We start from the raw sequence: 56,708 nt of genomic DNA, 5'->3' as shown, positions 1-56,708 counted from the left end.
CGTCGGTACAGGAGTGGAGCCAGTTCGTTGGCGCCAGCGAGCGCACCATCATCCGTCTCTTTCCCGAAGAGACTGGACTGACCTATAGCCGCTGGAAACAGCAGGCGAGACTGATGGCTGCCGTTCGCCTCCTGGCGGAAGGATGCCACGTTACCGATATCGCACTGCAGCTCGGATACGAGAGTCCCAGCGCCTTCAGCGCCATGTTTCGCCGGGCGCTCGGTATGACGCCCACCGAGTATTTCCGGGATGCCGCAGGTGACTAACGCAGCCCCGCAGGCTGGATTGGCGTCTGCGCGACAGTAACTGGCGTCGGGACGCCGGTCACCGTCTCGGCCGTACGGCACAGTCAAGGGGCCGACGGTTGAGGCAGCGTGCTTTCTCCGTCGGTACTTGTTCAAATCGAGGAGTCAGCATGTCAGTCATCGATCGTATCGAGGCGGCCGGGATCGTCCTGCCAGCCGCCGAATTCCCCAGGGCTCTGTACGTGCCGTACACAGTACACAACGGCCTCCTGACGGTGTCGGGGCAGTTGCCGCTGAAAGGCGGAAAGCCAGAATTCGTCGGTAAGGTACCTGGTGAAGTCACCGTGGAAGATGCCCGCGCGGCGGCGCGGCTTTGCCTGGTCAATCTGCTCGGCTGGGCCGCGGCCGCAACGGACGGCGATCTCGAGCGGATCCGGGGCATCGTTCGTGTGGGTGGCTACGTGGCGGCGCAGCCGGGGTTTCATGACGCGCCCGCGGTGATCAACGCTGCTTCGGAGCTTCTCAATGAAATCTTTGGCGAAAAAGGGCGCCATGCCCGCGTGGCCATGGGGGTCGCGAGCCTGCCCTTCGACGCGCCAGTCGAAATCGAAGCCACGTTTGTCCTGGAAGCCTGAGCAATGGAAACACAGACAAAAGCCGGGTACGCCGACGTCCTGGTCGGATTGCAATACGGCGATGAAGGAAAGGCGCGGGTGGTGGATCATCTCGCCGGCGCTTATGACGTGATCGCGCGCTTCAACGGCGGTGCCAATGCGGGTCACACGATCGTCACTGCCAGCGGGGAATTGCGCTTGCGGCAGATCCCGTCAGGAGTATTGCATAGGCGGGTCGCACTCTATATCGGATCTGGCTGCGTCATCGGCTTGCAACAACTGGCGAGCGAGCTCGGGATGCTCGCCGCATACGGGATCGATCTCGCCGGTCGACTGACGATCAGCGACCGATGCCCACTTGTCCAGCCGGTCCACGTGCTGCGGGATCGCAATGAAGGCGGACAAATCGGCACGACGGGAAACGGCATTGGGCCCTGCTACGCGGACCTCGCTGTCCGGATGCACGACGGTGAGCGATGCTCCTTCCAGCTTCGGGACCTGTTGCGGGATGCCGAGGAGGTATTTGAAAAGCTGAATCGGGCTGCCGCATTGCGCGAGGAAGGCGAGCTCGCCAATGCCATGAACCGGATGCGCGAAGCGTGGGACGTCGTGCGGCCGTTCGTAACGGACGATCCACTCTGGCTGCCGCGTCGGGTGGAACAGGGGGCGAGGGTACTCTTCGAAGGCGCGCAGTCCGTGATGCTCGACGTCGTACATGGTGACCAGCCGTGGGTCACGTCCAGCCATACCTTGCCCTCGTATGCCTACGTGGGTGGCGATTTGCCGTGCAAGTACCACCGGAAGACGATCGGCGTGGCCAAGGCGATCGTCTCGCGCGTCGGCGGCGGACCGTTACCGACCGAACTCGGAGGAGAACGATCCGAGCGCTATTGTGCCGATGCCGCACGCTCAGGACGCGGCAAGGCCGACGAAGCCGCTGGGGCCAACGCCCTCGCGCTGCTCGCCGGGGACGACGATTTCGGCATCGGCATGGCACTCCGCATGCTGTCGAACGAGTACGGCACCGGAACAGGCAGGCCGCGCCGCGTCGGACTTCTAGATCTCGCGCAACTCCGGCTCGCCGTGCAACAGTTCGGCATCGACGAGGTCTTCGTGAATAAATGCGACAGCCTGGCGGCATTCGCCCGGTGCGCCGACCAAGGCATTCCGGTCATGGTCGGCAAGGGCTATGCCGGTGGCCGGCACACCATCCGCTTCCCCGCCTTCGGTGAAGCGGCGATTCCGAAGGATCCCGCTGCTCCGCTCCCTCCGCAGTTGGTGGCTCTGCTCACGCGCGTGGAAGAGGTTATCGGCCGGCCGCTGCGGGGGATCGGACTGGGCCCCGGGCGGGAGCAGATGCGCATGGTTGAAGAACACCAGGAAGATATGAAATGACCGATACAACACCATCCTATCTCGACAGCGCCATGCGTCGGACTGACCTCGCATGGACCGACTGGGAAGCAATCGAAGCGTTTCTGAAGGACGAACTGATCTGCAGGATTGCCGTCCACGATATGCCATACCCCTACGTCACGGCGCAGAGCTTCACATTTGCGGGTGACGCGTTCCTGATACACAGTTCGCGCTTCGGCAAGCTCGCCGCTGCAATCCGCGCCAATCCGCTGGTCACGATCGAAATCGACCGACCCATTGCGCTGCTTAAGGCACCCAAGGGCCAGAATACGAGCCTGGAGTACTACAGCGTCATCGCCCGGTGCGTGGTCGTGCTGCGCGATAGTACAGACGAGGTGCGCGCGCACCAGTATCAGGCACTCGACAAGTTCCGTCCCGAGAAGGATTACTCGCCGATCGAGGATGGCGCTGCCAATCAGATCGTGGCGTATCGATGCGAGATTCGCGAGATGACTGCAAAGAAACGCATCCTCGCCGACGGACAGTACTCGCCGCCTGGACAGCCGAAGGCGCCGTATCTTCGCTATCCCTTCCAGGCAGGCGCCACGCTATCCGGATTGGCGCCGGAGGCGTTCGATCCGCACAGGTTCGGCCGGGAAGGACGATAGCTATCACTCTAAATTTCTCTTTGCAACTCGCATGACAGGAGGGGTGCTCAGGCACCTCTTTTTTATCCTCAAGCCATCTTGCTTCGGCAATATTCCATGGCATCTGCGAGATAGAGCTTGGCGTTCCGGCACGCGCTTCGGAAGCGCATCCACGCGACAGTAGCAAGCGATAACGCGGCTTCGCGCTATCGCTTTCGGCCGGCACTCCCGGTGCCGGCACAAGAACTACTGGAGACAATATGAAGCTCACCCCCCTCGAGTTGATGCGCGTGCGCACCGGAGACCGTTTGGAACGGTTGCCGGTGTGCGGGTATCACCGATCGCTCTTCGCCATCATTGCGTTGGCGTTCTTCTTCGATAATCTCGACCTGGCTATGATGACGTATCTGCTGGGGTCTATTCGCACCGAGTTCGGGTTGACGTCCGCGCAGGCCGGCATGCTCGGGAGCGCCAGTTTCGTAGGGATGGGAATCGGTGCGCTAAGCTCCGGCGTGCTGGCGGACACGTTCGGCCGCAAACCGGTGTTCCAGGTCAGCATGATCATCTGGGGCGTCGGCAGCTATCTCTGTTCGACCGCCGACAGCCCGCAAGTGCTAGCCGCGTATCGATTGCTGCTCGGGCTCGGTATGGGCATGGAGCTGCCGTTGGCGCAGACCCTGATGTCGGAGTTCATCCCGGCGCGCCAGCGCGGCAAGTATCTGGCATTGATGGACGGCAACTGGCCGATCGCCTTTATCTGTGCCGGCCTGATGTCCTATTATGTGCTCAGTGCCTATACATGGCGAACGATGTTCCTGTTTGGGGCAATTCCCGCCCTCTTTCTGTTCGTCGTACGGCGGTATGTCCCCGAATCGCCGCGCTGGCTCGAATCGAAAGGCCGTCACGAGGAGGCCTCCGGCATCGTGGATCGTATCGAGAAAGTGGTCATGCGGAAATTGAAGCTGTCGTCGCTGCCGGAGATCATGCCTGCGCTGTCGGCTGCCGAGCCGGAGACCTCCGGTCTGCGCGTACTCTGGTCGCGCGAGTACCGGAGCCGGACATTGACGGTCTGGGGACTGTGGTTCTTCGCACTGCTGGGCTTCTACGGCCTGAACACGTGGATCGGCGCATTGCTGCAGCAGTCAGGGCTCGGCGTGAGCCAATCCGTGCTCTACACGGTCTACATTTCCATCGGCGGCATTCCAGGCTTCCTCTGGGCGGCGTTCGCCGTTGAGCGTTGGGGACGCAAGCCTGCATGCGTGACCACGCTCGTGGGCGGAGCCTGCATGGTATTCCTCTACGGAAAGGTCGCGGGCTCCAATCCGGACGCCATGATGCTCTTGATTTCGGGCGGCATGATGCAGTTCTTCATGTTCGGCATGTGGGCGGTGCTCTATACCTATACGCCCGAGCTCTATCCGACGCGGGCGCGGGCGTCTGGCTGCGGCATGGCGTCGACCATCGGGCGGATCGGCTCGTTGCTCGGGCCGACGCTGGTCGGGCTGGTATTGCCGATCGCCGGTCAGGCTGGCGTGTTCTGTCTCGGTGCGATGTGCTTTCTTGCTGCGGCAATGATCGTCTACAGGTTCGGCATCGAAACGCGAGGGAAGGCGCTGGAGACCATTGCCGAATGACGAGGCTGGCGGCGCGCTGTCTGTTGGACACCACCTCGGGTGGCGGCTGCTAGTGCCCGAGGTCGTGCTATCGACTGTAGTGTTGTTGCAACGAGCATCCAATTCGCCAGGTTCCCACCTCGCTGACCTGCTAGAGCTACTACGAGGCATGGGGCATATCCGAGGCGCGTTCGCTCGACTTCAAAATGTGGTTAGCACGGATTTGCACCTAGCGATGAAACTGGCAGAGTCGGCTGACATCACGCTATGGTTGCTGGATCGGGTGGTCTAGTATCTCGCTGCCACCGACAGCCACGCGATGCAACGATGGGGGCGGCACGGCAGCGTGGTGGCTTGAAGCCGGTCATCCGAGGTTGTCGGGACAGGGCATGTGACTTGGCGAGTGTCGGCTTTGGCCGATGAACCGACAAGTGCCGCCGACGCGCGAGTGGCCGTTGTTTAGTGTTGAAGCGACGCTCGAGCGTCCGAATGGACCACCGGGCCGACGGCCGGAACTGGTCAACGGCCGATGTGGTGACGGCACCGAAGCCGACCGATTCCGGCTGTTTGCACCTGGGGTCATCAGTGACCGGAGCTCGGCCGAAGCGACCGCGCGCATCTTGTACGCGCCGGGCGAGGCCGGCAACGCGGGCGGCGTAGCCACCGGGTGGAGATTTCGGCTGTACGCGATGAAGGACCTCCACGCCAACTGCATACACCTTGGCCAGAAGGACGACGGCTGCATCAACTATGTGGACGGGGCCAATATCGCCGGCTTTGTCACGGTGGCGGACGCCATGCTGGCGCAGGGCGTGATCCGACGCAGGCACTGCCGGCTCGCGGCAATGGGCCTGCGCCTTCGGGGCATCAATTCGGGCTGGGAAAGGCGCCGTTGACGCAGATCATATAGGTCAGTCCGTTGGGCGTGACCGAGCCCAGGTTCGGCAGCGCAAAGTTGGTCATGCCGTCGCCGCCGTATGTGGTGCCAAGCAGGCTGAACAACGCCGTGTACTGGTTGATGAGCAGCAGCTGGCCGTTTGCGGGCATGCCCTGCCCCCAGCGCGCGGCAGTTAGCCAGACCGAGCCCAGCACGCAATCGACGCCGGCATTGGCGGGGCCGGCTCCGCCGGGCGTGCCAAGGCCGGGCACGGTGCCGGTAGCGCCCGTTGCGCCCGTGGCACCGGTCGGACCCGTGGCCCCGGTGGCGCCCGTCACGCCGGTCGCACCGGCGGCACCCGTTGCGCCAGTGACACCGGTCGAACCCGCGGCCCCGGTGGCCCCCGTCACGCCGGCTGCGCCGGTGGCACCCGTTGCGCCGGTCGGACCCGTGGCGCCGGTGGCCCCCGTTGCGCCCGTGGCACCTTGCGGACCCGTGGTACCAGTGGGCCCCGTCACGCCGGTGGCGCCCGTGGCGCCGGTCGGACCGGTTCCCCCGGTTGCCCCGGCCGCGCCCGTGGCACCTTGCGGACCCGTGGCGCCGGTGGCGCCAGCTGCGCCATTCGCACCTGCCGCACCCGTGGCCCCGGTCGCTCCCACGTCGCCGCGCGCGATCTGGTTTGTCACCGCCGCCAGCGTGGTGTTGGTTGCGGCCAGGCGGGCGCTCAGTGCTTCGAGGCGGTCGTCATAGGCGTCGCCGTTCCTGGGCGAGAATTTCTGGTTTAGCAGGTCGAGGCTGCCGGCATCCACGCCGAGGTTGGTCAGGCGCTGCTTGACCAGCGTCAGCGCGGTCTGCAGGCGATCGCTGGTCGCGCCGGCGGAGACGGCCGAGAAGGTCGCGAAGAAGGCTTCGGTATCCGGATTCTGCGCGGCTGATGCCACCACCAGTTCGGTGATCGGCGTAATGTTGGTGGTACCAGGGCCCTGCAAAAAGGAGTGCAGCACCTGTCCGTTGGAGGTGACGACCCGCGCTGCGCACGGCAGCGTCAGCCCGGTGGTCGAGACCGACCAACTGCCGTCGGCGCCAGTGGTGGTGCGGATCTGGCCGCTGACGCACTTGATCAGCACTTCCGCGTTGGTGATGGGTGCGCCGGTCGCGGCGGTGCCGGACATCGTGGCGGCCGGCAGTGCGCCGGCGGAGACCGCCGCGCCCGCGTTGCCGCCGTCGCCACCGCCGCAGCCGGACAGGAGAATGGCCGTAGCGGCGGAAAGGCCGATGGCCCATTGGTGTTGTTTCATGATTCCCGACCCCTTCGATTAAGTAGTTCTGGATGTGCGCGCATTGGCGTGCTGTTGACATGGCACGCTGACCTTGCCGAAAAGACAGGATGTCTTTATCGGTGAATGCCATGGCCCTGTGGATAAAAATATGGCCGTTTCCGGACGCGAAAAATGGTAGCGTCAGAAATGGTTCCCATGTCCCCACTTTAGTAGGGGGTGTCGCATTTGAATTGACGGTATGCTCTCGCCTTTCTGACCCGCGACTACGGAGAACCGGCGGTGGCACGCATTTGCCTGAACATGATCGTCAAGGATGAAGCCCCTGTGATCACGCGCTGCCTGCAGAGCGTCAAGCCGTGGATCGACCACTGGGTCATCGTCGATACCGGTTCCTCCGACGGCACGCAAGAGGTCATCCGTCAGTTCATGGCCGACATTCCCGGCACGCTGCACGAACGTCCGTGGCGAGATTTCGCCCACAACCGCAATGAGGCCATGGCGCTGGCAAAGGACGAGATGACCGGCGCTGATGACTACCTGCTGTTCATCGATGCCGATGAAACCCTGCGCATGGACTTGGGGTTTCGGTGGCCGGCGCCCGGTGCCGACGGGTACCAGTTCCGCTGCGAACTCAATGGCTGGCAATACCTGCGCAATGCGCTGGTCTCGGCGCGCATGCCATGGCGCTGGGAGGGGGTGCTTCACGAATACCTGACGCAGGATCAGCCGCATCGCTGGGATGCACTGCCCGGTGCTGCCATCGTGGTGTCGCATGACGGCGCAAGGGCGCGCGCCTGGGATACCTATCTGCGCGATATCGCGGTACTCGAAAAAGCGGTACACGACGAGCCGGCCAATACGCGATATCGTTTCTATCTGGCACAGAGCTATCGCGATGCCGGCAAGTTCGACGAGAGCATTCGCGTTTATGGCGAACGCGCCGAAATGGGGGGCTGGGAAGAGGAAGTCTGGTTCGCTCGCTTCCAGATCGCGGCACTGCGGGAGCGTCGCGGCGATGCGCCTGCTGCCGTACGCGAGGCGTATCTGATCGCCTATCAGGCGCGCCCGACCCGGGCTGAACCATTGTGCGAGCTTGCCCGTTATCACCGGCTGCGCAACGAATATGCCCTTGCGCACTTGTTTGCCCAGCAGGCAGCAGCGCTGACGAGGCCAGCGGACGCACTGTTCGTGGATGAATCGGTCTACGTATGGCGCGCACTAGACGAACTTGCCGTGAGCGCCTACCACGTCGGTGCGATCGAACAGGGCAGGCTGGCCCTGGCGCGGCTGGTGGCCGAGGCACGGTTTCCTGCAGACCATCAGGCGCGCATCGAAGGCAATCGGCAGTACTTCGGCCTTTGACGCCCACCTGGCGCATCGTTCTACCCCCAGCGGGTGACACGCCGGGCCTGCAGAAAGTGGCCATCTTGCAAACTCGTTGAATGGCCGTCGTGGCCGATCTCAGCCGTCTGCCTGCGGCCATATCCACCCTGCGCCCATCCTTCGGACCACTAGGCATGGGCCGATTCTTTCGCCAGTCGGGATCGAAAAAATGGAGCCTCGCGGGCTCCATTCGTTCAGCAGGTCGGTACACCTTACAGGGCGGCGTCCTTCAGTTTCTTCAGCGGGCGGACCTTCACCTTGACGGTTGCGGGCTTTGCTGCGAACCACTGATCTTCGCCAGTGAACGGGTTCTTGCCGAAGCGCTTCTTGGTCGCCGCCACTTGCAGGGCCGTGACCTTGAGCAGGCCAGGGAGCGTGAATTCGCCCGCACCCTTCTTGTGCACCGCGCTCAGGACCGTGTTTTCCAGGTGGGCCAGCACGGTCTTGACGGTCTTGGCGTCGAGCTCGGTCTGGGCGACCAGGTGGGCCAGCAAGCTCGCCTTGGTGAAGGTTTCCTTCAGCGGCTTCGCCACCGGTGCAGCCGCAGCGGCCTTCTTTGCCGGTGCTACTGCCTTCTTGGCCGGCGCTGCCTTCTTGGCGGCAGGCTTGGCCGGGGTCTTTACGACAGCTTTCGCTTTGGTTGCCATGGATTCTTTCGTCTGGTTACTCGTTGATATTTCGCCGTAGAGGCGTCCGCGAGAATAGCAAACTCTATGCGGTATGTGGGACCTGGGGACACCAACACTTACAACTGAGCATCAATGGTGGCCCTGATCCGGTCGCAGGTTCTCGTGCTGGCCAGCCCAAGCAGCTTGCTGACTTCATCGCGGTTGCGCCCGGCAAGTAGCAGCCGCCGGCAGTAGGTGTTGCGCAGCACCCGCGGGCTCATGTCTTGCGCTTCGAAGTCGATCGCGAGGAGCGCCGCTCGCACGATCTTGCCAAGACTCATATCCGTGATCGGCTCGCCGCTGGCCTGGAGGGAGAACACGAGGTCGCCAACGACCGGAAGGGTCTGCCGGCGAACGCGGCGAGGTGGATCGTGCGGGTATCACGCGCGCCGTGGGCTGGCACGTGCAAGTAGGGCGGGGCAGCATCGGGCTGCAGGTCCTCCCGGCGGGCCGTGCGGCCTTCCAATGCCGTGACGCCGGTGCCTAGGAAGAGCGCCACGATGGCGCGGTTGCGCAAGGCCGCCGGATCATCCCCGGCGTGCGGCTGCACCCAAGCCTGCAGGCGGGCGTCCGCGTCCTCGGGCAGGTAGATGGGATCCGGCTCGGCCTTCGGCCACTGACCGTCGCGGACCAATTGACCGGCTGGATTGCTCTTGCGCACGCCGATGGCAACCAAGTGGCGGCACAACCGGTCCAGCAGTTTCAGATAGCGCATGCGCGTGGCGGCACTGTAGCCGCGCGCGTCGGGCGCCTGCCAGAAGGTATCGATATGGTCAGGACCGAAGGTGGCCACGGTGGCGTCGACGTCGAGCAGATGACGCCGGAAGTGCTCGAACATGGCCTGATGCTGGATGATCGAGCGGGCCGCGAAAGGGCGCCGGTCCGCGCCGGATGCCTCGCGGCGCTGCCAATCGGCGTAGGCGAGGGTGGGATTGGTGAGCCAGAGGCTGTCGACGGGTGTCATGACCGCATTTATATACTGAATTCCGCTTTCCCCGCACCCCAACCGCCTCTTCGAGGCGGACATAGCCTTCAGGTTAGCGGGGTGGAACCAGGCGGACAGATGCTCGCCGCCGTGTGGCTCTGGAGAAAAGGTCGCCACCATGCTCATGCGCGATGCGGATTGCGCTTGAGGCGGGCATAGCGCGGATAGCGGGCGTCGAGCATCTCTTCTATCATCTGCTGGCGGTCTCCGTCCTCAGGGTCGGGGGGGCACTCCAGCAGGTTTGTGTCTGCACAGAAACGCATGATTTCCAACAGCAACGCTTCGCGCCGCGGCGGTGGGAAATGCAGGCGTCTGGCTTTGGTCCAGTAGCGGTGGCCGCGATGGGTGAGGGCAAGCAGGGCGTCGGGCGTCCCATCGAGGTTGGCAGCGAGGGCCTTGGCTTCCAACTGCAGGGTGATGGTGATAGTCATTGATTTGGCTGGAGATTCGTCAGGGCGATCCAACGGGAAACGATGTGCGCGCGGTTTCCCGTTCCCTCCTCGACGTCGGCTTCGGCGGTCATGCCACTGGGTCCTTGGAAAATGCTCCGGATGGTTGCCCAACGGGGCGCAATGCCGGGCAGGTGGCGGTAGGCGTGAATGACGCGCTCGCCCACCGTGAACGGCCCAGCGCGGCGGAAGTAGGGCACCCCGTTGGGAAAGCGCCCGATCTCTTCGGTTAGTTGGCAGGACAAGCCGTCCAGGTACTGGCCGAGCTGGGAGCGCTGCATCCCGATGCCGCCGCTGGTTTCCACGATCGCCGGCGTAGCGCCAGCACCAACCTTGCGGGCCCACCGCTCAACGGCCGCGCGCATCACCCGACGGTAGTGCATGCCGCCGGCGAGGAAGACCGGGCCGACCTGGTCGGGCCACGCCGCACCGGCCATCGCCGTCGACAGGCCCGAGAGCATGGATCTCCGCGCGATCCGCGGTCATACGGGCATCGTAGGGGGCAATCTCCGCGTCCGGCTGGATAAAGCCATGCTGTGCCGAGAGGATGATGACTTGGGGCTGCGCATCGGCTCGCACGTGCGCGCGAAACGTTTCATACATGACGCCGCGATACAGATCCATGGCGGGGGCAGGGCGGTTGAGCTTCGTGGCCGAGCAGGCCATCAGTACCAACGGGCGAGCCGGCGATCGTGCGACGGTTGCGCGAGCGATTTCATCAAAGAGGCTGAGTTGCGTGGGGTGGGCTTGCATCGGAAGCACGGGGGTGATGGGACATACTTCCAATCTACAGGCGCAGGCTGGAAGTCAAGGCCGGACAGCCGGGGGGGCCGTCAAATGTCCCGTCCGGCGCGCTTGGCGTTGCGCGCCCCGACAAGCGAGGCCTCGCTGCGCGTTGCCAACTCGGGGATTGGCACCTGCATCATGTTTCGTGCGGCCTCGCGTATCGCGCTGGTGAGGCACTCACGTCTGCCACCCAGGTCAACATTCCCATGGTTCCGGATCAAGCGGGTCGCGTTGAAACGCCAAGCGGGAACCCGTGCGGTGGCTCCGGCCTCGGGGGCGGCGCTGATGCCGACGGTGGCGTGGCACACGCGGTCCATTCCCAGCTGTACCGTATCGTAGTGAATCACCAGGACCGTCCCGGCGGCACTAAAGAAGTGCTCGAACTCCGTCGAGATCAAATCCTGCACGACGGCGCCGGGATCACCCACCGGCTCGTCGCCGTAGGCGAGGACGCCGAGCGCTGACGCGGGCGAGGCGGAAAAGGTGAGGGCGGCGCCGATCGGGGCGATGGTGCTACGCATGTATTTCTCCTGACAGATGACGGTCCTTCGGCTTCCAAGCCGGAACCTTCAGCAGAACGGGCGTGCGTACGGGCGCGTGTTGCCGGCTCTGATGGCAGATGTAGTGACCGAAGGTCCTTCTACAGCCGGCCGATCAACGTCACAACTAGTTCGTTGAGGGCTAGATGGTCGATGATCTGGAAATCGGACATTTGTGCAAGGCCCAATCCCTGCACCACAGCATAAAAGCACGAGGTCGGAGTTGTTGACGGTGAAGCGGGATTCTGGAAGTAGCTTGTGCACTCCGCCATCGATTTGGAATTCTGAGTCGGGTGATCTGCCATTCGTGCCAGCGTGGCACCTGCGTTCATGCTTGGATATTTCCTCGCATGTTTCGGGAAGCCCATACCAGGCTACGAAGGAAGGGGCTGCAGAAGCCGCCCTGCGCATCGGCTCAAGCCGCCAGGACCGATCTGATGCGCGCATTCAACGACTTTGCGCGTGCGTTCAAAGTGAGGTCGGTGCGCGAAGTCGAACTTCAGCACATCGAGGGATGAATGGGGCTCGTGACTCCCTGGCCGCCCGCTGAAATCCTCCCCGCATGGCCAAGGACCTGTAAACGCCTGCTGCCCTGGGCCTTGTCCGACCCCTCGCCCCGTCGCTCGCTGTCTTCGCGAAATTCCGCAGGTACTGCCGCGCGCCCACAAAGGGGAGCCAAATTTTGGCATTCGACAAGTTTCGCAATCATGCGAGGGGATTGGCGCTGCGCGAACAACATGCTGTTTCTTCACGCGTGCCTAGTGCCTACTAAAAATGACGGCTAGGATTCAACGCAACACGTCAAGTATCTGGCCAGAACGCGCGCGACGCACTGCGCAGCAGCGCGCCAAGGACAAAAAATGAACTCTACGCCCTGCACGCGCCCGGGGTGGAGTGTGTTGCCAAGGGCAAGGTCCGTCATCCCTACGAATTCGGCGTGAAGGTGAGCCTGGCAATCACTGCCAAGCGGGGTCTCACCGTCCGTGCGCGCAGCTTCCCTGGCAATACCTCCGACAACCACACGCTACACGCAATTTGCTGTCTCCTTGACTAAGGCTGCTCAGACTCGGAGTTCCTCTTGCTGCTGAGATCGAACGCCTGCCTCGCCTGTTCAATGGCCGGGAGGTGCGCGATGGCCCATCGGCCAAGCGCTTCCACAGGGGTTCTTAGCGAATGYCCGAGGGAGGTCAGTGAGTAGTCAACGCGCGGCGGAATCGTGGCATAAACGGTCCGCGTAACCAGTCCGTCTCGTTCCAATCCCCGCAAAGTTAGCGTCAGCATTCGCTGCGAGATGCCGCCGATCTTCCGCTTCAGTTCGTTAAACCGCATGGGCCCCTCGGCAAGGAGCATGACGATGAGGACGCTCCACTTATCGCCAATGCGCGCGAGGACTATCCCCGCTCCCCGGCAGTCTCCAGGCAGATCTATCCCGTTACGTCTGTCCAACATTCCGGGCAAGTGGCCCTTGTGCTCGACAACCGTGCCAGTCGCATCGTCAGACTCCCGTTGAATGGTCGCAGGTAACATCGGTGTGCCTCCTTGTGGCGGACGCGAATGGTGGGTATGTTGGTCGCGAGCCATCACGCAATCGCGCCCATTGAATTCGGACTGTTCAACTCCGCGATGGGCAGCGCATACCATTGGAGATCCCCGAGTGACCACGAAGCTTCTTCACATTGATTCCAGCATCCTGGGAAACAATTCCGTCAGCCGTACCCTTTCGGCCGGCATCGTCAACAAGTTCAAGGCCGCGCATCCGAAAGTCGATGTCATATATCGCGACCTCGCCAGTTCACCCATTCCTCACTTGTCCGGCGCCTACTTCGCCGCATCCCGTGATCCCAAGGCGCCGAATGACGCAGCGCTTCTGCGGGATATTGAGTTGGGACGCGCCATCCTGGAAGAATTCCTGGCGGCCGACGTGGTGGTCATTGGTGTCGCATTTTACAATTTCAGTATCGCCAGCCAACTGAAGGCTTGGATCGACCGTATCGCCGTCGTGGGAAAGACCTTTCGCTATACGGACAGAGGTCCAGAAGGGCTCGTGACCGGCAAGCGCATCATCCTGGCCGTTGCACGCGGCGGGTACTATGGCCCCGGTTCGCGCAACGCGGCACTTGAGCACGCGGAAGCCTATCTCCGGAGCGTATTCTCGTTCGTGGGCGTGTCCCAGCTTGAAGTGGTCGCTGCTAACGGTGTGTCTGCAGGTGCCGAACAACGGCAAGTCGCTATCGAGCAGGCACAGCAACAGATTGACGATCTGCTTCCGACCTAAGTGGAACCGAGTTGTCAGGCCTAAGGAAACGGCAAGACACGATCACAGCTTTTCAGAGACCTTTCAAGTGCGAAACGTGTCGCACTTGAAAGGTCTCTTAGTCATCGTCGTCAAAACAGCTTGATCAAGCGGATCTGGCTAAAGCTGCCGACCTTTGCGTTGCGCGAAGTGGTTGTTGCCATGTATTGCAACGTCAGCGCCGCGTCAATGCCAGGCACCATCGCGGTATAGAACGCACCGGCATTGAGCGATCGGTATCGGCTCGGGCCCCAGGGATTGTTCGAGTCGTCCTGGTACTGTTGAACGAAGACGGTGTGCAGTCCGAATACACCAATCCCGGTCTTGTATGCTGCCGCGCCTTCCAGTCCGATCCAGTTTCCGCTGCGGAGGTCATTGTCCCGATTCTTCGTATTCAGGCCCAGGGTCACCTTTGCCGCGAAGGCGATGTCGGGCGTTGGCAGGTAGGCCATTTGCACCGACGGCCGCAGCGTATAGAAATTACCAGTGCCTATGTCGGGTGCAGGCGATGCGTTGTAGCGCCCTGTCGGAATGACGAGGGATGCGCCCAGCAATACGCGCAGCTGTTCGGTCGTATAGAGCCAGCCGCCTTGCAACTCCAGGTCGCCGATGCCCGATACGTCGCCACTGGAACTGGCTGCTTCGCCGGCAAGGGTTGACTGATATGTCGCCCCGAACTGGCTCGCGATGGCCCGCTGTGCGGCCGCGGGGACTGCAGGGTTCGCCTGCACGGCTGGCGTTGCGGCAGTAGCCCTGACCGATTGGGATTTGACGCCATACGGCAGAACGCCGCCGAACGCGAAGCGACCGCCGCCATAGTCCGCGTCGGTAATGTAGCCAACGCCGAGGTTGAACAGCTTGAAAGTGCCTGAGGCGGGGATCTGGGCGGTATTCGCGCCATAAGTGGGATACGCGCTCACGGGTGTCGGGGACGGAAGTGGAATGGCGCCACCGGGGATCGGCTTCGTCAGTGTGTTGCCGTCGTTGCCGGTCACCTTCCTGATGTCGATATAAGTTGCTGCGACGCCAACTGCGAGCCCGGCGGCATCTGGGGGTGTAAACATTTCCCCTCCGATGCTGCCTGCTATGTTGTACCGCACCTGAAAGTCTTCTCCGGCATGCGCGGTCATGCTTGCAAGGCAAATTATCGCCGAGATAGAAAGACAATAAACAGAAGTCTGCAACACAAGGGTCTCCTCCTTGTTATTCAGGTGGTGCAAAAAAAGCCCCGCCCGCCGAGGCCACGAACTGGCACCGGAAGGTTCTTATACTGTCTGCGGGGCGACTGGTGCCTTCAGGCGGCCTTGGGGAGGCGTATGTCGAGGCGTACCTGCGGCGGATCGATCAAATAAAGGGCGCGCTGGAGGATGTGCTCGGCTTGAGAGGCCGGGCCTTCGGCGAGCACGCATCGGTCAGGGCGGACCACCACCATCCAGTCGAGCGGGGCCACGCGGGGCAACACGACCTCGTCCAGTGCTTCAAGACGCCGGCCTTTGGGCGCGAGATGCTGCGCTTGGGCACGCTGGCACCATTGCCACACCTTGCCACCGGCGAGGGACCAGCGGACCATGAGCTCAGACGAGAGACGCGTCGCGGGGTCAAAGCCAAATCCGATGACTGCACACTCAAGCCCCAGGCAATCGTCGCTAAGTGTCGGGATTCCGCTTTCTGCCGGTCGGACCCACCCCTGTGGAAAGCTCGAACCGGCACGCAGCTTCTCGGTGCCGCGCACGCGCACAAACAGGCCTTTGTCGAAAGTGTTTGCCGGCTTCACTTTCAGGTCTTCGAACAGGGCACGGCCGCGCGGCAACAACCTTATCGCGCTCATGCACCCGTGTATAGCGAGTGCCGCAGCTCGGTTGCGTGGCATGACAAGTGCTCCAAGAAAGCGCGCCAGGTTGATGATCTTTCTTGCGTGAGGCCGGCGTTCCTGATCATAGCTGTCGAGAATCTGCTCGCTCGCCTGGCCGCGTAGCACCCACGCCAGCTTCCACCCAAGATTTGCCACGTCTCGCAGGCCGGCCACCAATCCTTGCCCGGCAAAAGGGGGGGTAATGTGAGCGGCATCACCGGCCAGGAAACATCGGCCTTTTGAGAACGATTTGGCTTCACGTGCGTGAAATCGATACACGGCGGTGCGTTCTATCTGGATCTTGTCTACATCGCACCACGGCGCGAGCAGATTGCGCACCGATTCAGGCCGCTCCATTTCCGCAGCGCTTTCGCCCGGCTTCAACATGAATTCCCAGCGCTGGCGGCCTCCTGGGGCGACCATATGCGGCGTTGGCCGCGCGGGGTCGCAGACGAACTCGCAATGGTCAATGGGATTCGGCACGCCAAGCGCGTCGACAATCAGCCAGTCCTGCTGGAATGTGCGGCCCTCGAAATCAAGCCCCAGCTCACGCCGGACCAGTGAACCTGCGCCATCGATGCCCACCATGTACTTCGCCCTGACCTGCAGGTCGGGGCCGCCAGCTGATTTCACGACGGCACGCACACAATGACCATCATCGACGAAGGACTGGAGTTCAGTCCCAAGGCGAACGTCCACGGTGCGGTACGCTGACAGCTTCTTGCGCAGCACGGCCTCCAGCTCTGGCTGGTAGAACGTGACGAGCGTCGGATGGCCGTCGACAATTCTCGCGCTATTGATGCGCGCAAAGCGGCCGAACAGTGGCGAGCGGTATTGCACCTTCGGAATCGCCACCGTGGCGAATTCGCCCTCCGCTACGCCCACGAGTTGCAGAATGCGCAGGGCCTCGTTGTCCAGCGCGATCGCGCGCGGTTTGGCAAAGATTTCCGTGGCGCGGTCGATGGCCAGGACGCGGATCCCGTAGCGGCCAAGCAGGTTGGCCAGCGCTGCCCCCACCGGCCCCAGTCCTACAAGCAGGACATCCGTATCAAGCATGTTCCCCTGCGGGGTCTTCGTGGTGTCCGTCATCATTGCTCCTGCCATGCGGGAATCACGGGATAGCGGGCTACCAGTGCTACCGCCGCCTCACGTGACGCGACCGGACCGGAGATATCGGCTATGGCGCCGCGCTCGGGGCAGAGGCGGGCCTTGACGCGGGTGTCGGACATGCCATCCTCGGCAAGCGCCGCCTGGATGACGTGCTCGATAGTGAGCAGCCGCAGGTCTGGCTTGGAGACCTTGCCGACGGCGGTAAGGGGCAGTGTAGGCATGATTTCGATGCGTACCGGCACCGCCGCACGTTCAGGAATCCTCTCCCGCGCGTATTCCATCAACGCCTCGCTGCAAGCCTGTCCGCCTGGCTTGAGTATCGCGAAGGCCACCGGCAATTCGCCCGCATGGATGTCCGGCTGCCCGACCGCGGCGACCATGGCGACCGCGGGGTGTGCGGCGATCGCATCCTCGATCATCGACGGATCAATGTTATGGCCGCCACGGATAATCAGGTCTTTCGCGCGGCCGCACAGCGTGAGAGCTCCGTCCGCGTCAAGGCGGCCCAGGTCACCCGTGTTGAACCATCCGCCCTCGATCCAGATGCCGCGGTTGTCGCCTTCCCTTAGGTAACCGGGAAACACATTGGGGCCGCGTATGCCGATCACGCCGGTCGTACCGGCTTCGGCAAGTTCGGCGGGCCTGCCGTCTGCGCATAGCTTGAACAGCTTCAATTCCTGATACGGAATGCGGATGCCAACCGTACCGGCCTTGGGCGCGGCTTGTGGCGGGTTGACGGTCGATACGCAACTACCTTCCGTCAGGCCATATCCCTCGTGAATGCGAACGCCGGTGAGCTTTTCAAACTCGTGTGCGACCTGACTGGGCAGCGGCGCGGCACCGCAGAGAACGTGGCGCAAGGTCGGGACCCCGTCCGCAGGCAAAGGTCTGGAAAGCAGGGCCGCCAGGATGGTTGGTACGGCGGAAAACGTGGTGGTCCCGAACCGGTTGGCAATTTCCCAGAAGGCGTCCAGCAGGCCGGGCGTCCGGTACCCGCCCGCTGTCAGCATGACGATTTCCGAACCACTGTGAAGTGCGCCGAGTCCGGTCACCATGGCTCCATTGACGTGGAAAAGGGGCAATCCAGCCAGCATCACGTTGCGCCGGTCATCGATCCGTTGAAGGACCCATGCCATCACAGCTTCGTTCAGGTGACTGTGCACGGCCACCTTGGGATACCCGGTGGTCCCGCCCGTATGAAAATAGGCACACGGCTCGGTGGGCGTGAATCGCCGCCCGCTGATCAGCCGCGTACTGTCCGATTCGGCCAGCGCGTCATGGAAGTCGAGCACTTGCACGCCGGTACGGGCCGGCATCTTGCCGCGCGGGGTGTGGCCGCCGGAGCAGATACGCCCCCCCAGCGCGGCCATCGGGTCAACCTGCAGGATCGTATGGACCCGAGGCAGCCGGTCCGCGACTTCCACGGCCTTTTCCCAGATATTCCCGTCCGTCGTGGGCCCCAGGGCGATGACCACCCTGGCCCCCGTCTCTTCGCAGATACGGGCAATGAAGCTGGATTCCAGCATCGGGTTGATGGGGCTGGCAATGCCGGTAGCTTCCGCGCCCCATAGCGCCAGGTGGCCCTCGATCAGGTTCGGTAACAGGATGGCGACTGGCACCCCCGGAGTGACACCCAGGCGGTGGAGCGTATTGGCGGTGCGATGGATGCCCTCGAGCAATTCGGCATAACGGACATCGCGCGTCGGCGCGGAAGCGCTGCCGTCCAGCAGCAGCCGCAGGGCCACGCGTTCCGGCCAGCGCTCGCAAGCGGTCCGTAGTACATCGTAAGTGTTTGTGGCGCGGATCGCGTCCCGCCAGGGCGTCCGTTCGATCTGTTCCACGTCCTCCAGTCGCCTGACGACCTCTGGCATGGCGTTGATTGCAAGGCTACTCATAAGACTTCACTCTCATTCCAAATGCTGCGATGGGATGCCACGTATTTCGTCGCAACCTGCGTGGTCGTCATGCCGTGGCGATAACGGTGGTCTGCTCACCCAGGTCGATGGTGCCGTCATCCGTGCGAATCGAGGCCCGGATGCTATCGCCGGGCCGAAGGTAGGCGGGATTGGTCATGCCGCGGCGCACAAACATGCGCCATTTTCCGGCGTCGCTGAGAAAATGTTTCGCCATGAACATGGCGAGCTTGCCCGGCGCGCGGGCCGCGCAACCGGCAGGCGTACCGGTGGCGATCAGGTCGCCGGTGTGAACGTCGTGCATGGATGCCAGTTCCGTCAAGGTTGAAGCCGGCGCGTGGATCATATCGGCGCAGTAGGCATCCTGCCGGGGCTGTCCGTTGACATCCAGGCGCATCCGCAATTCCGGCCAACGTTGCCACTCTTCCGGTGTCAGCAATATGAGCCCAGGGCCAACAGGTCCGAAGCCGCGATAGCTCTTGCCCTTGTAGAACTGACCCTGCGGCAATTGCACGTCACGCGCCGACAGGTCATTGACGATGGTCACGCCGGCAAGCCAATCACCGAGAGCGTCAGGGCTGACCTTCACGCCAGGTTGCAAATCCCGCCGCAGCACCAGCCCGAGCTCGATCTCGTAGTCGAGCAGCTTGACGTGGGCTGGGGAGGCAACCGGAGCATCCGCGGCCGTGATGCATGAGGATGCCTTCGTGAAGATGGTGTTGAAGGGAAAATTCTCGACACGCAGGCCGGATTCCATGACGTGGCTGCGGTAGTTGACCCCCTGGCAGAGGAATTGCTGGTTCTGCGTGACGGGAGCCAGAAGCTCGACGGCCTCGCGCGGAATCGTTGCCTGTGCCGCCGGCACTTGCCAGATGCTTTGCCAGTGTTTGGCAAGCAACTCGCCTGTGGTCGCGGCGTTGACCTGCAACGGCGCGATGCGTGCGCCAAAGAGAATGCCCCATTGCGGGCCATCCGTATGGATGTAGCGAATTACGGTACGAGACATGACACTTCCTAGGGAATTGCTTAGTTCTAAAGCCAGGGCCTGGCGGGTGCACCCAGCGCTGTTTCGATCAGCTTGAGCCGCGCCGGCGCAATTGCCTTTCGCTGTACCAGCCTCAGCACCTTCAGCACATTGCGCAAAGTCTTTCTTGGCTTCATGGAGGCTGGTGCGTCGGCACCCCAAGCCCAGATGCCGCCGAAATCAAGCGGCGAGTAAGCGGTTTCGAAATCCGCGGTGAACAGGTCGCCATCGGTGTAGTGCTCCAGCTCGAAGCCGTCCGGGTCGCGCCAGTAGTCGAACAGCTGGCTTCCCAGCAAGTGCCGCCCGATGCCCCACATGTGCGAATGGCCTTGCGCACGCAGCACCTGTTGACCTTGCCCGAGCGCATCGAGATCGATGACTTCGTACGCGCTGTGCTCGTATTTCTCTTCGATGCCACCCACCAGTACGAGGGTGTGGTGGTCAGCTGGCGCCTGGCCAAGGTCGAGCCGGCAGAAGGCCAGGTTGGGGCTGCCATCCGCGAGGTACTGCACATCGGTCGGAATGACACCAAGTACGGTCATGTACCACGCCGCCATGGCGGCAAAGTCCACGGTTTGAAAGACAACATGACCCAGCCGGACAATACTGGCCGGCTCAATCGGGGTGCGAACAGTGCGGTTGACTCGCGGCGCATGTTGCCCCGTGTTGGTCAATGTCATGGGCGGGCGCATGGGCAGAGCTTCGACACGCTGCTGGCCTTGCACGAGCCAGACGCTGCGCCCGGAAGGATCGAATAGCTCGACACCGCGCCCGCCTCCGGGAATCTGCTGTTCGGACAACCACGTGGCGCCAATGCGATCGATGTACCGATTCAAGTCGGTATCGTCCGACATACGAAAGGCGGGCCCAACGAAGCGGCTCGCCGCCGAACGTTCGGCCACCGCAATGCAAGGGGCCGTCCCGACGCCACGGGCCGTGATCCGGTCAGGCGAAACGCTGACCAGATGCATGCCGAAATCGCGCCAGAAGCGTTCAGTCGCCGGCAGGTCTTTCTTTTCCCAGCGAAGGAACGCCAGTTCCACTGCTCTACCGAGCGGCTTTGGGCGAGTGAGCCGTTGCACGCCAGGTGGCAGCCGGCTCTCCGGGTGAGACTCCGGCTGGCGGAGCATGACAGTCGATTTGGGCATGAGGTCTCCAACCGCTGAGCGGTCCGTTTGAGATTATTTTGGATCAGCACCATGCATGCAGGTGCTGCCAAGGAGGCGCCACGGCGCTTGCGACGTCGGAATGCGGGGGCAATCGACGTCGTGCATAGACGTGATAATAGTATATTTGTCATAATGACAAATAGCTCGTTAACACCTAGGGAGTGCGACAGGGGGGGCGGTCGCAGCGCCCCGCCGTGCGCAAGGTGCGGCGCGTTTCGCGTCGACCGGCCAAGGGATTGCATGCCGGCTGCCATACGAGCCGCATCGCCCGGAGCACTGGCGACCGAAATGGCTGCGGCCCAGGGTGTCTCCCGGTTCAGCACCGTACCGGTGCGCATTTGAGTCGGGTAAGCGACACACCGAAAGAGCCGGGTTGAGGACTTGGATACGCGATCGTCGGCGCGGGGCCGTGGCCCCCGGCCCCSCGCCGCGAGGACGGATTCTGTGGGGCAGCCAGCACTTCATCGAATACAAAGCCGGTTTGAACTGTGATGCGCGCTATCCAACACGGGCTGGGTAAGCCGAATCGCGGCCCAAAGTCCATGTGAGCAACGATCAGCTGAATACGATAAGCCGTATGGTGAGTGGCATTTTCGATAACCTATATCTTGCGACGGGCGGTCATTACGCTTCTAATGAGTTCGTGGCAGGCGAAGGCTGTCAGAGGGCGATATGCGCTGCACAAAATGCGGGTTCGAGAACCCCGCGGGAGGAAAATTCTGCGAGGAGTGCGGGCAAAGGCTTGCGCAGATCTGCCCGCAATGCGGCCATGAGTCCAGCCCCACAGCAAAGTTCTGCGGTTCTTGCGGCGCGCCCATGATGGAGCTGGCCGCAACGCCAGTCGCTGCCGCAGTGCCAACGCCCGCTGTCCCCGCACCGGTTCTTTACACGCCGCCCCATCTCGCCGAACGCATCCTCGCCGAGCAAGCCGCGATGGAGGCCAGGGGACAGGCTGCCGGCGAACGCAAGACCATTACGGCGCTGTTTGCGGACATGGCCGGCTCGACCGCCTTGATCCAGGACCTGGACCCCGAAGAGGCACGCGGGCTGATCGACCCCGTGATCGCGCTGATGATGGAGGCCGTGCATCACTACGAGGGATACGTTGCCAAATGCCTGGGCGACGGCATCCTGGCGCTGTTTGGCGCGCCGATTGCCCACGAGGACCACCCCTTGCGGGCGTTGTACGCGGCGCTGCGCATGCAGGAAGTGATGCGCCGCCATGGTGACCGGTACCGTCTGGAGCAGGGGGTCCCGCTGCAGATCCGGGTTGGCATCCATACCGGCGAAGTGGTGGTGCGCTCGATCCGCAAGGATGACTTGCGCGCGGACTACGACCCGGTGGGGCACACGATCCATATCGCCTCCCGGATGGAAGGCGTCGCAACACCGTCGTCGATCCTCGTTAGCGAGTCGACCCATAAGCTGACCGAGGGGTACTTCGCGTTCAAGGGCCTCGGGACCACCCACGTAAAGGGCATTCGGGACCCGCTTGCGGTCTATGAGGTGCTCGGCCTCGGCGCCATGCGCACGCGCCTGCAAGTGGCGGCCCATCGCGGTCTGGCGCGGTTTGTCGGCCGCCAGGCCGAATTGGAGCGCTTGCAGGAGGCGTCGGAGTCGGCCAGGGCTGGGCGAGGGCAGATCGTCGGGGTGGTGGGCGAGGCGGGTGTCGGCAAGTCGCGTCTGTACCACGAATTCAAGGCGCGCTCGCAGCGGGGCTGCATGGTGCTCGAAACCTTCTCGGTTTCGCATGGCAAGGCCTTTCCCTATCTGCCTTTGATCGACCTGTTGAGAAACTATTTTCAGATCACCGCGCAAGATGACGAACGGCTGTATCGCGAGAAAGTCACCGGCAGGTTGCTGACCCTGGATCGCACACTGGAGGACCATCTGCCCTATCTGCTTTACCTGCTCGGTATCAGCGAAGCGGGCTCGGCGCTGCCCAAGATGGATGCCACCATCCGGCGCCACCGCACCTTCGAAGCCATTGCACGGCTACTGGTGCGTGAGAGCCAGAATCAGCCGCTGATGGTCTTCTTCGAAGACTTGCAATGGCTGGACAGCGAGACCGAGGCCTTTCTCAATATCCTCATCGAGCATGTGCAGCGTACCAGGCTGCTTCTGCTCGTCAACTACCGTCCGGAATACGTGCATGATTGGGGCGGGAAACTTTACTACACCCAATTGCAACTGGAACCGCTGGGGCAAGCGGAGGCACAGGGCCTGCTCACGGCCCTGCTGGGAGACCATCCCTCGCTCGTGCCCCTGAAGCTGCTTATCCTGGCGAAGACGGAGGGCAACCCGTTCTTTATTGAGGAAGTCGTCAAGACGCTGGCCGAGGAGAGCGTCTTGCTTGGTCAGCCCGGCAGCTACCGGATCGAGAACGCCCCTTTGTCATTTCATATTCCGACGACCGTGCAGGGCGTGCTCGCCGCCCGTATCGACCGGCTCCCCGTCGCCCAGAAGGACTTGCTGCAGACCCTTGCGATCATCGGCAAAGAGTTTCCCTTAAGTCTGATCCAGCATGTCACAGCGCAACCGGAAGAGGAACTGCGCCCGCTTCTGGGTGACCTCCAGGCCGGCGATTTCATTTACGAGCGTCCCGCTTTCCCGGAAGTGGAATACGCGTTCAAACACGCGCTTACCCAGGAGGTGGCCGCTAACTCCCTGCTGACCGCTCAGCGCAGTGTGCTGCATGAACGCACGGCCCGGGCCATCGAGACACTGTTTCCAGGCCGGCTGAAGGACTATTGCAGCGAACTGGCTCACCATTACAGCAAGAGTGGCAATGTGCCGAAGGCCATCGAATACCTGCATCTGGCGGGCCAGCAAGCCTTGCAGCGTTCAGCACAGCTTGAAGCGATTCATCATCTCAGTGCAGCCCTCGAACTGCTCAAGTCCTTGGCAGACACCCCCGAACGCGCACGCGAGGAACTCACCCTGCTGCTGACCCTCGGTCCTGCCTGGATGGCCGCTCGAGGCTATGGTGCGCCAGAGGTGGAGGAGACCTACACGCGTGCATTGGCCTTGTGCGAACAGGGCGGGGAAATACCGCAGATCTTCTCGGCGCAGTTAGGACTGTGGTCGTTTTATCTATTGCGTGCGCAACTCAGTACTGCACACGCCTTGGCGCAGCGGCTGCTCGGTCTCGCGCAGGATAAACAAGATCCGGAACAGCTCGCGGAGGCGCACCGCATTCTCGGCGCCACCTTGTTCCGTCTGGGCGAGATCAGGATGGCCCGGACCCACATGGAGCAGGCGCTGGCACTGCACCGCCCCGATCGGAAAACATACAGCAAACTTCTACGTTATGCGCCGAACCTCGCCCTTCATATCGGGAGCACGCTAAGCTGGACGCTCTGGTTTCTGGGCTTGCCGGACCAGTCGCGTGCGCGCAGCGAGGAAGTGCTGGCGCTGGCCAGAAAGTCCTCTGATCCGTTCGGCCTTGCCTTGTGCCTGATCTTCGCGGCCGAATTGCACCAGTACCGGCGCGATGTGCAACTGGCGCGGGAGTACGCAGACGCCGCCATCGCGCTTTCAAGCGACCAGGGGTTCCCCCTCTATCTGGGTTGGGGAACGATCCTGCGCGGCTGGGCGCTGGCCGAGCAGGGTAGTCATGAGGAGGGCATCGCGCAAATACAACAAGGCCTCCGCGCCCACGAAGCCACCGGAGCGACACTGGGTCGGCCGAGGCTTCTGGGACTGCTCGCCAACGCTTATGAAAAGGCAGGGCAAGCCGAGGCAGGGCTTGCTGTGCTGAGTGAGGCGCTGGCTCTGGTGAAGAACACGGGCGAGCGGTTCGCTGAGCCGGTTCTGCTTCGGCTCAAGGGGGAACTGATTCTGATGTTGTCCGGCGACAAAGCCGGCTCGTCCATCAGGGCCAAAGAAGCCGAAGCATGTTTTCAGGCGGCTATTGCCACTGCTCATGACCAGGGAGCCAGGTCAGTCGAGCTGAAAGGCGCGCTGAGCGTGGCCCGGTTATGGCAACGCTGCGGCAAGACGGATGCTGCGCGCTCGATCCTGGCCGGTATTCATGGCACATTCACCGAGGGGTTCGATACCGTCGACTGGCAAGATGCCAAAGTACTGTTGGAAGAGCTGACGTAAGCAGTCTGACCAGGCTCGCGGAGGCGTTTGCCGACGACACGTGGCTGGCCCTTCGGATCGCTGCAGGTGCTCAGGCGCTTGGTGAGGCGTCCGATACGGTCGCAGATTGGCGCGGTGTTCCCCTGGCGCTGGTCGTGACAAGTGCCAATCAGTTGGATCGGGTCACCTTCGAAGTCCTGGTCCATGCAATACCAGCACTGCCCGGACTGTCCGGCCGAGTATTCTCGGGCCGCCGAAGGTGCGGGCTATTCCGGCTGGATGCCGGCGGCTTTGATCACCTCAGCCCATTTCGCGGTTTCGCTGCGCACGAACGCCGCCAACTCTTCTGGCGTCGATGGGGAGGGTTGGCCTCCAGTCTGGCTGAAGTGTTCGGTAGCCGCCGGGCTGGTCAGCCCCTGCAGAATCAGCTGACTCATACGCGCGATGACCGGTTTTGGCGTAGTGGCAGGGAAGAAGGCAGCAACCCAAGCCGTCATCTCGTACCCCGGCAGGCCGCTTTCCGCCATGGTCGGGACATTGTCGAGCAGGGGATGGCGCCTGGACGTGGTCACGGCGACTGCGCGCAGCTTGCCGTTCTGGATCAGGGGCAGGGCTGGATTGATGTCGGAAATCATGAAGTCGACCTGGTGGCCCATCAAGTCGGTCAGGGCCTGCGGCACGCCCTTGTAGGGCACATGCAGTGCCGGTGCGCCGCTCATGATCTTGTAGAGCTCACTGGCGACCCGGGTGGAGGAACTGCCGCTGGCGAAGGTCATCTTGCCTTGCCGGCTTTTCGCCAGCGTGGTCAGATCGGCCACCTTCTGCACGGGGCTGTCGAATGGCACCACCAAGACCAATCCGCTCTTGGCGATCAACGACACCGGCGCGTAGTCCTTGATGGGATCATAGGGCAGCTTCCTGAACAGGGACGCATTGGCCGCGTGGGTGGTATTTGTCGTGATGAGCATCGTGTAGCCATCTCCGGGCGCTCTCGCGACCGCCGTGGCCGCGATGAACCCGTTGGCACCGGGGCGGTTTTCCACGACCACGGACTGGCCGGTCTGGGCGGTGACGTTTCGCGCGATGTAGCGCGCGGTGTTGTCCGTGCCACTGCCTGCAGGGAACGGCACCACCACACGGATCGGTTTGTCCGGATACTCGTTCAGGCCAGCTGCCCACACCAGCTGCGACGCCGCGCAAGCAGCGGCTAGTCCGAACAGCAGGGCGAGCACGCGTCGCCGGGGAAATCGCTGGATCATCTTGTCTCCTCCCGCATCTTGGGATCTGATTGATTCACTTGGCCGAGCTTGCGTCAGGTCAGCGGATCGTGTGCGCGAATGACAATCAGCTCGCGCATCTCGTCCGCCGATTCGAGGCTGAGCTCCGCACCGTCGGGAACGTAGACCCACTCCCCAGTCCCGGCGGCGAAGCGCTCCCCTTCGATGCGCCCATGGAGCGTGCCGCTGCGCACGAAGAGCACCTGCTCGGTCTCGCCAAGCCTGTGCGGCTCGGCGCCGCCATCTGGATCAAGGTCGACCATGTAGATGTCGAGATACCGGGAATCGACGGTCTGGCGTGTGATGACCGGCCTGACGAGCGCGGCACGGTAGTGCGCCAGCGCGATCGCTTCGGTGCTGGTTGGAACGTCGCGGACATCGGCGGCACCGGCCTGAAGGCGCGGGTCGTCCGGGCCGCTCGCGGTCACTGCTGCGTTCGGGTTTTCGCTATATGGCGGAGCGTAGACCACCATCACCTGCACCGGTTCGTCGCTGATGACCTCGAAGCGATGGAAGACGCCAGCCGCGTTGAAGCTCCAGTCCCCTGCGCGCAAGATGCGCTGCTTACCGGGTAGTTCGCCGATACCCTCGCCGGCGAGCAGGAACGACGCCTGTTCGAGGTCCGGGTGTGCGTGCGGCAACGCGCCGTGGCCCCGGGAAATCGTGCCCAGCAGGACCTCGAGCCGGCGCGCGCCGACAGTCTCCTTGCCGATGATGCGCTGGTTTGCCGTTCCCGTGTGGTTGGCCGGCGCGTACGCGGCCACGTCGGTGGCCCTCCGTACATAGGATGATGTCATTCCGATGTCTCCTTGTTCGAATGGTGAAGGTCTGTTGCGCTCAGCGGCGGCTGTCAGGGATGGCCAGCGCCGGGTAGTGCTCGGTCAGCTTGGCTGGCATCTCCACATCCAGGATGAAACGGTCGCCGCGATACCAGAACTGCCCTGCCAGGAGCACATTGCCGTCGACGTCCAGCGTCGATCGGATGATCCTGGCGATTGGCGCCCCGAAGCCATAGGCGAGATCGCGTGCCAGGATATAGTCGGCCGGCTCAACCGTCATGGTCTGCTGCATCATGCCAAGGCGGTCACCTTCGACCTGGCGCAGCAGATGACCAAGCTTGTGGTGCTTTTCGGCACCGCGGGGAAAGCGGGCAAAGACCGACGAGGCTACATACATCTCGATCAGGCAGAATGGCGTCCCGCCATGTATATGCATTTTGCGCACCATTACATAGCTGTCCAGCGGCGTGCCACGCCGGACCAGGCCCGGCCGCAAGGCCACGCCCTCGCGCATTTCCAGGATGCGGATTTCCAACTCGCTGCCATGGGCCGATTCGTCATTGATGGCGGAGCGCAGCCCTTGTCCGGGTTCTGGTGGCTGCTTGATGACGTGCGTGCCACGACCGCGCTGGCTGCTGACCAGTCCCTCTTCCGTCAGCGCGGCAAAGGCCTGGCGCACGGTGACCTTGGCGATCCCGTGGGTTTGCGCTAGGCTGTCCACGGTTGGCAGCTGCATGCCCACCGGGTACTCCCCCGAAACGATCTTGTGTCGGATGACGCTGGCCAGCTGGCGATATCGCGTCACGCCGCCAGTGCCGTCGTCGGCGAGGATGATACTCTCGTTGGCAGCTGCGTTGGGCGCATTCCTCGTCATGACAACAGCCCCCGCGGCACGCTTACCGGCATGGTGAGCAGGATCTGCGCCATGCCCTTGCCGAGCGGATCATTCCGCAGCGAGGCCATGCCGCCGCCATCCAGCGCCGACTCGCAGACAAAGTTCATGGCGTCGAAGCCGGGCAGGTCGTAGCATGTCACCGGCCCCTTCACCAGGTACCCAAGCCAGTCCGCCACGCGCGCCACCGTCACTTCGGCCCGGAGCACGGGCAGGTACGCCGGCCGGCGGGCGATCAGCCCGATGTTCGAGGTATCCCCCTTGTCGCCGCTACGGCCATAGGCGAGCCGTATCAGCGGAACTTCGACGGTATCGTGTTCCGCAGGGCCGGCGCCCGTTTGTTCAGCGACTGCAGGTGCCGCGGGCGCGACCGATGCCGCCGGGCTGCCCGAAGGAACGGTGACGCCGCTGCGTGCGCCGTCCATCACCACCGCCGGGATCAGGGCGCTCTTGTCGAGCAGGAATGCATACTGGCGGATCGATGGCGAGGGACTGGAACGCCCACCCGTCGAGCCCGTGGTGCCCGGCGCCCAACTGGTCCCCGCCGCTGCAATTTCCCGCGCGAACAGTTCCAGCGCCGCCTTCTCGGGATGCATGACCGCCAGCCGCATCACCGCCTCGCGGGTGTGCCGGACGGCAGCATGTGGCCCAAAGCAGGACTCTGCTCCCAGCACCTCGATCCGGGTGCGACTGTAGTCCCCCCACCCGTTCTCCCCGAAAAGCTTGCGCGTGCGGGCAAGGATCGCCTCAGCCGTGCGTTCCGCCTTGGCGACCGCGTCGACGCCGACGATGGAAAGCTGCGCGTTGCAGCGAAAGCCGTCGACATAAGTGGCACAGACCTTGTAGGCATTGCTCGGGGCCCGCCCGCGTGCGCCGCTTACTTCCACCTGGTCCGGTGCGGCCTGCCGAAGGGTTACCTGCGTGAAATCGCAGGTGACGTCTGGCAGCAGGTAGGTGGCCGGGTCGCCGATCTCGTACAGCACCTGCTCGCCGACCGTGGCGGTATTGACCAGTCCCCCGGTGGCGGGGGGCTTGCCGACAACGAAGGTGCCGTCGGCATGGCACTCGACCACCGGGTAGCCGATGTCGTGCCAGTCCGGGACGCTTTCCCAGTCGGTATGCAAGCCGCCCGTTGCCTGGCACCCACACTCGATGATGTGGCCGGCCAGACTGCCTTGGGCCAGGCAATCATAGTCGTCCGCACGCCAGCCGAACTCGTGCATCAGCACCCCGAGTGTCACGGCACTGTCCACGCAGCGTCCGGTGATGACGATCTGGGCCCCCTGGTCCAGCGCCTGCCTGATCGGCAACGCGCCCAGATAGGCATTGGCGCTGACCACGTGCTCTGGCAAGGGGCGGCCTTGCTGCATGTCTTGCACACCGGCTTCGCGCAGCTGTGGGAGCAGGGGCATCACGTCATCGCCTTCCACCACGGCAATGCGCAGCGTCAGGCCCTGTTCCGCCGCCAGAGCGGCAATGGCCTGCGCACACCCGTGCGGGTTCATGCCGCCGGCGTTGCTGACCACGCGGATCCCGCGTGCGGCTATCTCTCCGATCAGGGCCTTCATTGTCACCGTCACGAAGTCGGTGGCGTAACCCAGTTCCGGCTTGCGCAATCGGGCAGCGGCCAGAATCGACATGGTCAGTTCGGCCAGATAGTCAAACACCAGGTAATCGATATCGCCGTGCCGCACAAGCTGTGGCGCGCCGACGCTGCTGTCGCCCCAGAAGCCCGAAGCACCGCCAATGCGTACCCTTTTCGTGTTCATGCTTATCTCCCTATCTGCCAGTCCACATCGGCTGGCGCTTCTCGCGGAATGCCAACTGGCCTTCGCGCGCGTCTTCGGTCAGTGCAAACAGCCCTATCTGGCTTTCCGTGAACGCCATGGATTGCTCGAACGACATGGTTTCCATATGCTTGAGCGTGTACAGCCCGCGACGGATGGCGGCGGGCGATTTGTTCAGCATGCGGGCCAGCAAACGGTCCATCTCCGCGTCGAGATCGTCGCTGACGTAGTTGACCAGTCCGGCGGCCAGCGCTTCCCTCGCCGAAATCGGCTCGCCGCACAGACAGAGTTCGGTGAGCCTGCGACGTGGCAGCAGATGCTGCAGCACGCTCAGGACCTGCGCCGGAAACAGGCCCACATTGACCTCCGGCAGGCCGAAGAAGGCGCCTTCGCTCGCGACCGCCAGGTCGCACATCGCCATCAGTCCCATGCCACCCGCCATGCAGGCCCCGTTGACCCGCGCGATCAGCGGCACTGTTGACTGCCTGGCGCAGCGGAACAGGTCGGCCATCCCTTGGTAGGGATCCGCGTATTCGAACGTGAACGATTTACCGGTCTGCAGATCGGCGCCGGCACAGAATGCCTGTTCGCCCGTTCCCGTAATGACCACAGCGCGGATGTCGGCATCGCGATCGGCGCGCAGGATGCCCTCGCGAAGTCCCTGCAGCACCCCCGGCGTGATGGCATTGCGGCGCTCCGGCCGGTTGATGGTCAGGTAGAGTGCTGCGTCCCGGACCTCGCACAGCAGTTCATCATTCATGGGGAGCTTCTCCTTCGGTTCGTTGCGCTTTTGACCCATCCCTGGAGATGCCTGACGCGAACAGCGTATCGATGGAGGCCTCGTCGTAGCCGGCCTCACGCAGTACCTCACGGCTGTGCTCACCCAGGCCGGGTGCATGGCGGCGGCTTGTCGGTGGGGTGCCATGCCATTCGCTGGGCACCGCCATCTCCCGGATACGCCCGACGGCTGGGTGGTCCGATTCGCTGAAGAAACCGATATCCCGCAAATGGGGATCGTCCAGCAGTGACTCGAACGTGTGCATCGGGAAGACCGGAACATCGGCCTCCTTTAGCAGGGTGCGCCATTCCTCGGTGGTGCGCTTGGCCATTTCGTCGCTGACCATCGCATACAATTCGGTGATGTTGGCGGTGCGGGTGTTCATGTTGGCGAAGCGCGGATCGGTGTCGTACAACTCCGGCTTGCCAATGACCTGGAGGAAGGCGCGCCAATGATGATCGTGATAGATCAGGCAGCAGACATGTCCGTCCCTCGTCTTGTATGGGCGCCGCTCGGGCGAGAGCAGGCGCGGATAGCCGAAGCCGCCCTTTGCCGGAACGAAGGTCTCGCCATACAGGTGGTCTCCCATCACATAGGGAACCATGGTCTCGAACATGGGGACATCAACGCGCTGGCCCTTGCCGGTGCTCCTCCGCGAATACAGGGCGGCACAGATCACGCCGAAAGCATAGAGCCCCACCGAGCGATCCGCGATGGTGATTGGCAGATATCGAGGACTGTCGCCGCTGCCCAGCGAAACGGCCTGCGGCAGGCCGGTTGCGGCCTGGATCAGATCATCGAAGGCAGCCTGGGGCGCGTAGCGTCCGCGCTGCGAAAAGCCGAACATGCCGACATAGACCAGGCGCGGATTGATGGCCGATAGCGTTTCATAGTCCAGCCCCAGCCGCTGCATGGCCTGTGGGCGCACGTTGTAGGCCAGCACGTCAGCATCCCGTACCAGGCAAAGCAGGGCCTCGCGCCCCTCGGGCGCCTTCAGGTCAAGTACGATGCTGCGCTTGTTGCGGTTCAGGCCCAGGAAGAGCGGCCCCAGCTTTTCATCGCCGCAAGGACCTATGCCGCGCGTACTATCTCCGGTCGGAGACTCGACCTTGATCACGTCGGCGCCCAGGTCGGCCAGCATCTGGGTAGCAGAGGGCCCCATGAATACTGACGTGATGTCAACCACTTTCACGCCGGCCAGCGGCCCCGTTGTCTCGTCTTTCTTCATATCCATCTCATCTCGGTGGGTCAATGTATGACGGCTGGCCCCGAGGCCGCCGTTCCCTGCCTGGCCGGTGTTGAACCGGCAGCCGAGCACATCGTTCTATAAGTCGACCTATCGAATAGGCGGAAGGTAGGTCAAGTGCCGCGCGCTGGCTGACGGGGGAGACATCTGGCCGATGGTCTACTGGGGCCCGCCGTCGAGTTCTGGTATCCGCTTCTTGATTTTCGAGATTGTGTGGATCTTCACCCTTTGCGCCCAGGGACCATCGATGGTGCGCAGATTCTTGCCCACGAGATGCGCCAGGCCAAGCTCGTCACTGAGCAGCGGAAGGGACGTCTCGATATCGAGCGAGAGGTTGGTGACAAGAACGTCGCCGCCATGGAAGACGAGGCTGTTCGACCAGAGAAAGCCTTTGGGTGCCCCCTCGCGATCGATACCGCCGAAGTCGCCGAGCTTGGCAATCACCCGGCCCTGCGTCGGCTCGAGCACGAGAATCTCGTTGGACTGGTTGCACGCGATCCAGAGGTTGTCGTGCTCATCGATCTTCACACCGTCGGGTCCGCCGCCGACCCGGTTGACGAAGACTTCAGGCGTGCCCGGCTCAAGCGTCGAGCCTGTCAGCGGTATCTTGACAACGATGTCGTTCGCCGTATTGGCGACGAACAAGGCTGTATTCTTGTTGTTGAACGCCAAGCCATTGGCGCCGATGGTCGGTGGGATCCGCGTGGGTTTCAGCAGCGCGCTGGTGACCCATGCCGATGCTTCGCCGCCGTCGGGTCCGACCTTCCAGATGATGCCCTGGTGGGCGTCGGTCACGTAGACGTTTCCGGCGGGGTCGAACGTCAATCCGTCGAGGCCGGGGTTCTTGCCGGTGACCGTCATGAATACGGACGAGGCCCCCGTTCTGGGATCGACGCTCAGGACCTTCGCGCCCTTGTAGTCGACGACGAGCAACTGGCCCGTGCGAGGATGGAAGCCGAGGTCAAGCAACAATCGGCTCGAGCCCTTGATGCTGACAGTGCGCAGGTGCTTGCCCTGCGGGTCGAACACAAGAAGCGCACCCTCGCTCGTCCTGGGTTTTTCCACCGCCACCGTGACGACGTAGACGTTGCCTTCGCGGTCCACGGCGATCCCCTCTGGATGCGCCTCCCCCGAGGGCAAAGTGGCGAATGTCTCAACCTTGCCGCGTTCCCAGGCTCTTGCGGCTAGCGGCGTCGCCAGCAACACGAGGAACATCAGCATCGGCAGTATCGGCATCCTCTGGGCTTTGATCATTCTCATGTTGCACTCTCTCAATCTCGCGGATTGATGGATCGTCACTGATTGATCTGATCGGTGTCGTACACGCTGGTCTATAAGGAGCAGAGGAACGGCACCGCGCAGGCCGACGAGCGGCCTGCCATGGTGTAAGTCGCTTTTTATTCCTTGACAACGTCGGCGCCGTTGCCGCGGACGTAGGGCACCGGTCCGATGCCGCGCGCCGCCGCGAGAGCGTGGATCGCGTACTGGATCGAAAGCGCGTCATTGAGCGAGTGGAACGTGCCGTCCTCGTTGAAGCTCACTTGCGCGCCTTCGATCCAGGCGATGGTGATCGTGTCCTCGGTGTTGTCCTCGGGGGTGTAGAAGGTGTGCACCGAGCCGCCGGGCTCGTACAGGTAGGAGCCCGCCGTCTGCGGCTGGTCGGGGTACTCGCGATACTTCCAGCAGCCCTGGATCGTCCACACCTGCGCCGTTCCGGTGTGGTAGTGAATCGGCAGGGAACAACCGGGTTCCACTATGGCCATGAAGACCCACTCTCCGCGCTCCGGGTCCAGGCGCAGCGGCTTGATGTGGATGCCCGGAAAGACATCCTTGATCAGCGGGATCTGCTCGATGTTGACGGTCAGGAGCTTGTCCTGCGGCAGGGCGGGCAGCGGCAGGAGGGCGCCGGTAGACGTGGTGGGCTGCGCGAGAATTCTTGCATTCATGAGTTGTCTCCGTTTGTTAGAGGAGGTGAAACAGTGGACGGAAAGTGTCCTTTGATGAGGCAGAAGAGGCACGCCGGACCGGCGGCAAACTCAGAGCGGCGCCGGCAACGCGCCGGAGGAATAGAAGCGTCCAGCGCAAAAGGTGAAGCCTGGCTAACCGCTGCCGGGCCTGCATGTCACTGTATACTCCTAAAGTTCTAATGTTGGAAGTTTAGGCGCTGAGGAAGGTTTTTTCTGCCCCTTGTTTACCCTAGGGACTGACTGAATAAGGGCCTTTAGCCTTGCTTGCAGCCCGCTAGCTGCCCGCCGTCGGGGTTCGATGATGGCGGGTACCGTTTTCAATGCGGACGCGGGGATGACGATCTCTGAGATGTAGCCGTCACCCCGATACCAGATAACGCCGGCGTACAGCATTTGCCTCTGCCGTCGACTACGCACGCCGCGACAGCTAGCGTTTGTAGAGGCCGGTCAGGGTGGCCGTGGCGAGCGTGTTCTGGTGGATGAAGAAGCGCACCACAGCGTTGGTCGGGTTGGCCGGCAACCCCAGCTTGGGCACGCCCAGGGCGTGCACGGTGAAGATGTAGCGGTGCGCGGGCAAGCTCTTGGGCGGGCAGGGGCCGCCGTAGCCGATGGCGCCGTAGTCGTTGGCGGCCTGGGTACCACTGGCGCCCAGGTCAGTGCCGTCGCTGGAGCGCGGGCCTGCGGCGAGCTGGGTGACGGACGAATTGATGTCGAACAGGATCCAGTGCCAGAAGCCACTGCCGGTGGGCGCGTCCGGGTCGTACAGCGTCAGCGCGAAACTCTTGGTGCCTTCCGGCGCGCCCCGCCATTGCAGCGCGGGCGAACGGTTCTGGCCGGTGCCGTCGTAGCCATCGAACTCATGCACCAGTTGCAATGGATCCTGATCCTTGAATTCAGGCGATGTTAATGTGAAGTTGCTCATGCCCTTTCCTTTCACTTGATTTCGATAATCAGAAAGCCGTATCGTTTGGAGGTGCCTGCGGCCGCCGGACGAAAGCAGGCGTCGCTTGCCAGCTACAGCGCCGCTTCGGCGACGTCGTCCACAGTGYCAATACGTCCGAGCGGAAAGCAGGCCTCGAAGGCCTGCAATATCTTGGGGATGTTCAGGGCGTCACCCGGCATCGACGTGCGAGTGATGCCCGGCGAGATCGAATTGGCGCGAATACCGAATTGGCCGAACTCGTTCACCACACAGCGCACAACGTGGTCGGTGCCAGCCGTGGGTGCCAACGGTTCCGCGTGTCATCCCATGGAGTCGTGAGCCCGCTTGCCTTCGGACCTCACGACGGCGTAGAACCAGCGCGCTGCTGGATCTACATGTCACTGCATATCCTAACATTCTAATGTTGGAAGTTTAGAGGCTGCGGAAAGTTTTCTCTGCCTCTTGTTTACCCTGGAGGCTGAACGAGGAGGGCCTTCAGCCTTGCTTGCGCTCGCTAGCTGCCCGCCGTTGGGGTTCGGTGATGGCGGGTACCGTTTTCAATGCGGAGGCGGGGATGTCGATCTCTGAGACGTAGCGGTCACCCCGATACCAAGTGACGCCTGCGTACAGCACGCTGCCTTTGCTATCAAGAAGACACCGCGACATCTTCGCGACGGGTGAGGCGAACGGGATCTTCAGCATGTCGCACAGTGGAAAATCCGCCGGCATCACGGTCATGCGTTGTCGCACACGTTTGCTCCGCGAGCCCAATTCATCGAGCACCGCAGCGAGTAGTTTTTTGTTCTTGGCGGTGTCCTGGGGCAAGGATTCGAAGACCGGGGTCAACACATAGATCTCCGCGTAGCAGAACGGCTCGCCGGAATAGGTATGCAGCTTGCGGACGCAGACGTATTCGCCGTTCGACTGTTCGCCCGGTCCGAGCAGTTCCTGCGGCACCCTGGTGTGGCGCCGGACTTCGAGTACGTCAAAGGCGAGCGCCTCAGGCGCGGCGAACGGATCGTTGATCGCCAGTTCGAGGTCGCCCGTGGCGGCGGGCAGGGCCGCCACGTGGGTCCCGATGCCTCGCTGGCTACGAATCAGCCCTTCTTTGGAAAGCAGCTCATACGACTGCCGAACGGTAACGACGGCCACGCCCAGGTCAGCCGCGAGCTGCGTGATCGGCGGCAGCAGCATGCCGAGCGGATACTCGCCTTTTGCGATCCGGTACCTCAGCACCGAAGCCAGCCGCTGATATTGCGCAACGCCCCGTTCAGCCGACAGCTCCGGCCGCTCAATCCCCGTCGTTCGATCGTCCGTCATTCTAATTGCCTAACATTCAGATCATAGGAGTATGCACTAGAAGAACGGGACCGGCCCTTAGCGAGCAGGCGTCCACGCCTGTTCGGCTGGAATCGGAAAGGGTCGAGATGTGGCGCGGTGGCCGTAGGATTGATTTGTCTGTTGAACTAGTTGAAACGCGAGCTAGAACGCCTGGCCACGCCCTTGGTCGGGCGATGCCCCTCGCAAATCTGGCTATGTCGCGCACACCTAGTCGGTGCGATATGCCGGGTTGGTCGCCGCGCCACATCGCTAAAGGTGATGCATGATGCATATTTAGCGATTAAGCGACTGCACGCCCACTGCTATATCGGCCGCGGTTGCCGCCAGGATCTCCCGATACGCATTCACCACGCCCTCCACCTGCCCGGGCGCGGGCACCTCTGTTTCGGTGCGGCCGCTCAGAAACTTGCCGTCCGGCAGTCGCCGCACGGTCCAGGCGATGGTCGCCGCTGCCCACTTGCCGACATTGGCGTCGAGGCTTACCACCTCGGTCGTTACCCGGAAGGCCGGCTGCGCCGCCGACAGGCCGTGCCGGTAGACATCCACCGCGTCAAGAGTCGATTGCAGTTGCTGCGACAGCGCATCGCGTAGCTCGTCGGGTAATGGGGACGTCCAGCGCGATGTGTCGAACAGCTTCACCCCCCCGCTGGTGCCGTCACGCACCACCAGCTGAATGCGGTTCAGCCGCTCGGGCACGCGCACCGGCGTGACCTCGATCCATAACGGGTCGCCGCTACGGCTGGCTCGCCCTGTCACGGCCGGCGCGGCGTTGGAGCGACTGGCTGCCAGCGTGTAGTAGCGCGCCTCGGGCGACGCGCAGCCGTTCATCATGTTCGTGGCCGCGGCGGCCAGTGTAAAGAGCATCGTCAGACGTTTCATCATTTCTCTTCCCTCTTGCCTTGCAGTAGCGCTTCGGGATGCCGCTCGAGATAATCGGTCAGCGTGCGCAGCGAGACCGCCGTTTGCGTGAGTTCCTGCATCATCCGACGCGTATCCTGTTGCAGCGATGCGTCGGGCGCCAGCGCGCCATTGGCCGTGGCGAGCGTGCGGCGCACATCCTTCAGCGCGGCGAGCACTTCTGGTGCCACATCGCCATTGACCTGTGCCACGAGCTTGTCAGCGTTGACGAGCATTTTGTTCATAGACACCATCGCCGTGCGCGCGTCCTGCCCGATCTGGTCGAACGGCACCTTGCCGATCTTGGTCACAATGTCGCCAAGCTTGGCTTGCAGCTCGTCGAAGGTGCCCGGCGTGGTGGGGAACTCAGGCAGCGACCCGTTCAGGTCCAGATCAGCCGGCAGAGGTGCCTTCGGAAAGAAATCGAGTGCCACATAGAGCTGGCCGGTCAGCAGGTTGCCGGTGCGCAACTGCGCACGCATGCCGCGCTGTATCAGGCTATGCACGATGGCGAGCTTGCGCGCGTCGTCAGCCACGTCTTTCTCGTGCAGCCCCATGCGAGACGGATAGAGTTCCACCACCACGGGCATGCGGAAGGCCTTCTTGTCACGCTGGTATTCGATACCGATCGAGCGCACTTGCCCGACGGTCACACCGCGGAAATCGACTGGCGCACCTGGAGACAGGCCGCGCACGGACTGATCGAAGTTGAGCACTGCCAGTGCGGGCGCGAGTTCCTCCGGCTCCTTCATGGCTTCCGATTGGTCCGCCGCAAGCAGGAACTCTGTGTTCTCGGCGGCCGTGGCGTGCGCAGTCGAGTGCTCCGGCGCCTGGAAAGCCAGGCCGCCAAGCATCACGGTGACCAGCGACTGCGTGGACAACTTCAGCCCGTTCGCGTCAAGCTTGAGGTCGACGCCGCTGGCATGCCAGAAGCGCGTATCGGCGGAGACGAGCTTGTCATAGGGCTTGTTGACGAAGACCCGCAGCGTGATGTCGTGGCCGTTCGGCTCGAGTTGATACGCTACGACATGGCCGACCTGCACGCGACGATAGTAGACCGGTGAGCCGATGTCGAGCGAGCCCAGGTCCTGCGCACGCAGCACGAACTGCCTACCAGAGGCGTCGGCAGTGACAGTCGGCGGGACTTCGAGCCCGGTGAAGCTGCGCGTCGTCTCGCCTGACTTGCCGGCATCCACGCCGATATATGCGCCCGATAGCAGCGTCTCGAGCCCCGACACACCGCTGGTTGCAAAGCGTGGCCGTACCACCCAGAAGCGTGTGTCGGCCACGGCGAAGGTCTCCGCATCCTTGGTCAACGCGATCGTCGCGATCACATGCGAACGGTCCGCTGCCAGCCGTGCCGTCTTGACCAATCCGATATTGACGTCCTTGTAGCGGACGGGAGTCTTGCCCGGCGTCAGGCCTTCGGCGGTGCGAAACGTGATGGTGATCTCGGGCCCGCGCGATGCTAGCGTGTTGATCAACAAGGAAAGCCCGACTACCGCCGCAACGATGGGGATCAGCCAGACGAGCGAGGGTAGCCAACGCGCGCGAGGGGCGCGCCCGGGCTGCGGTACACCCTGATGTGGGGGATGATTAGTGTGTTCGGGCATGGTCGGAGTGCGGAAATTCGATGAGAGGAGGCGACGTCTCAAGCGCATCCCACAGCAGACGGGGATCAAAGCTCAGTGACGCGAGCATGGTCAGTACGACAACCGAGGCAAAGGCCAGGGCCCCGCCCCCGGGCGTAATTGTGGCCAGTGCCCCGACCTGCACCAGCGCGGCCAGGAGTGCCACGACGAAGATGTCGAGCATGGACCACCGGCCGACGACMTCGACCAGCGCGTAGAGCCGGGTCTGTTCTCGGATGCGCCAGGTCGATCTGCGGCGCACCGATATCAGCAGCAATGTCAGGATCATCATCTTGAGCAGCGGGACGACAACGCTGGCGATCAGCACCACGAGGGCCAGCATGTGCGAGCCGGACAGCCACAGATAGATCACGCCGGACATGATGGTGTCGCGCTGCGTGCCGAAAATCGATTGCGTCACCATCACCGGAAGCAGATTGGCCGGGATATACAGGAGGTAGGCGGCCAGCAGGAAGGCCCAGGCGCGCGCCACGCTTGCCGGCTTGCGATGATGCAGTACGGCGCCGCAGCGCGGACACGGTTCGGCCTCGAGCGTCATCGGACTGAGCCCGTCGCAGGCGTGGCACGACAGCAGTCCGAGCGAAGTGGCGGTAGCGTCTGGCGATTGAGGCGTGGTCATGACGCGGCACCCGGTGAGCGGGGTGGCACGTCATCTGCATCATGGACAACGAGGTAATGCCACAGTTCGCGCGGATCGAAGGACAAGATGGCGGCAAGTACGACCACAAGGGCACCGAACGACCAGAGGGCGACGCCAGGCAGCACCTGCGCAATGGTGGACAGCTTCACCACCGTGACCAGCACGCCGATCATGAACACTTCGATCATGCCCCACGGCCGCGTCTGGCGAATGCTGCGCACGATGAGGTCGAACCCGGGTGGCATGCGGTGCTGCGCCATTGGCACGAGCAGGTAGCACATCATGAGTAACTCGGCCAGCGGAAGCAGGATCGTCGTGGCGAACACGAGCATCGCCACCGGCGACATGTCGTCCGCGTAGAGTGCCTGTACGGAACCCCATAGCGTGGTCTCCATGCGCGAGCCCTTGAGGTCCATAGCGACGATCGGGTACGCGTTCGAGATCAGAAACAGGATCAGAGCAGTCACCACGAGCGGCAGCAGGCGGCGATAGGTAAGCGAACTGTCGCGATAGAGCCCACCGCCGCAGCGCAGGCAGGTGGCACGTTCGCCCGGTTGCAGTGTCACGCGCATATGGAGTGCGTCGCAATGCTCGCACGCAACCAGCCGGTGCATGGCCTGTGGTGGATCTGGCGGCGGGATGTGGTTCTGATGCACGACGTGTCCTGGGATGGTTATCGGCCTCGTTACATGAGGCAAGCAGTGCTTCGAGCGCACCGGAATCTTTCGAGATTCCCGCATTCTGCTACAAAATGACTTGAATGTCATCATGACAATAAGTATCTTATAAGGATTGCAACGAGCACGTCTGCTGCAAAACGCCTCCTTGTCCCACCGTTTCCAGCTGCATGCAGGCTCCTTCTTTCCTCAGAACGATGTCCATGAAAGTTGTGTGCGAAGTCGAAATGCGCGATGGCCTGCCGCATGACATCCTTGCCGCGGCCGAACGGCTGGTTGCCGCGGCGCAGACGCTGCGCACTCGGTGCGAGCCGAGGACGGCACTGAGCTTGTTCGTATCAAGGAGGGCGGGACGTGGCCTACGCCATGGTGTCGGCGTTGTAGCGGTGTATTGATATAATCATCCAATCACATAAGGTCCTCAAATTGAAGATGCCTGCCGCCCCTGATCTTAAAGACCATCGCCCTCGCGTTGCAGCCGAACGGCGTGCACGGATGCGCATGCGTCTCATTGAAAGCGCGATGATCGTCTTTGCGCAAAGAGGTATCGGAGTCAGCGTGATTCCGGAAGTCATCGCGGCAGCTGGCGTCTCACAAGGTTCCTTCTACAACTACTTCCGTACTAACGACGATCTGCTGGCGGCTGTCAGCGAAGCGCTCAGTCACGACATGGTGCAAATGATCGAGAGCGTGGTCGGCGATATCGAAGACCCGGCGTTGCGTGTTGCAACGGGTATTCGCTTGTATCTGCACCTTGCGCGATCCTATCCTGTGGTGGCGCAGTTTCTTTCCGGCACAGGCCTGACCTTGGTCGGCAAGAAGAGTGCCGTGTACGAGTACCTGCCCTCGGATATCAAGGAAGGCCTGAAGACGGGCACGTTTGACGAGGCTTCGGCCGATGTTGCATTGGACATGGTGGCAGGCGCAGGGGTGATCGCCGTTCACCGTATGGCCCAGGGAAAAACGACCAAGGATTATCCCGAGCGGATAGTCCGGGCGGTGTTGCGGTCGCTCGGCGTGTCTGCATCGAGTGCCACAAAGTTGACCTCTGCGCCTTTGCCAATGCTGGTCGCTCCGCCGGAATCACTGCTCGAAAAGGCACAGGAAAAGCTCGCCGAAATGGCCGAGCCCTCCAACTTTCGAGCGTAGCCAACGCTACGGCACTTCGCCGCTCGCTTCGGCGAGCAAGCCATCGAATAGCACTTCGCTCGCATCCAGCGGCGACTTGGATATCGCATCAGCCGCCGCTTCCTCCACGCCTAAGCCGCGCAATGCCACGGCGGCGGCAAGCTCCGAAAAATCTTCGCGACATTCGGTTTCAAGCATGCGGTGCATTGCGCTCATTGCCGCGCCGGCAACGATATTGAACCCCAGGGCGGTCGGCATGCGCTTGAATCGATTGCGTCGAACACCTTCCTCTATGTCCCTGCGGACGAACTCCAGCATATTGGGTGCCTGGTAGCCAGCCCAGCCAAGCCGGCCAAGGATTCCAGCCACACCCGGCTGGCGTATCGCAAGTATCGACGCCAGCCGTATTCCCCTGGCGATGTGTTCGGCCGGGTCGTCATGGCCGCGCACAATGGGGTCCGCGGCCCGCACCCATTGTTCAGCAATATTCCCAACAAGCTCCCGCACGATCGCGTCAGCCGACGGAAAGTACTTGTAGAACGTTCCACGTGACACCCGTGCTGCCGAAATGATGTCGTCGATGGAAGGCGTCGTGGCGCCGTTCTCTACCATCAAGCGCATCGCACTGTTCAGCAACAGCGAGCGCATACGCTGTCGCCGCTTTGCCGCAACTCGCTGACGGTGGTCGCGAGTCTCCCACGGTTCTGTTTCAGCTGCCAATCTCTTCTGTATCGGGGTCATTGATCTGTTTTTTCCTCATGGTCAATGAGTCGACATGGCCGCGCGCACAGCACTTCCTGCGCCTTCGGTCTATGCCCATCACATCACTCCGCGTCCAGTGCTTGTCTCTGCGCGTCCACATCTTGCGGTCGCACGCACCTTATTCGTCTCATGTGGAATCCGGTACGTCATAGTCGTCCCGTTCCACACATAAAATAAATTGTACGTCATCATGACGTACAAGTCATTATGATGTATATTTCGGGCTATCGGAAAGGGCGAAAGCCCTAACAGGCCTGCCGTTGCTGATGCCAGCACGAGTCCGTGGAGCGGCTCGGTGGCGTGGACCGCTGATGACTCGCAGGCGAGCGAAGGACCTTATTGGAGGGCAGAAATTGAACAGGAACCATCGAGCGGCAGCTCTTACCATCATCGCGGCGCACCTGCTGGCCGCCTGTACACCGGGTCCAGCATCCGAACACACGGACGTCAGGCCGGTGCGGACAGTGATCGCCGGGCGTGCCGCCGGCTCGGTCAGCGCGACCTACTCAGGCGAGATTCGTGCGCGTTACGAAAGTCAGTTGGGATTCCGCACAGCCGGCAAGATCGTCGCGCGGATGGTGGAAGTTGGCAGTCATGTCAAGCGCGGTCAGCCGTTGTTCCAGCTCGATCCCACGCAGGAAACATTGCAGGTGGCCGCGGCGGGAGCGGAGGCAGATGCGGCGCGGAGCCGGGTAGCCCAGGCGCGGGTGGACGTTAAGCGTACCGAGCAACTGCTCGCGCAGAACTTTGCCTCGCAAGCCGAGTTGGACCAGCAGCGGCTGGCGCTCAACCAGGCGGAAGCACAACTGCGTTCGGCACTGGCGCGGCAGCAGTTGAATGCCAACATGCGCGGATTCACCACGCTCGTGGCCGACCGCGATGGCGTGGTCAGCGCGATCAACGCGGAAGCCGGCCAAGTGGTCTCAGCCGGGCAGACGATCGCAACCGTCGCGGCTGACGGTGAACGCGAGGTCTCCATCAGTATTCCGGAGTCGCGAGTCGACGAACTGCGTAAGGCGCCGACGCTGACGATTACGGTGTGGGCGCATCCGGACAAGTCCTGGACGGGCAAACTCCGGGAGCTTGCTCCGGACGCGGACAGTATCACGCGGACGTACTCGGCGCGAATCTCCATTCAGGAGGCGGATCCGGAGCTGCTGCGTCTAGGCATGACAGCGTCTGTCATCGCACCCGACGTGGACGGCAGTGGCGTTGTCCGCGTGCCGTTGACCGCCATTGTCGATCATGAACGCAGCCGTCAGGTGTGGGTGGTTGACCCGAAGACGTCTCGGGTTATCGCGCGTGAGGTCAAGCTGGGCGCCGCGCAGAACGACAGTGTCATCGTGGTTGGGGGCCTGGTGGGCGGAGAAACCGTGGTGAGTGCCGGCGTGCATATGTTGCAGCCTGGCCAGCAGGTAAAGGTGGCCGAKGCGGTAGCTGTCGCCAAGGCGGGGGGTGTGAAGTGAAAGGCATCAACCTGTCCGAATGGGCACTGAAGCACCAGCAGATGATCGCGTTCCTGCTGTTGCTGTTGTCCGTGGCCGGCGTGCTGGCATATGGCAGCCTGGGCCAGAAGGAAGACCCGGAGTTCACGATCAAGACCATGGTCGTCCAGGCGTACTGGCCGGGAAGTTCCGCGCAGCAGATGGCCGATCAGGTCACCGACAAGATCGAGCGCAAGCTCCAAGAGGTGGCGGAGATCGACTATACGTCCACTTATGTGAAGCCGGGCGAAACGCAGGTCAAGGTGAACTTGCGCGAGGACGTACCACCAGGTGCAGTGCCGGACGTGTGGTACCAGGTTCGGAAGAAGATGGGCGACATCCGGCACACCCTGCCACAGGGCACACAGGGCCCTTTCTTCAATGACGAGTTCGGGGACACCTTCGGTAACCTCTATGCCATCACTGGTGACGGATTCGACTATGACGATCTGAGACGGATTGCGGATGCCGCGCGTAACGAGTTTCTTCGTGTCGGCGACGTCAACAAGGTCGACTTGGTGGGCAAGCAGGAACAGAAGATCTATGTGGAAGTCTCCACCGCCAAGCTCGCTTCGCTGGGGATCGACCCGGCACTAATTGCGTCGACGCTCCAACAAACCAATGCCGTGACATCGGGCGGGACAGTGCAAACCACCGCGGAACAAGTGCGGCTCGCTGTTAGTGGCGAGTTTGACTCGGTCGAAGGGATTCGCGCCATCGGCATCCGTGCCGGCCAGCGTACCTTCCGCCTTGGCGATATCGCCGACGTCCGTCGTGGCTTTGTGGAGCCTGCCACCTCGAGGATGCGCTTCAACGGCAACGAGGCGATTGGACTTGCGGTGAGCATGCGCAAGGGCGGCGACGTGATCCGGCTTGGAACAAAGCTGGACGAAACGGTAAAACGCATCGAGTCCCACTTGCCGGTGGGTGTGCAGATCCACGCCGTAAGCGACCAGCCACATATCGTTGAGCACTCCGTGTTCGAGTTCAAGAAGAGTCTGGCCGAGGCGGTGATCATTGTGCTCGTTGTGAGCTTCCTCTCACTCGGCTTGCGCACGGGACTGGTCGTCGCGCTCAGCATCCCGCTCGTGCTGGCCATGACATTCCTGGCGATGTACGTGATGGGCATCGACTTGCAGCGCATCTCGCTGGGTGCGCTGATCATTGCGCTCGGACTGTTGGTCGACGACGCCATTATTGCCGTGGAAATGATGTCGTTGAAGCTCGAGCAGGGCTKGGACAAGTTCCGCGCCGCCACATACGCCTACACGGCCACGGCCTTCCCGATGCTCACCGGCACGTTGATCACGGCGGCGGGCTTCCTTCCGGTCGGCTTTGCGAAGTCGGGCACTGGCGAATATGTGTACTCCCTGTTCCAGGTGGTGGGCATTTCACTGTTGTTGTCGTGGATCGTGGCCGTCCTCTTCACGCCATATATCGGTTTCAAGCTGTTGAAGGAGCATGCGCACGCGTCGCATGACGAGGATGCGGTCTACCAGCGCGGATTCTATGTCAAGTTCCGCCACTTCATCGACTTCTGCCTTAAGCAGCGCGTGTGGGTACTCGGCATCACGCTCGCGGCATTCGTAGGCGCACTGGTGCTGTTCAAGGCGATACCCCAGCAATTCTTTCCGGCGTCTGACCGGGCCGAACTCATTGTGGACCTGTGGATGCCGAAGGCCTCGACCTTTGAGGCGAGTCAGCGCGAGGTCCAGAAGCTGGAAGGGCTGCTCAAGGGCGATCCGGACATTGCGGCGGTGACCAGCTTCGTTGGAAACGGTACGCCACGATTCTACCTGCCGCTCGATGTGCAGACGCCCAATCTGAACTTGGGCGAGATGCTGGTGATGACGAAGGGCGGTGAGGCACGGGAGCGGGCGAAGGAGAAGCTCGAGAAGCTGTTCGACGAAAGATTCCCGAATGTGCGGGGCCGCGTCAATCGACTGGAGAACGGTCCGCCTGTCGGATACCCGGTGCAGTTCCGCGTGTACGGGCAGGACAACGTCAAGGTTCGTGCGATCGGTCAGCAGGTGGCGGACATCATGCGCGAAGAGCCGCACGTGCGCCAGGTCAACCAGGACTGGGGCGAACGTATCAAGCGCGTGCAGGTCGACGTGGACCAGGATAAGGCGCGTGCACTGGGCATCAGTTCAGGCCAGATCAAGGAAGCCCTCGAGGCCTCGTTGTCGGGCACGCCAATCACGCAGTACCGTGAGGAGGACCAGGGAGTCGACGTGGTCTCGCGCCTCGTCGCGGTGGAGCGCACGGACCTGAACAACCTGAAGGACGCCAAGATCTATGTGCGCGACGGCAAATTTGTGCCCGTCTCGCAGGTGGCCCGGCTCACGCTTGACAGTGAGGACAGCGAACTCTGGAGGCGCAATCGCGTGCCAACGCTGACCGTTCGTGCCGACATCGCGGGGGCGCAGGCACCTGACGTCACGCGTGCGCTACAGCCGAAGATCGAGGCATTGGAAAAGGCGCTTCCGCTCGGCTATGGCATCGAGATCGGAGGCGCTTACGAATCGAGTGGGAAGGCCCAGCGTTCTGTTTTCGCGGTGATGCCCGTGACGATTATCGCGGTGCTCTTGCTGCTGATGATTCAACTTCAGGACATGAAGAAGATGGCGATGGTCCTGCTGACCGCGCCGCTCGGGCTGATCGGTGTCAGCGCGATCATGGCCGCGTTCCAGATTCCATTCGGTTTTGTCGCCATGTTGGGCGTTATTGCCCTCGCTGGAATGATCATCCGCAACTCGGTGATCCTGGTCGTACAGATCGATCAGGACGTGGGCGCGGGCGTCGCACTGTGGACGGCCATCGTCGAGGCGGCGGTGCGACGGCTGCGTCCGATCGTGCTGACTGCTTTGGCGGCAATTCTGGCGATGGTGCCGCTTACACACTCCGTGTTCTGGGGCCCAATGGCGTGGGCAATCATGGGAGGGCTCGCCGTTGCCACGGTGCTGACGCTGGTCTTCCTTCCCGCTTTGTATGCGACCTGGTACCGGGCCAAGCGCCCCGCGACCGTCCGATCGCAAATATGACGATGAGAGTTATTTCGATGAAAGGTTTGAGCATGGCCCTGCGGGCCGGGCAAGTGGCTTTGGGCTGCATGCTTTTCCTGAACGCTGGGGAGTCGGGCGCTATCGATCTCGTGGGGTCCTACCAGCAGGCATTGGCGCATGATCCGACAAGCCTAGCTGCAAATGATGCACTCACGGCAGGGCGGGAGATGGCTGTGCAGGGCGACGCCTTGCTGCGTCCCCGCGTAAGCCTGCAAGCGGCACTGGACCGGATCAACAATCGTTCTTCCGGCAACCCGCCGGCCGAGGCCGCACCGTTGGTATCCGCCGATAGTTCAGGCACTGCGCGGCAGGCCGGTGTGATGCTCATTCAGCCACTGTACGACAGGACCGCAGTAGCCACGAGGAAGCAGTTGCGCGAGCAATCGAACCTGGCGCAAACGCAGTTCGACCAGTCTCGCCAGAATCTGGCCTTGCGGGTGGCGGAGGCATACTTCGGCGTGGTATTGGGTGAGGAAACGCTCCGTGTGGTACAGGCCGAGAAGGCGGCCTTGCGACAGCAACGGGACCGCGCGAAGGCGCGCTTCGACATCGGCCAGGGCAAAATCACCGATCTTCATGAAGCCCAGGCCCGCCTGGATGGGGTGGAGAGTCGCGAAGTCACGGCGCAGTCTGCGCTAGAGCAACGACGCGCGCGATTCCTGGAAACGGTCGGCATGCCGCCCGATCAGCTCAGCGGGCTGGCGCCAAATTTCGCGCCGCGACCGCCGGAACCGGACAATCTCATGGCGTGGCAGGCAAGGGGTGAAGATCAGAGCTACGTCGTGAAGACCAAGCAGTCGGAGCTCGACATTGCCGGCGCGGAGATCGACAAGTACCGCGTCAGCAGTCGCCCGACCGTCGCGCTCGTGGCACGTTATGGCGCCCAAGGCCAAACCGGCAATCTGGCTCCCTGGGTTGCGGCCAGCAACACCCGCACCGCGACGATCGGCTTGCAGCTCAACATTCCGCTGTACGCGGGCGGCGGACTGGATTCGCGCGAGCGGGAATCCGTTGCGAGGAAGAGCCAGGCGGAGCAGGAGGTTGCCGCCGCCCGGCGAGACGTGCGCTTGAATGTGCAGGATGGATTCCTCTCGGTGAAAACGGGCGTGTCGCGCGTCGCCGCGCTCGAGCAGTCGTTGACTTCGGCGCGTAGCGCGCTCGCGGCGACGACGCTTGGCCGGGACGTTGGCACCCGTACGGAACCCGACGTACTGGACGCGCAGCAGCGCGTGTTCGCCGCTGAGCTTGACCTGGTTCAGGCACGCTTGGACTACCTCCTTGGCCGTCTGCGGCTTGCCGCCGCGGCGGGGGAACTGAGCGAGGAAACCTTGCGCTCGTTGAATGCCTGGCTCGCAGCCTGATCGAGAAATCCTATGCTAGGAGATCTGCAGCACTATTGGAGCGGCGCCTTTCTCGCCGCCAACGCGTTCATCGGGCTGAACATGGTGGGCGCGTTGCTGCTGGGAATGCTGGTTGGCTACGAGCGCTCGTACAATGGCCGCGCCGCCGGCATGCGCACTTACGGCCTCGTGTGCATGGCGTCCACAGCGCTGACGGTATTCGTCGGTCACACGTCGCTCTGGTACGGCGGTGCCACAGCGCACATCCAGGCAGATCCGACCCATACCATCCAGGGCGTGGTCACCGGCGTCGGCTTCCTTGGCGCCGGGGTCATCATGAAGGACGGCATGAGCATCCGCGGCCTCACGACCGCGGCATCCATCTGGGCTGCCTCGGCCATAGGCGTGTTGCTCGGCGTTGGCTTCTATGCCGCCGCGTTGCTGCTCGCCGTGCTATGCGTGGGCTCGATGTCCCTGTTGCACCGGCTGGAGGCCAGGCTTCCGGGGCGCATGACGCTTGATGTGTCGCTGACTTTCCAACCCGGCGAAGCCCCTGACTTCGATCTGCTGATCGACAGGGCAAAGTCTCGCGGCTATCGCGTGCTTCACGACAGCCTTACCATCACGTTTGCCGACAACCAGGCCGTGTGGCGAGTCRGCCTGGTCGCACCGGACAAGGCGCGCGCGCTATCGCCGGCGGGACTGGCGGCCGAGATGGCTGCAACCCAGGGTGTCTCCCGGTTCAGCATCGTACCGGTGCGCAATTGATTCGGGTAAGCGAACACATCTATTCAAGACAACCAAGATGTTTAGCAGCAGCGCGCGGATAGACGAGTTGACTCAGGTGCAGTGGATACACAGAAATATTGCCGACCCCGTGCGAACCTCAACTGGAATCCTGATTTGTCGCAGAGCGCCCCACTCCCTACTCCAAGCCGCCGCCAAGCCCTGCTCTGGGGCGCCGTCGCATTCGGCCTCGGCAGCCTGCTTTGGATCTTGCGTCCCGTCCTCACACCGTTCCTGTTCGGTGCGCTCATCGCATACATGTTGCAGCCGGGCTTCGAGTGGCTGGTGCGCCATCGCACGCCGCGCGGCCTCGCGGCGCTCATGGTGATGCTCGTCTTCGGGTTCTGTCGCAGTAAGGACGTGGTGGAACAGCCGGGCCTACCACGTGAATCGGGGTCAGGCGGCCAGCGAATAGAACTGCTCTGCTGCGGACGTAGCGCTCCCATCCGGGCACTTCATCTGGCCCTTTGCGATCATGTGCATGAGCTCGATGGCGCCCAGCAGGATGCGTGCGCAGCGAAAGTCCTTGAAGCCGAGCATCGGTCGAGTCAGTCGCTTGATGGCCCGATGGTCCTGCTCGACGATGTTGTTCAGGTATTTGCTCCGCCTGATGACGGTGGGCGCTTCACGTTCGGCGTTGATGTCGTGCAAGGCGGCCAGGTTGGCCGGGCTGCCGTCGATGGTCACCGTGTCAGGCTGGCCGTGCTGCGCGATGGCGGTTTCGAAAAACCCCCGTGCTGCGGCCTTGTCACGCTGGGCGCACAGCAGGAAGTCGATGGTATTGCCCGCCTTGTCGACCGCCCGGTACAGATACTTCCACTGGCCGCGTACCAGGATGTAGGTCTCGTCCATGCGCCAGCTTTTCCCCACCGGACGCTTGGAGTGGCGAAAGATTTTGCTTAGCGCCGGTAGCAACTTCAGCGCCCAGCGATGCACGGTCGAATGGTCAACCGAGATGCCACGTTCGGCCATCATATCCTCGAGATGACGCAGGCTCCGCGGATAGGCGACATACCAGCGCACGCAGGGCAGCATCACCTCCAGCGGATAGTGCAAGCGCTTCAATACCTTCGCAATCTCCGTGTTCATCACCACTGGCCACATTGCCTGAATTCGATACCGGCTCATTCTACCGGAAGCTTATTGCGACAAAACCCGTGTACGAGAAGGCAGGCGTCGGTCCCGAGGACATCGACGTGTCCGAATTGTACGACTGCTTCGCGCAGAACGAAGTCATCTCCTATGAGACGCTCGGCTTTTGCCCGGAGGGTGGTGCGGAAAAGTTCGTGCGCGACGGCGACAATACCTACGGCGGCAAGGTCGTCATCAACCCGTCCGGCGGCCTGCTTTCCAAGGGGCATCCGCTTGGGGCCACCGGGCTCGCGCAATGCTACGAGTTGACCAACCAATTGCGCGGGCAGGCCGACAAGCGGCAGGTCGAAGGCGCGAAGCTGGCGCTGGCGCATAACATAGGGCTCGGCGGGGCTTGCGTGGTGACGCTCTACGGCAAGAACTGAGCCACCAGCGCGGATCATGTCTTGGCCGCCGGCACGCGTCATGCGTCCGGCGGCTTTTTTTGTCGTTGCCATGGCGCATCAACCCAATCCTGTGGCCCGCCATCCGCCTTCGACGGGCATCGAAAAATGGCCAGCAGGGCAAGATGCCCGTGCTGGCCCCAATCCTGGGAAGGGAATGATGGTCCGGATGGCCTACGCCGGGTCCGCTTCCCGTGCGTTGCGATCGCGCTCGTTCTGCATGAGTTGCAGCTCGCGCCACAGGATCTTGCCTGTCGACGTCTTGGGCAGGCTATCGAGGAACTCCACGACGCGGGGAACCTTGTAGGCCGACATCGATGACCGGGCCCAGTCCACCAGCGCCTGGGGCTCGATCGTGCCACGGGCGCCAGGGCGCAACACGACCAGCGCCTTCACCGTCTCGCCACGGTGACGGTCATGGGCCGAGATCACGCACGCCTCCTGTACCGCAGGGTGCCCGTACAGGAGAGACTCGACTTCCGCGGGCCACACCTTCAGGCCCGAGGCGTTGATCATGCGCTTGAGCCGGTCGGTGACGTAGAAGTAGCCGTCATCGTCGTGATAGCCAAGGTCGCCCGTGCGCAGGAACGGCTTGCCGTCGATCTCGATGAAGACTGCCGCAGTGGCGTCGGGCTTGTTCCAGTAGCCTCCAAACATCGTGGGGCCGTGCAGGACGAGCTCGCCGGACTGGTTCGCGTCGAGTTCGGCGCCGGTCTCCGGGTCAATCACGCGGGCATCGCAATTGATGACCGGCACGCCGGCGCACTGGCGCCTGGCGGCCTGCGGCGGATTGCTGTGCGACATGCCGCAGAATTCGGTCAGGCCATAGCTTTCCAGGAAGGGCTGTCCCAACCGCGCCTGCAACGTACGGGCCAGCGCCTCGGGCATCGCTGACGCGCCGCCGTAGATGCGCGTTAGCGAAGACAGGTCACGCTGGTCGATGTCGGGACGTGCAAAGAGTTCCGCCAGCATGGTAGGGACGGCGGCCCAGGTGCGAAGGCGCAGCCGCTCGATGAGTTCCAGCGCCGCATCGGCATCCCAGCGCGCGAGTATCGCGACGGTGCGCCCCAGGCGCACGGCCTGGTTCATCGCCCGCATGCCCGCCAGATGGGTCACCGGCAGCGTGAGGAGTTCGTCCTCCTCCGCGCGATCGGATTGCCAGTACTCACGATGCGTCATTGTATAGACGAAGTTCCGGTGGCTCAGCATCGCGCCCTTGGGCTTGCCCGTCGTGCCGGACGTGTAGCCGATCACCGCGAGGTCAGGGCCGCCGCCCTGCATCGGCAGGGGACCGATGCAGGCGTCCAGCGCGCCCGAGAAGTCGTGCATGCGCGGGTCCGCCGACTGGCGCGGCGGTTCGCTGATGCACGCGGGCACATCGAGATAGGGCACCTCGCCGGGTCTGCCGGCGAACTCGGCCGGCGCCCCCACTACACAGCCATCCAGGTCATCGCCTTCCAGCAAGCCCTGCAACCGGTCCACCAGGTCTTGCGTCGCGATGACGACCCGCGCGCCGCTGTCCCTGGCGTAGTACTCAATCTCCTCGCTCGTGCTCATCGGATTCATGGCGACGACGACGGCGTCGCAGCGCATCACCGCGTAGAACGCAATCATGTACTGCGGACAGTTCTGCATCAGCAGCAGCACGCGGTCGCCCTGACGCACCGACAGGTGATGCTGGAGGTAACCGGCCAGCGACAGGGCCGCGGTGTGCAACGCGCGGAACGTCGTCTGCCTGCCGTAGAACACGACGGCGGGCTTGTCCGGCACGCGGGTTGCCGAGTCTTCCAGGTGGCTGAACAGGTTGCAGTCCGCCACCTCCAGCGTGCGGGGGACGCCGGCAGGCCAGTGCGCGAAGTGTCGTGTCAATTGGGGCATGTGTGATAGCTGAATGAATGGGGACGGGCGGGAATCAGGCCACTGCGACGATGGCCTCGCCGACGATCTTGGTCTCGCCTTTGTGGTTGGTGCACTGCATTTCCACGCGCAGCCGCGGCTCGCCATCCTGCTCGAAGCGTTCGGCGACGCGTCCCGTGCAATGCGGCTGGTCATACAAGTGCGTGATGCCGGTAAAGCGCATCTTCAGGCTGCGCAGGCGTGTGTGCCCGGCCCAGTTGGTGATCAGCCGGCTCAGGTAGGCGGCCGACAGCATGCCGTGGGCACGAGAGGAAGGTGGGAGGCACGCGCAGCGACGGCAGGCCGGCGGCACGCGCCACGGCAACGTTGCTGTACTCGGGGTTGGTCTCGCCGATGGCATTCGCGTACCACCGCACGGCCCATTCCTCCACGTTCACTTGGCGCTGGCCAAAGCTGTGGCCGATCAGGTTCTTGTCAAGCATTGCTAGTTCTCCATGGGACTGGCCTGCCGCGTCCGCCCCGGGGCGCTGCAGGAAATTGATCCGGCCTCAGGCGCGGGCGGGAATGACGCCGTCGAGGTTGGCCGCGGGCGCGGCGCCGGCCACGAGATCCGGCATCAGCGCGCCAAGTTCAGCCACCTCCCAGCGTCCGGCCTTCTCGATCCTGGGGCCGGCGCGCCAGCCTTCTGCCACCGTGATGCGGCCGCCACGGCTGCCGAACACGCGGCCGGTGACGCTGTCGGATTCTTCGCTGCCGAGCCAGACGATCAGCGGGGCGACGTTGGCGGGGTCGAACGCGTCGAAGCCTTCCACGGCGTTGGTCGACACCTGCAGGCGGCCGCTCTTGAGCAGATGCTCGGTGTGGCGCGTGGTGCCGCTCGGATAGATGGTGTTGACGGTCACGCCATAGCGGCCAAGCTCTTCGGCGGCGATATTCGACATCGCCGCGATGCCGGCCTTGGCCGCGCCGTAGCAGGTCTGGCCGATATTGCCGAACAGGCCCGCCGACGACGAGGTATTGATGACGCGCGCCTTGCGCTGGCGGCCCGCCTTCGATTCGTCGCGCCAGTAGGTGCTCGCGTGACGCATCGGTACGAACGTGCCGCGCAGGTGGACGCGCATCACGGCGTCCCAGTCTTCCACCGGCATGTTCACCAGCATGCGGTCGCGCAGGATCGCGGCGTTGTTGACCAGCACATCCAGTCCACCAAACGTCTCGATGGCAGCCTGGATCATCCGGCCGGCGCCTTCCCAATCGGCCACGTCATCCTCGTTGGCGATCGCCTGGCCGCCCATCGCGCGGATTTCTTCCACCACCTGGTGGGCCGGGCCGGACGCGGCGCTGGTGCCATCGGCGGACGCGCCGAGGTCGTTCACGACAACCTTGGCCCCGTGACGGGCGAACTCCAGGGCATACTCGCGGCCAAGGCCACGGCCGGCGCCGGTGATGACCACTACGCGGTCTTTGCAGAGCTGTTGCATTGAGCTTTCCTTTCGTCGATTTGAACAGCGTGGGAAATGTGCGGGCGTATTGGTCCCGGCGCATGACGGGAGCGATCGGGCCGCTTCGGAATTCGGTAGGCGGTCGGGACGCTCTGCGAGTCAGTCCCGGCCAGCGGGCGGTTATTCGGCCTGGATGCCAGCCAGCGCGATCACGCGCTTCCACTGCGCCTGATCATTCGCCAGTGCGCCGTCAAATGCCTTCGGGCCCAGCGCGTAGGGCGTGGTGCCGCGTTGCGCGAAGTGCGCGGCGGCCTCCGGCGGGTCGAAAAACTCCAGTGCCGCCTGTGCCAGTTTGTCCACCACGGCGGGGGGCGTTCCGACAGGCGCGGCCAGGCCGACCCAGCCGGTCAGCGTCGCGCCCGGCTTCCCGGACTTGACCAGCGGCACGGCGGCCGATATCTCGAGCACGGTATAGTCCACCACGCCGCTGATGAGGTCTGGCAGCAGTGTGCTCATCGCCTTGTAGGGCGCGTCCACCGCCTGCACCTTGGCCGGGTCATTGATCGCTGCCAGCATGGCGCGATAGCCGGCACTGCTCGTGCCGAAGTTCAGCTTGCCCGGTTGGCGCCTGCCTGCGGCTGCCAGTTCGGCGAGCGACTTGTTTGGCGAGGTGGCCGGGACGACTACCGTCACCGGCAGCGCGCTCAGGCGCGCGACGGGAACAAAGTCGCGGGTCGGGTTGTACGGCAGATGCTTGAACAGCCAGGGATTGGCCGACATGGAACTCGACAGTGCCAGCAGCAAGGTGTATCCGTCCGGCGCCGCCTTCGCCACGGCATCGGTGGCAATGATGGTGTTGCCGCCGGGCCGGTTCTCCACGTAGAACGACTTCCCGAGCTTCCGGGTGAGATGGCTGGCCAGCAGGCGCGAGAAGTCGTCCACGCCCGTCCCCGGACTGGTGGCGGAGACGATCTTGACGGGCCGTTCGGGATGGCCGTCGGCCAGTGCGGCGCGGCCGGCAAACAGCAGGGTCACGCCCATGCCCGCAGCGAAGCAGGCGAGGGTGCGTCGGGCTTTGTTGGAAGCAGTCATGAAGCTTGTCTCCGATGTTGTCTTTCTGGGATCGGCGCGCAACCTGAGTCCTGTTGCGCACCGCCTGCAACATGCCTGCCGTCAGAAGCCGCCGCGGCCTCCGCCGCAGATGATGGTCTGAGCGTTCACGTAGTTGGATTCGGGAATGCAGAGCATGTACACCGCGCCCGCTGCTTCCTCGGCGGTGCCGAAGCGGCCGAGCGGGGTGTCGCGGCCCGCCGCGGCGATCCGGTCCGGATGCACGCCGACCTTGATTTCGCGGCCTTCCACCCGCACGGTCATCTCTTCGGTGGTCGATTGCGTCAGGCGGGTCTCGATGGCGCCGAAAGCCACGCAGTTGACATTGACCTTCATGCGTCCCCACTCCTTCGCCAGCGACTTCGTCATGCCGATCACCCCGGCTTTGGCCGCGGAATAGTTGATCTGGCAGGCATTGCCCTGCGTGCCCGAGACCGAGGAAATGTTCACGACCTTGCGGAACACTTCCTTGCCGGCCTCCGCCTCTGCCTTGCTGGCTTCGCGGAAGTACGGCTGGGCCGCGCGCAGCAGCATGAAGGGCGCCTTGAGGTGACAATCGACAACGGCATCCCACTGCTCGTCAGTCATCTTCTGGATGACGTTATCCCAGGTATAGCCGGCGTTGTTGACGATGATGTCGAGTGCGCCGAACGTATCGACCGTCTGCTTGACGATGCGCGTGCCGAAATCCGCTTCCACCACGCTGCCCGCGAAGGCAACGGCCTTCCCGCCGGCCTGCACGATGTCCGCTACGACTTCATCGGCCGGCGCCTGGTCGAGATCGTTGACCACGACGATGGCGCCTTCGCTGGCGAACTTCAACGCAACCGCGCGGCCGATGCCGCGGCCGGAGCCCGTAACGATGGCGACCTTGCCTTCCAGTTTTCTGCTCATGAAAATATCTTCGTAATGTGTGAATCCGCGTGCCGCAGGCTTTCATGATGGCCATGCCACCACGTGACGGCACTACTCCTGTTGGCGAGTGCGACGCAGCGGTTCCGATCGGGGTGCCCGGCTCGCCTTATGCGGCTTCCCGGCGATGCGGTTCCTCGAGCACGCCGAGGTGGTACTGCGTTTCGCCATGCAACTGATCGAGCACGAGAATGCGCTTGAGGTAATGGCCGACGGCACACTCGTGCGTCATGCCGATGCCGCCGTGCATCTGGATGGCTTCCTCGGCAATCCGGCGCGCATTGCGGCCGATGAGCACCTTCGCCGCGTGGAACTGACCATCGCCACGCGCGAAATCATTGCGTCCGGCCAGGGTGAGGGCGAGCGACATGACAAGACTGCGGCTTTGCTCGCGCGCGACGAGCATGTCGGCCGCGCGGTGCTGAAGCGCCTGATTGCTACCGATCGGCCGCCCAAACTGCCGGCGAATCTTCAGATACTCGAACGTCATCGCGCTGGCGCCTTCCATTGCGCCGAGCATTTCGGCGCACGCGCATGTAATACCGGTGCGCATCACATGCTCGAGCGCCGCGGCGGTATCCTGCGTACCGCCGAGCCGCTTCCCCTGAACATTTTCCAGTTGGATATTCCCCGCGGGCGAGCCGTCCACCAGTCGGTACGGCGACAGATGCAGGCCGATGTCCGCGGCGTTCACCAGGAACAACTGAATACCGTCGTCCGGCGTCGTCGCGCTCACAATGAACTGCTGACAGCTCGGCGCGTCCAGCACCATCTCCTTCGAGCCGGTCAGGAACCAGCCGGCGCTGTCATGCTTCGCCGCGCATTCGATGCGGCCGTGCTGGCGTTCCTGGTGCGCCCATCCCATGCGAGACATGCCCATTGCGATGCGGGGCAGCCATTCCGACTTCTGCTTGGGCGAACCCATGGCCTGCAGAGCAGTGGATGCCATGACCACCGTCGAGTGATACGGTTCCAGGGCGAGCACCTTGCCGAGGGCTTCGGAGATCATCGACAGGTCGACGGCGTCGCCGCCGAAGCCGCCATATTCCTCGCCAATGGCAGCACCAAGAACACCCATCTCGGCAAGCTGCCCCCAGACGCGGGCGCGTGGGCCAGGCGAGTTTTGCAGCAGGCCTTGGCGCGCCTCAAAGGTGTACTCCTTCGCCAGCAACCGCGAGAGTGCGTCGTTGAGCTGGAGCTGAATGTCGTTCAGTTTGAGATCCATTTACAACCCTATTACGGTGGAAGCCAGGATGTTCTTCTGTACCTCGGTACTGCCGCCATAGATGGTCACAGCGCGCGAGTACAGATACGCGGTGGTGAGTTCGCCGCAGTCGCCGCGCAGGGACGCCGCACCGCCGATCTGCATCGCCAGTTCCACGATTTCCTGGTACAGCTCGCTGCCGCGCACTTTCAGCAGCGACGCCATGTTCTGGTCGATACCGGCATGCATGAGCCGCAATTGCGTAATCTCGAGGGCATGCACGTCGGTCTCGATCAGCGCGATGCGGCCTCGCCATGCCGCGGCGGTCTTCGCCGGAAG

Annotated in this window: 53 protein-coding genes and 3 pseudogenes (2 of these 56 running past the window's edge); 16 read left to right on the top strand and 40 right to left on the bottom strand. The window is 63.0% G+C overall.

Going from position 1 to position 56,708, the window contains the following annotated elements; genetic code table 11:
- From AC1DN0_RS04395 to AC1DN0_RS04370, 6 genes and pseudogenes are all read left to right on the top strand, one after another.
- Window positions 1-266: the 3' end of an AraC family transcriptional regulator gene (locus AC1DN0_RS04395; protein ID WP_441634839.1), read on the top strand. The gene continues 520 nt to the left of window position 1, outside the view; only the last 266 of its 786 coding nucleotides appear in the window; the start codon falls outside the window, past its left edge; its stop codon occupies window positions 264-266.
- Between the two features lie 149 nt (window positions 267-415).
- Window positions 416-880, top strand: coding sequence for a RidA family protein (locus AC1DN0_RS04390; protein ID WP_441634837.1), 465 nt, complete (start codon window positions 416-418; stop codon window positions 878-880).
- A 3-nt stretch (window positions 881-883) separates the two neighbouring features.
- Complete coding sequence (locus tag AC1DN0_RS04385; protein WP_441634836.1) at window positions 884-2,254, top strand: adenylosuccinate synthetase; 1,371 nt, start codon at window positions 884-886, stop codon at window positions 2,252-2,254.
- The gene (locus AC1DN0_RS04380) at window positions 2,251-2,883 is read left to right on the top strand and encodes a pyridoxamine 5'-phosphate oxidase family protein (RefSeq protein ID WP_441634834.1); all 633 of its coding nucleotides are present in this window, start codon (window positions 2,251-2,253) and stop codon (window positions 2,881-2,883) included. The genes AC1DN0_RS04385 and AC1DN0_RS04380 overlap by 4 nt, the downstream gene beginning before the upstream one ends.
- Before the next feature lie 239 nt (window positions 2,884-3,122).
- A complete protein-coding gene (locus AC1DN0_RS04375) occupies window positions 3,123-4,496 on the top strand; it encodes an MFS transporter (protein ID WP_441634832.1) in 1,374 nt (457 codons plus the stop codon).
- Between the two features lie 659 nt (window positions 4,497-5,155).
- A pseudogene (locus AC1DN0_RS04370) lies at window positions 5,156-5,293 on the top strand (NADP-specific glutamate dehydrogenase); the annotation flags it as partial.
- A 49-nt stretch (window positions 5,294-5,342) separates the two neighbouring features.
- Here the strand turns inward: AC1DN0_RS04370 and AC1DN0_RS04365 are convergent.
- Window positions 5,343-6,650 carry a phage tail protein gene (locus tag AC1DN0_RS04365; protein WP_477111333.1) on the bottom strand — a complete coding sequence of 436 codons (1,308 nt, stop codon included), beginning with the start codon at window positions 6,648-6,650 and terminating at the stop codon, window positions 5,343-5,345.
- Window positions 6,651-6,911: 261 nt separating this feature from the next.
- Here AC1DN0_RS04365 and AC1DN0_RS04360 point away from each other — a divergent pair, with 261 nt between their 5' ends.
- On the top strand, window positions 6,912-7,994 hold the full coding sequence (locus AC1DN0_RS04360; RefSeq protein WP_441630800.1) for a tetratricopeptide repeat-containing glycosyltransferase: 1,083 nt from the start codon (window positions 6,912-6,914) through the stop codon (window positions 7,992-7,994).
- Between the two features lie 233 nt (window positions 7,995-8,227).
- Here AC1DN0_RS04360 and AC1DN0_RS04355 read toward each other — a convergent pair whose 3' ends face one another.
- The 8 genes from AC1DN0_RS04355 to AC1DN0_RS04320 form a co-directional block, all read right to left on the bottom strand.
- A complete protein-coding gene (locus AC1DN0_RS04355; RefSeq protein ID WP_441630802.1) occupies window positions 8,228-8,662 on the bottom strand; it encodes an HU family DNA-binding protein in 435 nt (144 codons plus the stop codon).
- A gap of 98 nt (window positions 8,663-8,760) precedes the next feature.
- Entirely contained in the window at window positions 8,761-8,964 is a 204-nt protein-coding gene (locus AC1DN0_RS04350) for a hypothetical protein (protein WP_441630804.1), read from the bottom strand.
- Window positions 8,961-9,647 carry a hypothetical protein gene (locus tag AC1DN0_RS04345; protein ID WP_441630805.1) on the bottom strand — a complete coding sequence of 229 codons (687 nt, stop codon included), beginning with the start codon at window positions 9,645-9,647 and terminating at the stop codon, window positions 8,961-8,963. The genes AC1DN0_RS04350 and AC1DN0_RS04345 overlap by 4 nt, the downstream gene beginning before the upstream one ends.
- A gap of 143 nt (window positions 9,648-9,790) precedes the next feature.
- Complete coding sequence (locus AC1DN0_RS04340; protein ID WP_441630807.1) at window positions 9,791-10,099, bottom strand: hypothetical protein; 309 nt, start codon at window positions 10,097-10,099, stop codon at window positions 9,791-9,793.
- On the bottom strand, window positions 10,096-10,578 hold the full coding sequence (locus AC1DN0_RS04335) for a hypothetical protein (protein WP_441630809.1): 483 nt from the start codon (window positions 10,576-10,578) through the stop codon (window positions 10,096-10,098). The genes AC1DN0_RS04340 and AC1DN0_RS04335 overlap by 4 nt, the downstream gene beginning before the upstream one ends.
- The gene (locus tag AC1DN0_RS04330; RefSeq protein ID WP_477111393.1) at window positions 10,466-10,741 is read right to left on the bottom strand and encodes a DUF6884 domain-containing protein; all 276 of its coding nucleotides are present in this window, start codon (window positions 10,739-10,741) and stop codon (window positions 10,466-10,468) included. The genes AC1DN0_RS04335 and AC1DN0_RS04330 overlap by 113 nt, the downstream gene beginning before the upstream one ends.
- Window positions 10,742-10,950: 209 nt before the next feature.
- Window positions 10,951-11,424, bottom strand: a complete 474-nt coding sequence (locus tag AC1DN0_RS04325) for a hypothetical protein (RefSeq protein WP_441630812.1) — start codon at window positions 11,422-11,424, stop codon at window positions 10,951-10,953.
- Between the two features lie 119 nt (window positions 11,425-11,543).
- Window positions 11,544-11,774: a hypothetical protein gene (locus AC1DN0_RS04320; RefSeq protein WP_441630814.1), complete on the bottom strand. Its 231-nt coding sequence runs from the start codon at window positions 11,772-11,774 to the stop codon at window positions 11,544-11,546.
- 478 nt (window positions 11,775-12,252) lie between these two features.
- Here AC1DN0_RS04320 and AC1DN0_RS04315 point away from each other — a divergent pair.
- Window positions 12,253-12,469 (top strand): annotated as a pseudogene (locus tag AC1DN0_RS04315) (IS5/IS1182 family transposase); the annotation flags it as partial.
- A gap of 23 nt (window positions 12,470-12,492) precedes the next feature.
- Here the strand turns inward: AC1DN0_RS04315 and AC1DN0_RS04310 are convergent.
- Entirely contained in the window at window positions 12,493-12,891 is a 399-nt protein-coding gene (locus tag AC1DN0_RS04310; protein ID WP_441630885.1) for a winged helix-turn-helix transcriptional regulator, read from the bottom strand.
- Window positions 12,892-13,096: 205 nt separating this feature from the next.
- On the opposite strand from AC1DN0_RS04310, the gene AC1DN0_RS04305 reads away from it, so the two are divergent.
- Complete coding sequence (locus tag AC1DN0_RS04305) at window positions 13,097-13,717, top strand: FMN-dependent NADH-azoreductase (protein ID WP_441630816.1); 621 nt, start codon at window positions 13,097-13,099, stop codon at window positions 13,715-13,717.
- Between the two features lie 110 nt (window positions 13,718-13,827).
- Here AC1DN0_RS04305 and AC1DN0_RS04300 read toward each other — a convergent pair whose 3' ends face one another.
- The 5 genes from AC1DN0_RS04300 to AC1DN0_RS04280 form a co-directional block, all read right to left on the bottom strand.
- Entirely contained in the window at window positions 13,828-14,922 is a 1,095-nt protein-coding gene (locus AC1DN0_RS04300) for a transporter (protein ID WP_441630818.1), read from the bottom strand.
- 107 nt (window positions 14,923-15,029) lie between these two features.
- The gene (locus tag AC1DN0_RS04295; RefSeq protein ID WP_477104084.1) at window positions 15,030-16,679 is read right to left on the bottom strand and encodes a bifunctional 3-(3-hydroxy-phenyl)propionate/3-hydroxycinnamic acid hydroxylase; all 1,650 of its coding nucleotides are present in this window, start codon (window positions 16,677-16,679) and stop codon (window positions 15,030-15,032) included.
- Window positions 16,676-18,568, bottom strand: a complete 1,893-nt coding sequence (locus AC1DN0_RS04290) for an acyl-CoA synthetase (RefSeq protein ID WP_477114653.1) — start codon at window positions 18,566-18,568, stop codon at window positions 16,676-16,678. Before AC1DN0_RS04290 ends, AC1DN0_RS04295 begins: the two co-directional genes overlap by 4 nt.
- Before the next feature lie 91 nt (window positions 18,569-18,659).
- Window positions 18,660-19,538: a fumarylacetoacetate hydrolase family protein gene (locus tag AC1DN0_RS04285; protein ID WP_441630824.1), complete on the bottom strand. Its 879-nt coding sequence runs from the start codon at window positions 19,536-19,538 to the stop codon at window positions 18,660-18,662.
- A 104-nt stretch (window positions 19,539-19,642) separates the two neighbouring features.
- Window positions 19,643-20,782: a VOC family protein gene (locus AC1DN0_RS04280; RefSeq protein ID WP_441630826.1), complete on the bottom strand. Its 1,140-nt coding sequence runs from the start codon at window positions 20,780-20,782 to the stop codon at window positions 19,643-19,645.
- Between the two features lie 693 nt (window positions 20,783-21,475).
- On the opposite strand from AC1DN0_RS04280, the gene AC1DN0_RS04275 reads away from it, so the two are divergent.
- On the top strand, window positions 21,476-24,910 hold the full coding sequence (locus tag AC1DN0_RS04275; RefSeq protein ID WP_441630828.1) for an adenylate/guanylate cyclase domain-containing protein: 3,435 nt from the start codon (window positions 21,476-21,478) through the stop codon (window positions 24,908-24,910).
- Between the two features lie 245 nt (window positions 24,911-25,155).
- On the opposite strand, the gene AC1DN0_RS04270 is transcribed toward AC1DN0_RS04275, so the two are convergent.
- The 15 genes from AC1DN0_RS04270 to AC1DN0_RS04200 form a co-directional block, all read right to left on the bottom strand.
- Window positions 25,156-26,148, bottom strand: coding sequence for a Bug family tripartite tricarboxylate transporter substrate binding protein (locus tag AC1DN0_RS04270; RefSeq protein WP_441630830.1), 993 nt, complete (start codon window positions 26,146-26,148; stop codon window positions 25,156-25,158).
- A gap of 53 nt (window positions 26,149-26,201) precedes the next feature.
- Window positions 26,202-26,963, bottom strand: a complete 762-nt coding sequence (locus AC1DN0_RS04265) for a cupin domain-containing protein (RefSeq protein ID WP_441630832.1) — start codon at window positions 26,961-26,963, stop codon at window positions 26,202-26,204.
- Between the two features lie 40 nt (window positions 26,964-27,003).
- On the bottom strand, window positions 27,004-27,819 hold the full coding sequence (locus AC1DN0_RS04260; RefSeq protein ID WP_441630834.1) for a GntR family transcriptional regulator: 816 nt from the start codon (window positions 27,817-27,819) through the stop codon (window positions 27,004-27,006).
- Window positions 27,816-29,606 (bottom strand): acyclic terpene utilization AtuA family protein, encoded by a 1,791-nt coding sequence (locus AC1DN0_RS04255; RefSeq protein WP_441630836.1) that lies wholly within the window; start codon window positions 29,604-29,606, stop codon window positions 27,816-27,818. The genes AC1DN0_RS04260 and AC1DN0_RS04255 overlap by 4 nt, the downstream gene beginning before the upstream one ends.
- 10 nt (window positions 29,607-29,616) lie before the next feature.
- A complete protein-coding gene (locus AC1DN0_RS04250; RefSeq protein WP_477143421.1) occupies window positions 29,617-30,384 on the bottom strand; it encodes an enoyl-CoA hydratase/isomerase family protein in 768 nt (255 codons plus the stop codon).
- A complete protein-coding gene (locus tag AC1DN0_RS04245; protein WP_441630887.1) occupies window positions 30,377-31,630 on the bottom strand; it encodes a CaiB/BaiF CoA transferase family protein in 1,254 nt (417 codons plus the stop codon). The genes AC1DN0_RS04250 and AC1DN0_RS04245 overlap by 8 nt, the downstream gene beginning before the upstream one ends.
- Window positions 31,631-31,807: 177 nt before the next feature.
- Window positions 31,808-32,902 carry an SMP-30/gluconolactonase/LRE family protein gene (locus tag AC1DN0_RS04240; protein ID WP_441630840.1) on the bottom strand — a complete coding sequence of 365 codons (1,095 nt, stop codon included), beginning with the start codon at window positions 32,900-32,902 and terminating at the stop codon, window positions 31,808-31,810.
- 143 nt (window positions 32,903-33,045) lie between these two features.
- On the bottom strand, window positions 33,046-33,594 hold the full coding sequence (locus AC1DN0_RS04235; RefSeq protein ID WP_045238266.1) for a 2,4'-dihydroxyacetophenone dioxygenase family protein: 549 nt from the start codon (window positions 33,592-33,594) through the stop codon (window positions 33,046-33,048).
- 448 nt (window positions 33,595-34,042) lie between these two features.
- Complete coding sequence (locus AC1DN0_RS04230; RefSeq protein ID WP_441630843.1) at window positions 34,043-34,537, bottom strand: YbhB/YbcL family Raf kinase inhibitor-like protein; 495 nt, start codon at window positions 34,535-34,537, stop codon at window positions 34,043-34,045.
- A gap of 92 nt (window positions 34,538-34,629) precedes the next feature.
- Window positions 34,630-34,845, bottom strand: coding sequence for an SDR family oxidoreductase (locus tag AC1DN0_RS04225; RefSeq protein WP_477145562.1), 216 nt, complete (start codon window positions 34,843-34,845; stop codon window positions 34,630-34,632).
- A 187-nt stretch (window positions 34,846-35,032) separates the two neighbouring features.
- Window positions 35,033-35,857 (bottom strand): GntR family transcriptional regulator, encoded by an 825-nt coding sequence (locus tag AC1DN0_RS04220; protein WP_441630847.1) that lies wholly within the window; start codon window positions 35,855-35,857, stop codon window positions 35,033-35,035.
- A gap of 294 nt (window positions 35,858-36,151) precedes the next feature.
- A complete protein-coding gene (locus AC1DN0_RS04215; protein ID WP_441630849.1) occupies window positions 36,152-36,760 on the bottom strand; it encodes a PqiC family protein in 609 nt (202 codons plus the stop codon).
- Window positions 36,757-38,388, bottom strand: a complete 1,632-nt coding sequence (locus AC1DN0_RS04210) for a PqiB family protein (RefSeq protein ID WP_441630851.1) — start codon at window positions 38,386-38,388, stop codon at window positions 36,757-36,759. Before AC1DN0_RS04210 ends, AC1DN0_RS04215 begins: the two co-directional genes overlap by 4 nt.
- Window positions 38,372-39,046 (bottom strand): paraquat-inducible protein A, encoded by a 675-nt coding sequence (locus AC1DN0_RS04205; protein WP_477145561.1) that lies wholly within the window; start codon window positions 39,044-39,046, stop codon window positions 38,372-38,374. The genes AC1DN0_RS04210 and AC1DN0_RS04205 overlap by 17 nt, the downstream gene beginning before the upstream one ends.
- A complete protein-coding gene (locus tag AC1DN0_RS04200) occupies window positions 39,043-39,681 on the bottom strand; it encodes a paraquat-inducible protein A (RefSeq protein WP_441630889.1) in 639 nt (212 codons plus the stop codon). Before AC1DN0_RS04200 ends, AC1DN0_RS04205 begins: the two co-directional genes overlap by 4 nt.
- 564 nt (window positions 39,682-40,245) lie before the next feature.
- On the opposite strand from AC1DN0_RS04200, the gene AC1DN0_RS04195 reads away from it, so the two are divergent.
- Window positions 40,246-40,893, top strand: a complete 648-nt coding sequence (locus AC1DN0_RS04195) for a TetR/AcrR family transcriptional regulator (protein WP_441630855.1) — start codon at window positions 40,246-40,248, stop codon at window positions 40,891-40,893.
- Window positions 40,894-40,899: 6 nt separating this feature from the next.
- Here the strand turns inward: AC1DN0_RS04195 and AC1DN0_RS04190 are convergent, their stop codons facing one another.
- Entirely contained in the window at window positions 40,900-41,520 is a 621-nt protein-coding gene (locus tag AC1DN0_RS04190; protein ID WP_441630857.1) for a TetR/AcrR family transcriptional regulator, read from the bottom strand.
- 467 nt (window positions 41,521-41,987) lie between these two features.
- On the opposite strand from AC1DN0_RS04190, the gene AC1DN0_RS04185 reads away from it, so the two are divergent.
- The 4 genes from AC1DN0_RS04185 to AC1DN0_RS04170 are packed head-to-tail and all read left to right on the top strand — an operon-like array spanning window position 41,988 to window position 48,291.
- Window positions 41,988-43,100 carry an efflux RND transporter periplasmic adaptor subunit gene (locus AC1DN0_RS04185; protein WP_477145560.1) on the top strand — a complete coding sequence of 371 codons (1,113 nt, stop codon included), beginning with the start codon at window positions 41,988-41,990 and terminating at the stop codon, window positions 43,098-43,100.
- Window positions 43,097-46,162 carry an efflux RND transporter permease subunit gene (locus AC1DN0_RS04180; RefSeq protein WP_477145559.1) on the top strand — a complete coding sequence of 1,022 codons (3,066 nt, stop codon included), beginning with the start codon at window positions 43,097-43,099 and terminating at the stop codon, window positions 46,160-46,162. Before AC1DN0_RS04185 ends, AC1DN0_RS04180 begins: the two co-directional genes overlap by 4 nt.
- Window positions 46,163-46,179: 17 nt before the next feature.
- Window positions 46,180-47,544, top strand: a complete 1,365-nt coding sequence (locus AC1DN0_RS04175; protein WP_441630863.1) for a TolC family outer membrane protein — start codon at window positions 46,180-46,182, stop codon at window positions 47,542-47,544.
- Window positions 47,545-47,556: 12 nt separating this feature from the next.
- On the top strand, window positions 47,557-48,291 hold the full coding sequence (locus AC1DN0_RS04170) for an MgtC/SapB family protein (RefSeq protein WP_477145558.1): 735 nt from the start codon (window positions 47,557-47,559) through the stop codon (window positions 48,289-48,291).
- Between the two features lie 414 nt (window positions 48,292-48,705).
- Here the strand turns inward: AC1DN0_RS04170 and AC1DN0_RS04165 are convergent, their stop codons facing one another.
- A complete protein-coding gene (locus AC1DN0_RS04165) occupies window positions 48,706-49,398 on the bottom strand; it encodes an IS6 family transposase (RefSeq protein ID WP_441630867.1) in 693 nt (230 codons plus the stop codon).
- Between the two features lie 56 nt (window positions 49,399-49,454).
- On the opposite strand from AC1DN0_RS04165, the pseudogene AC1DN0_RS04160 reads away from it, so the two are divergent.
- A pseudogene (locus tag AC1DN0_RS04160) lies at window positions 49,455-49,826 on the top strand (thiolase C-terminal domain-containing protein); the annotation flags it as partial.
- A 192-nt stretch (window positions 49,827-50,018) separates the two neighbouring features.
- Here the strand turns inward: AC1DN0_RS04160 and AC1DN0_RS04155 are convergent.
- The 8 genes from AC1DN0_RS04155 to AC1DN0_RS04120 all read right to left on the bottom strand — a co-directional run.
- Window positions 50,019-51,722 carry an AMP-binding protein gene (locus AC1DN0_RS04155; protein ID WP_441630869.1) on the bottom strand — a complete coding sequence of 568 codons (1,704 nt, stop codon included), beginning with the start codon at window positions 51,720-51,722 and terminating at the stop codon, window positions 50,019-50,021.
- Window positions 51,723-51,756: 34 nt separating this feature from the next.
- Window positions 51,757-51,996 (bottom strand): hotdog family protein, encoded by a 240-nt coding sequence (locus AC1DN0_RS04150; RefSeq protein WP_441630891.1) that lies wholly within the window; start codon window positions 51,994-51,996, stop codon window positions 51,757-51,759.
- Entirely contained in the window at window positions 51,893-52,183 is a 291-nt protein-coding gene (locus AC1DN0_RS04145) for an FAS1-like dehydratase domain-containing protein (protein WP_441630871.1), read from the bottom strand. Before AC1DN0_RS04145 ends, AC1DN0_RS04150 begins: the two co-directional genes overlap by 104 nt.
- Before the next feature lie 66 nt (window positions 52,184-52,249).
- On the bottom strand, window positions 52,250-53,182 hold the full coding sequence (locus AC1DN0_RS04140) for an SDR family oxidoreductase (RefSeq protein WP_441630873.1): 933 nt from the start codon (window positions 53,180-53,182) through the stop codon (window positions 52,250-52,252).
- A 141-nt stretch (window positions 53,183-53,323) separates the two neighbouring features.
- The gene (locus AC1DN0_RS04135; protein WP_441630875.1) at window positions 53,324-54,235 is read right to left on the bottom strand and encodes a Bug family tripartite tricarboxylate transporter substrate binding protein; all 912 of its coding nucleotides are present in this window, start codon (window positions 54,233-54,235) and stop codon (window positions 53,324-53,326) included.
- 81 nt (window positions 54,236-54,316) lie between these two features.
- A complete protein-coding gene (locus AC1DN0_RS04130) occupies window positions 54,317-55,147 on the bottom strand; it encodes an SDR family NAD(P)-dependent oxidoreductase (RefSeq protein WP_441630877.1) in 831 nt (276 codons plus the stop codon).
- A gap of 127 nt (window positions 55,148-55,274) precedes the next feature.
- Complete coding sequence (locus AC1DN0_RS04125) at window positions 55,275-56,390, bottom strand: acyl-CoA dehydrogenase family protein (RefSeq protein WP_441630879.1); 1,116 nt, start codon at window positions 56,388-56,390, stop codon at window positions 55,275-55,277.
- Window positions 56,391-56,708: the end of an acyl-CoA dehydrogenase family protein gene (locus tag AC1DN0_RS04120; RefSeq protein WP_441630881.1), read on the bottom strand. The gene runs 819 nt beyond the window's last position; 318 of the gene's 1,137 nt are visible here — the last part of the coding sequence; its start codon lies beyond the right edge, outside the window; it ends in the stop codon at window positions 56,391-56,393. It abuts the gene before it with no gap.

This window comes from Cupriavidus sp. 05N39 (genome assembly GCF_056397325.1).
This window is presented reverse-complemented; position numbering and strand designations above follow the sequence as displayed.

Excerpts from the sequence above, each read along its gene's own strand:
- AC1DN0_RS04390 (WP_441634837.1), top strand. The coding sequence starts at position 416 with ATGTCAGTCATCGATCGTATCGAGGCGGCCGGGATCGTCCTGCCAGCC.
- AC1DN0_RS04385 (WP_441634836.1), top strand. The coding sequence starts at position 884 with ATGGAAACACAGACAAAAGCCGGGTACGCCGACGTCCTGGTCGGATTG.
- AC1DN0_RS04380 (WP_441634834.1), top strand. The coding sequence starts at position 2,251 with ATGACCGATACAACACCATCCTATCTCGACAGCGCCATGCGTCGGACT.
- AC1DN0_RS04375 (WP_441634832.1), top strand. The coding sequence starts at position 3,123 with ATGAAGCTCACCCCCCTCGAGTTGATGCGCGTGCGCACCGGAGACCGT.
- AC1DN0_RS04365 (WP_477111333.1), bottom strand. The coding sequence starts at position 6,650 with ATGAAACAACACCAATGGGCCATCGGCCTTTCCGCCGCTACGGCCATT.
- AC1DN0_RS04355 (WP_441630802.1), bottom strand. The coding sequence starts at position 8,662 with ATGGCAACCAAAGCGAAAGCTGTCGTAAAGACCCCGGCCAAGCCTGCC.
- AC1DN0_RS04350 (WP_441630804.1), bottom strand. The coding sequence starts at position 8,964 with ATGAGTCTTGGCAAGATCGTGCGAGCGGCGCTCCTCGCGATCGACTTC.
- AC1DN0_RS04345 (WP_441630805.1), bottom strand. The coding sequence starts at position 9,647 with ATGACACCCGTCGACAGCCTCTGGCTCACCAATCCCACCCTCGCCTAC.
- AC1DN0_RS04340 (WP_441630807.1), bottom strand. The coding sequence starts at position 10,099 with ATGACTATCACCATCACCCTGCAGTTGGAAGCCAAGGCCCTCGCTGCC.
- AC1DN0_RS04335 (WP_441630809.1), bottom strand. The coding sequence starts at position 10,578 with ATGCTCTCGGGCCTGTCGACGGCGATGGCCGGTGCGGCGTGGCCCGAC.
- AC1DN0_RS04330 (WP_477111393.1), bottom strand. The coding sequence starts at position 10,741 with ATGGATCTGTATCGCGGCGTCATGTATGAAACGTTTCGCGCGCACGTG.
- AC1DN0_RS04325 (WP_441630812.1), bottom strand. The coding sequence starts at position 11,424 with ATGCGTAGCACCATCGCCCCGATCGGCGCCGCCCTCACCTTTTCCGCC.
- AC1DN0_RS04320 (WP_441630814.1), bottom strand. The coding sequence starts at position 11,774 with ATGAACGCAGGTGCCACGCTGGCACGAATGGCAGATCACCCGACTCAG.
- AC1DN0_RS04295 (WP_477104084.1), bottom strand. The coding sequence starts at position 16,679 with ATGATGACGGACACCACGAAGACCCCGCAGGGGAACATGCTTGATACG.
- AC1DN0_RS04290 (WP_477114653.1), bottom strand. The coding sequence starts at position 18,568 with ATGCCAGAGGTCGTCAGGCGACTGGAGGACGTGGAACAGATCGAACGG.
- AC1DN0_RS04280 (WP_441630826.1), bottom strand. The coding sequence starts at position 20,782 with ATGCCCAAATCGACTGTCATGCTCCGCCAGCCGGAGTCTCACCCGGAG.
- AC1DN0_RS04275 (WP_441630828.1), top strand. The coding sequence starts at position 21,476 with ATGCGCTGCACAAAATGCGGGTTCGAGAACCCCGCGGGAGGAAAATTC.
- AC1DN0_RS04270 (WP_441630830.1), bottom strand. The coding sequence starts at position 26,148 with ATGATCCAGCGATTTCCCCGGCGACGCGTGCTCGCCCTGCTGTTCGGA.
- AC1DN0_RS04265 (WP_441630832.1), bottom strand. The coding sequence starts at position 26,963 with ATGACATCATCCTATGTACGGAGGGCCACCGACGTGGCCGCGTACGCG.
- AC1DN0_RS04260 (WP_441630834.1), bottom strand. The coding sequence starts at position 27,819 with ATGACGAGGAATGCGCCCAACGCAGCTGCCAACGAGAGTATCATCCTC.
- AC1DN0_RS04255 (WP_441630836.1), bottom strand. The coding sequence starts at position 29,606 with ATGAACACGAAAAGGGTACGCATTGGCGGTGCTTCGGGCTTCTGGGGC.
- AC1DN0_RS04250 (WP_477143421.1), bottom strand. The coding sequence starts at position 30,384 with ATGAATGATGAACTGCTGTGCGAGGTCCGGGACGCAGCACTCTACCTG.
- AC1DN0_RS04245 (WP_441630887.1), bottom strand. The coding sequence starts at position 31,630 with ATGAAGAAAGACGAGACAACGGGGCCGCTGGCCGGCGTGAAAGTGGTT.
- AC1DN0_RS04240 (WP_441630840.1), bottom strand. The coding sequence starts at position 32,902 with ATGATCAAAGCCCAGAGGATGCCGATACTGCCGATGCTGATGTTCCTC.
- AC1DN0_RS04235 (WP_045238266.1), bottom strand. The coding sequence starts at position 33,594 with ATGAATGCAAGAATTCTCGCGCAGCCCACCACGTCTACCGGCGCCCTC.
- AC1DN0_RS04230 (WP_441630843.1), bottom strand. The coding sequence starts at position 34,537 with ATGAGCAACTTCACATTAACATCGCCTGAATTCAAGGATCAGGATCCA.
- AC1DN0_RS04220 (WP_441630847.1), bottom strand. The coding sequence starts at position 35,857 with ATGACGGACGATCGAACGACGGGGATTGAGCGGCCGGAGCTGTCGGCT.
- AC1DN0_RS04215 (WP_441630849.1), bottom strand. The coding sequence starts at position 36,760 with ATGATGAAACGTCTGACGATGCTCTTTACACTGGCCGCCGCGGCCACG.
- AC1DN0_RS04210 (WP_441630851.1), bottom strand. The coding sequence starts at position 38,388 with ATGCCCGAACACACTAATCATCCCCCACATCAGGGTGTACCGCAGCCC.
- AC1DN0_RS04200 (WP_441630889.1), bottom strand. The coding sequence starts at position 39,681 with ATGCACCGGCTGGTTGCGTGCGAGCATTGCGACGCACTCCATATGCGC.
- AC1DN0_RS04195 (WP_441630855.1), top strand. The coding sequence starts at position 40,246 with ATGCGTCTCATTGAAAGCGCGATGATCGTCTTTGCGCAAAGAGGTATC.
- AC1DN0_RS04190 (WP_441630857.1), bottom strand. The coding sequence starts at position 41,520 with ATGCGCTCGCTGTTGCTGAACAGTGCGATGCGCTTGATGGTAGAGAAC.
- AC1DN0_RS04175 (WP_441630863.1), top strand. The coding sequence starts at position 46,180 with ATGAAAGGTTTGAGCATGGCCCTGCGGGCCGGGCAAGTGGCTTTGGGC.
- AC1DN0_RS04165 (WP_441630867.1), bottom strand. The coding sequence starts at position 49,398 with ATGAACACGGAGATTGCGAAGGTATTGAAGCGCTTGCACTATCCGCTG.
- AC1DN0_RS04155 (WP_441630869.1), bottom strand. The coding sequence starts at position 51,722 with ATGCCCCAATTGACACGACACTTCGCGCACTGGCCTGCCGGCGTCCCC.
- AC1DN0_RS04150 (WP_441630891.1), bottom strand. The coding sequence starts at position 51,996 with ATGCTGTCGGCCGCCTACCTGAGCCGGCTGATCACCAACTGGGCCGGG.
- AC1DN0_RS04145 (WP_441630871.1), bottom strand. The coding sequence starts at position 52,183 with ATGCTTGACAAGAACCTGATCGGCCACAGCTTTGGCCAGCGCCAAGTG.
- AC1DN0_RS04140 (WP_441630873.1), bottom strand. The coding sequence starts at position 53,182 with ATGCAACAGCTCTGCAAAGACCGCGTAGTGGTCATCACCGGCGCCGGC.
- AC1DN0_RS04135 (WP_441630875.1), bottom strand. The coding sequence starts at position 54,235 with ATGACTGCTTCCAACAAAGCCCGACGCACCCTCGCCTGCTTCGCTGCG.
- AC1DN0_RS04130 (WP_441630877.1), bottom strand. The coding sequence starts at position 55,147 with ATGAGCAGAAAACTGGAAGGCAAGGTCGCCATCGTTACGGGCTCCGGC.
- AC1DN0_RS04125 (WP_441630879.1), bottom strand. The coding sequence starts at position 56,390 with ATGGATCTCAAACTGAACGACATTCAGCTCCAGCTCAACGACGCACTC.